The organism is Sphingomonas phyllosphaerae, assembly GCF_036946485.1.
Lineage (GTDB): Bacteria > Pseudomonadota > Alphaproteobacteria > Sphingomonadales > Sphingomonadaceae > Sphingomonas > Sphingomonas phyllosphaerae_E.
In genome coordinates, this window is the sequence record NZ_JAQIJA010000005.1 from 303723 (window position 1) to 359171 (window position 55449).

Here is a 55449-nt window from a genome sequence, read left to right on the forward strand (position 1 = left end):
GAGACGGTCAGCACCGCCTCGTCCTCCGCGCGCAGCCCGGCAAAGGCGGCGTCGATCGAGTCGAACGCCGCGGTAAGCTGCGCGGCGGCGCGGCGCCCGGCCTCGGTCAACACCACACGGCGGCGTTCGCGGCGGAACAGCGGCAGGCCAAGCCGTTCTTCAAGCAGGCGTATTTGATAACTGACCGCCGCCTGCGTCATCCCCAGCTCCGTCGCAGCGGCGGTGAAATTCTCGTGGCGCGCGGCCGCTTCGAACACACGGACGGCGGCGAGCGGCGGCAGGTGACGCATCCCCGAGCGATAAGGCGCGCTTATCATCTTCGTCCATCGCTTTGTTGGCGCGATCCGCTGCTGCGGCGCATCATCCGCAGGGTCTAGCGAAGGAGCATGGACATGAACGCCGAGTTCGAAAGCCAGGTCTACGTCGCCCATCACCGGCAGCTCTCCCGCAGCATTCACCGCTTCGTCCAGCGCACCCTGGCGGGCATGGCGCGGCTCCAGCGCCGGCAATTCGCCGCGCCGTGGACGAGGCAGCCTTTACGATACGACCATCTCCCCTCGTCGCCCCGGACTTGATCCGGGGCCCCGCTTCTTCTGCGCGGCCGTCCTAAGAAGCGGGATCCCGGATCAAGTCCGGGATGACGGAGGTTAACCGGGACGCAGCGGCGCGAAAAAGCGGCAGGGCGTGCGCGACGGGTTCGCGCCGGCGATACGAACCGCTATCACCATCATGCTGCACTGCACCGCAGCTGCATCCCGCCGTTCCCGGAAACCGCCATGGAGCCCGCCGCTTGCCACGTTACGGATTGATCGACGGGCTCCGCGGTTTCTTCCTCGTCTTCATGCTCATCAACCACCTCGTCTTCACGGGCGGGTATTGGATGCAGAACGTCAATCACAACAAGCTGGCGTTCGTCGAGGATGCGCAGGGCTTCGTGTTCCTGTCCGGGCTGATGATCGGGCTGGTCTATGGCCGCAAGATGCTCAAGCTGGGGTATGACGAGGGGCGCGGGCAGGTGTGGCGGCGCGCCTTCCAGCTCTACCGTTACGCGATGGGGATCGTCATCGCGGTGCTGGTCGCGCGCGCGCTGCTGCCCGGCGCGCCACAGGCGTGGGGCAATTGGCTCGGCCATACCAGCCTGACCGGCGACCCGCTGCGGCTCGCGGCGATCGCGACCTTCCTGTTCCAGCCGACCGTCATGGACATCCTTCCGCAATATGTCCTGTACATGCTCGTCGCGCCGCCGCTGGTGCGCTGGTGCCTCGACGGGCGCGTCGTGCCGGTCGCGACCGCGTCGGTCATTCTGTGGATCGCGGGGCAATTGGCGATGCAGCGCTTCGTCACCGATCCGGTCGGCCAGTGGGTGACCGCCGATGACGGACAGGGGCTGCGCGCCAGCTTCAACCTGCTCGGCTGGCAGTTGGTGTTCTTCTCAGGCGTGATCGCGGGCGCACTGACCGCCGCCGGACGCGTCGACTGGCAGCGCGTGTTCCGCGCCGACGTCGCCACGCCCGCGAAGGTCGCGCTGGCGGTCTGCCTGTTCTTCGCGCCGCTGCGGCTGCTCAGCGCCTATGGGATGCTGCCGCAATGGCTGATCGAGAAGATCGACCTGCTCGGCATTCGCGGCGACTTCGGGCCGATCTACCTCATCAACTTCCTCACCGCGACCGTCGGGCTGACGTGGCTGCTGATCGCCGGCAAGGATCACGCCCGCCCGGGCGTGCGGCGCATTGCCGAGGTGGCGCGCGGCTTGTTCTCGCTCTCTTTCCTGCGCCTGCTCGGGCGGCATTCGCTGCACGTCTATGTCTGGCACGTCGCGATCGTCTATGCGGTCTATTATGTCGACCAGACCCACGGACCGTTCGCGACATGGCTGAAGACCGCCATCGCCCTCGCAGGAATCGCCATGCTCGCATTGCCCGCCTTGTGGCGCGAGCGCAGCGGCTGATCGCGCTTGCCGCGGCGTCGCTCGCCACGGCATGTACGACCGCGATGCCGTCGAAGCCGCTCACTTGGGCCGACCTCTCCGCCCGCCCTCGCGCAACGCCCGATGCGACGATCGCTTACGGCAGCGACGCAATGCAGAAGGTCGACGTCTGGCTGCCCGCCGGGCCGGGGCCGCATCGAACCGTGCTGATGGTGCACGGCGGCTGCTGGCAGACCGAGATTGCCGACCGCCGGCTGATGGACTGGGTCGCCGACGACCTGCGCCGCAGCGGCTATGCGGTGTGGAACATCGATTATCGCGGCGTCGACCGCAGCGGCGGCGGCTATCCCGGCACCTTCGCCGACGCCGCGGCCGCAGCCGACGCGCTGCGCACCCACGCCGCGCGCTTCGGGCTGGATGCGTCGCACGTCGTCGCGGTCGGCCATTCCGCAGGCGGGCATCTCGCGCTGTGGCTCGCCGCCCGCCCGCGCCTTCCCGCGACCAGCCCGCTCGCTACTCCCGACCCGCTAAGGATCGCGCACGTCATCAGCCTCGGCGGCCTCCCCGATCTCGAAGCCACCGCCGCCAGCCCCGACAATGGCTGCGGCACGGAGGTGGTCGCGAAGCTGGTCGGCACCGGCCGCGCCGATCCTTACCCCGACACCTCTGTCCCTCGCCTCTTCCCGCTGGGCGTGCCGCAGGACCTCGTCAACGGCCGCGCCGACCGCATCATCCCGTTCCGCATGGCGACCGACTATGTCGCGCGGGCACGCGCCGCCGGCGACTCCGCGACGCTGCATGAAGTGCCGGACACCGGCCACGTCGAACTGGTCACGCCGGACACCGCGGCATGGGCGGAGACAAAGCGGTTGATCGCGAAAGCGTTCGCTGCCGACCGTTGACATCGCCTTTCAGCGAGGATCATTCTCCTACTAACAGAGGGGGAGATAAACGGATGCGGCACCTGTCAGGTCTTCTCGTCGTCGCGCTACTGTCGGGGTGCGGCAAGGCACCCGATAGCGCCAGCGACGAGCCCAACATCAACGTGACCGCCGCGCCGGGCGTCGCCTTCTCCTACGCCTATCTCTACACCCTGCCATCCGCGAACATCAGCCGCGTGCAGGAGTTGCACGCGCAAGCCTGCGAGCGGCTGGGCATCGACAAATGTCGCATCACCGGCATGACCTACAACGTTCGCGGTCCGGACGATGTCGACGCTTCGCTGGAGGTGAAGCTCGCGCCGCCCCTCGCCCGCGCCTTCGGCCGCGAAGGCACGCACGCCGTCGAGGCGGCGGACGGCATGTTGTCGAGCGCCGCGATCAAGGGCACCGATGTCGGCACGGAAATCGCCGCCGCAGAATCGAGCGCGTCGACGCTCGCGCAGGACGGCAAGGCACTGGATCGACAGATTTCGGCGAGTCGATCGGATCGACAGCGCGCCGAATTGACGCAGCAACGGGCCGCGCTGGAGTCGCAGCGCCGTGACCTTGCCGCTAACGTGAGAGGCCAACGCGCACTGCTCGCCTCGACGCCGCTCACCTTCACCTATCGCGCGGGCGCCTCGATCCGCAGTTTGCACGCCACCACGCCACTGATGCGCGCCGCCGATACCGCGCTCGCATCGGTCGAGGCGACGGTGTCGTTCGTGCTCCAGGCGATCGCGATCCTTTTCGCGCCTTTGCTCGCTATCGCCGTGCTTTGGTTAAGCTGGCGGTGGCGCGGACGCAGGCTTTGGCGGTGGCTGCGCGGGCCGGAGGCGAGTGACTGATCCGCCTGATTTGCAGCCACCGCCCCCTTCCCCTATAGCCGCGGCTGATTCCCCGCCCCGGCCGTCCGCAAACCCGCGCCGCCGGGGCGCTTCTTTTCGAGGGCAAGCATGGCACGCAGGCGGCAGATCTACGAAGGCAAGGCGAAGATCCTCTACGAGGGTCCCGAGCCCGGCACGCTGATCCAGTATTTCAAGGACGACGCCACCGCCTTCAACGCCCAGAAAAAGGGCACGATCAACGGCAAGGGCGTGCTCAACAACCGCATCTCCGAGCATATCTTCACCCTGCTCGATCATATCGGCGTGCCGACGCACTTCATCCGCCGCCTCAACATGCGCGAGCAGCTGATCCGGCAGGTCGAGATCGTGCCGATCGAAGTCGTCGTCCGCAACGTCGCCGCCGGCTCGATCAGCAAGCGGCTCGGGATCGAGGAAGGCGTGAAGCTGCCGCGCACGATCCTCGAATATTATTACAAGGACGATGCGCTCGGCGATCCGATGATCTCCGACGAGCATATCGCGGCGTTCGGCTGGGCCAGCCAGGAAGAGATGCACGACATCGCCGATCTGGCGATTCGCGTGAACGACTTCCTGTCGGGACTGTTCGCGGGCGTCGGGATCCGGCTGGTCGACTTCAAGCTCGAGTTCGGCCGCATCTGGGACAATGACTACGGCCGGATCATCCTCGCCGACGAGATCAGCCCGGACGGCTGCCGGCTGTGGGACATGGCCTCGAACGAGAAGCTCGACAAGGACCGCTTCCGCCGCGACATGGGCGGCGAGGTCGAGGCCTATCAGGAGGTCGCGCGCCGGCTCGGCCTGCTGCCAGAGGGCGGCGACACCGCGGTGCTCGACCTCGAAGAGCATCGCAAGAGCCGCGGCAAGTAACCGCCACGCTTGCCCCGGCGCGCGCGCCGGGGCATAGCGCGCGGCCATGAAACTTCGCATCTACGTGACGCTCAAGCCCGGCGTGCTCGACCCGCAGGGCAAGGCGATCGAACACGCCCTTTCGGGGCTCGGCTTCTCGGGCGTCGACAGCGCGCGGGTCGGCAAGCTGATCGAGCTGGAGGTTGCCGACGACACCGCCGATGCGGACGTCGACGCGATGTGCCGGCAGTTGCTCGCCAACACCGTCATCGAAAATTACCGGATCGAGCGCGCGTGAAGACCGCGGTCATCGTCTTCCCCGGCTCCAACTGCGACCGCGACATCGCGGTGGCGCTGGAACAGGCGACGGGGACCACGCCGCACATGGTGTGGCACCGCGACACCGAACTGCCCGCCGGGATCGGCGTGGTCGCGGTGCCCGGCGGCTTCTCCTACGGCGACTATCTGCGCTCCGGCGCGCTGGCCGCGCGCTCGCCGATCATGACCGCGGTGCGCGAACAGGCCGCGCGCGGGCTGAAGGTGCTGGGCGTCTGCAACGGCTTTCAGGTGCTGACAGAGGCCGGGCTGCTGCCCGGCGCCCTGATGCGCAACGCCGGGCTCAACTTCGTCTGCCGCGACGTGGCGCTGACCGTCGAGAATAGCGGCACCGTCTTCACGCGCGGCTATTCGGCCGGCGAGCAGGTCCGCTTCCCGGTCGCGCACCATGACGGCAATTACGTCGCCGACCCCGCAACGCTCGACCGTCTGGAGGGCGAAGGCCAGGTCGCGTTCCGCTATGCCGAGCCGGTCAACGGCAGCGCGCGCGACATCGCCGGGATCGTCAGCGCCGACGGCAACGTGCTCGGCATGATGCCGCACCCCGAACGCCGCATCGAACCCGCGCACGGCGGCGACGACGGCAAGCGGATGTTCGCCGGACTGCTGGAGGCGGTGGGGGCATAATCATATCCCTCACCCCGGACGAGCGACTCCGGGTCAATTCGAAGCAGCGACAGCGCCGGCCGTCTTCGCCGGGATCTTTCGAACGACAGGATCACCGCCGATGAAGATCGCCATGCTCGCCCCGATCGCGTGGCGCACCCCGCCGCGCCATTACGGGCCATGGGAGCTGGTGACGCATCTGCTCACCGAGGCGCTGGTCGAACGCGGCGTCGATGTCACCCTGTTCGCGACGCTGGACAGCATCACCGCCGCCACGCTGGATGGCGTCGTGCCCGCGCCCTATTCCGAGGACCCCAGCATCGACGCGAAGGTCTGGGAATATCGCCATCTCAGCCACCTGTTCGCGCAGGCCGACCGGTTCGACCTGATCCACAACCAGGCCGACTTCCCCGCGCACGCCTTCGCGCCGCTGGTCGACACGCCGATGGTGACGACGATTCACGGCTTCTCGTCGGACCGCATCCTGCCGATGTACGCGCCCTTTCAGGACCGCGTGCACTATGTCGCGATCAGCGATGCCGACCGGCACCCCGATTTGCGTTATGCCGCGACGATCCACCACGGCATCCCGCTCGACGACTTCCGCTTCGACGCCACGGGCGGCGAGGACCTGCTGTTCTTCGGCCGGCTCCACCCCGACAAGGGCGCTGCGGAGGCGATCGCGGCGGCGCGGGCGACAGGGCGCGCATTGAACCTATACGGCATCGTACAGGATCAGGGCTATCACGACCGGTCGGTCGCGCCCGCGCTCGACGACCGCATCCGCTACCACGGCGCGGTCGGCGGCGAGGCGCGCGTCGAAGCGCTCGGCAAGGCACGCGCGCTGCTCCATCTCATCAATTTCGACGAGCCGTTCGGCCTGTCGGTGCTCGAGGCGATGGCGTGCGGGACGCCGGTGATCGCCACCCGCCGCGGCTCGATGCCCGAGTTGATCGAGCACGGCGTCACCGGCTTTCTGGTCGACACGCCTGAGGAAGCGGTCGCGGCGATCGACCGTGCGGGCGAGATCGACCGCGCGGCGTGCCGTCGCGCGGTCGCCGAGCGGTTCAGCGTCGCGCGGATGGCCGACGACTATATCGCGCTCTATCGAAACATACTGGGACGCTAACTCACCTTCGTCATTGCGAGCGCAGCGACGCGATCCAGTGCCGGCGCGCGGAACACTGGATTGCTCGCTGCGCTCGCAATGCAGGCAACTCGGCCTATCTTCACCGCATGACCCCGACGATCGACAAACGCGCCACGCTCTACCGGATGGTGATGCCGACGCACACCTGTCCGTATGGCGTGAAGGCCAAGGACCTGTTGCAGCGGCGCGGCTACACCGTCGACGACCAGTGGCTGCGCACCCGTGAGGAAACCGACGCCTTCAAGGCCGAGCATGGCGTGAAAACGACGCCCCAGACCTTCATCGGCGGCGAGCGGGTCGGCGGCTATGACGACCTGCGCCGCTTCTTCGGCCTCCACGTGCCCGCGCCCGGCGAGACGAGCTATCGCCCGGTGCTGGCGGTGTTCGCGATGACCGCGCTGATGGCGCTCGCCGCGAGCACGGCGGCATTCGGCACGCCACTGACGCTGCGCGCCGCCGAATGGTTCATCTCGTTCAGCATGTGCGTGCTCGCGCTGCTCAAGCTGCAGGATGTCGAGACCTTCTCGACGATGTTCCTCAACTACGATCTGCTGGCGAAGCGCTGGGTGCGCTACGGCTATGTCTATCCGTTCGCCGAGGGGCTGGCGGGGGTGCTAATGACCGCGCATGTCGCGAACTGGCTGTCGGTGCCGGTCGCGCTGTTCATCGGGACGGTCGGGGCGGTGTCGGTGTTCAAGGCGGTCTATATCGACAAGCGCGAGCTGAAATGCGCCTGCGTCGGCGGCGCAACGCGCGTGCCGCTGGGGTTCGTGTCGCTGACCGAGAATGTCATGATGATCGCAATGGCGGTGTGGATGGTCGCCCAATGACCGTCGCCCCTGCGCAGGCAGGGGCCCATGTCTGTGTCGTGCCGCGGCAAGCATGACACACGAGAGACATCCCTGTGTCAGACCTGACGCGACATTCGACAGACATAGGCCCCTGCCTCCGCAGGGGCGACGGAGCTACAAATGCCGCTTCCCCAGCTTCCGCGCCAGCGTCCGCCGATGCATCCCCAGCCGCCGCGCCGCTTCCGAGACGTTGAACCCGCAATCCGCCAGCGTCTGGTGGATATGCTCCCATTCCAAAGTGCGCAGCGAGGTCGGCGGCGCGACCAGCTCGACGCTGGCATCGCCCTCGCCGCTCGCCTGGAACGCCGCCTCGATGTCGTCCGAATTGGCCGGCTTCGACAGGTAATTGGTCGCGCCCAGCTTCACCGCCTCGACCGCGGTGGCGATGCTGGCGAAGCCGGTCAGCACCACGATCCGCATCTGCGCATCCAGCGCGTGGAGCCGCGCGACGCACGCCAGCCCGGAGGCATTGCCGAGCCGCAGGTCCACCACCGCATGATCGGGCTTCAGCGCCGCGACCGCCGCGTCGAGATCGTCGGGATCGGTGATCGCGCGCACCTGATAGCCGCGCCGCTCGAACGAGCGCGCCAGCGTCCGCGCGAACACCTCATCATCCTCGACGATCAGCAGCCGTCGCTCGCTCATGCGCCCTCCTCCGGGATCGAGATCGCCGCGATCGGCAGCGTGAGCGTCACCTCACCCCCGCCGCCCTCGCGATTACGCGCGGACACGGTACCACCCAGCGTCCGCAGCACGTTGACCGCGAGGAACAGCCCCAGCCCCGCGCCGCGCCGCGCCTTGGTGCTCATATAGGGTTTACCGAGCCCTTCGAGGATCGCCGGCGCGAAGCCGCGCCCGTCGTCGCGGACCGACAGCACCAGCCGGTCGCCGTCCCACCACGCGCACAGCGCGATCGTGCGGCCACCCGCCTCCAGCGCATTGTCGAGCAAATTGGTGATCGTCTGCGCCAGCGCCTTGTCCGCGACGATTCGCGGATCGCCGGTCATCAGATGTTCGTAGGCAGCGGCGACCTGCGTCTTGCCGCGCCAGTCGCCGACGATCCCCGAGAGGAAGGTCTTGAGCGTGGTGCGCACCGGCCCCATCCCGCGCACCTCGCCCGAGGCGAGCAGCACCTGGCTGAGGATGTCCTTGCAGCGCGTCACCTCGGTGCGCATGTCGTCGAGATCGGCGAGCAACGCGGGCGAGCCGGCGATCGCGGGCTCGCGCCGCCAGTCGCCCAGCATCACCGCGATCGACGACAAGGGCGTGCCGAGTTCGTGCGCCGCGCCGCTGGCGAGCAGCCCCATGCGGACGATATGCTCCTCCTCGGCGGCACGCTGCCGGAGCGCCGCGAGCCGCGCGTCATGCTCCGACACGTTGCGGACGATCCTTGTCACGAACAGCGCCAGCAAGGTCGCGGTGAGCGTGAAATTGAACCAGCTGCCCGCGATATACGGCGTCGACAGCGTCGAGGCCCAGCCGCGCGGCAGCGCGAACGGCGGCGCGGCGTGCGCCAGCCACGCGAACAAGGCGCTGCTGAGCGCGACCATCGCCCAGCTCGCATGATCGCGCAGCAGCAGCGCGGCGATCACGACCTGGAGCAGGAACAAGGTGACGAACGGGTTGGCGACCCCGCCGCTGAGATAGAGCTGCGTCGTCAGGCACGCGACATCGACCAGCAGCGTCGCGAACAGCGCGCCATAGGTGATCGGCCGCCGCCCGACGATCTGCCCGATCGCGAGATTGAGCGCGACCAGCACCGCGACCGCGCCGAGCATCGGCACCAGCGGCAGGTGCACGCCGACGACGAAATGGACGAGCAGGATCGCCGCCAGCTGCCCGCCGACCGCCAGCCAGCGCAGGATCGACAACAGCCGCACGTTGCGCCGCCCGGCGTCCTCGCGCAGCCCCGTTCCGGCGATGATGTCAGAGGCGGGCATTTCGGCTCCTTACGGTGGAATGGGGCGGGTGCGCCATTGGTCAGAACGTCTCGATGCTGGAACAGCACGCGCGCCGGTCGTAGGAGACGAACAGCGAAATCACCGCCGACGGGTCCATGCAACGCCGCATCCAGACGCTCACCGACCGGGAGAAGCAGACGCTCAGGCTGCTGCTGAAGGGCCATGACGCGAAATCGATCGCGCGGACGCTTGGGATGTCGGTGCATACCATCAACGAGCGGTTGCGCGATGCACGCCGGAAATTGGAGGTCGCCAGCAGCAGGGAAGCCGCACGGATGCTGGCGGAAGCGGAACAGGCGTACCCCGAAGAATTTGGGGACGAGACTTTAGGGGTGACCGACGCCGCGACGAACATGCTTTCCGCAGCGCCGCCAGATCGAGGAGGCAGGACGCTTCGCTTCGCCTGGCTGAGTGGAGGAATGTTCGTCATGTCGCTTTTGATCGCCGCCTTTGCCGTCGTCGCCATCATGAACACCGGAGCGTCGCCACAAGGTGCGAGCCCAAGCTCACCAGCGCAGCCGTCCGATCCGGCGGTGCAAGGGGCGGCTCGCAAGTGGCTGACGTTGGTCGACCAACACCGCTGGGCTGAAAGCTGGAGCGCCGCCGCCACGCTGTTCCGGGCGCAACTGAGCGCCGCCCAGTGGGAGGCGATGGTGCAACCGGTACGCACGCCGCTCGGCGCCCCTATATCGCGCACCTTTCTCGGCGCGACGCACACCACCTCCTCGCAGGGCAGCTATGAGGTGGTGCAGTTCCGTACCGACTTCGCCAAACAGCCGGGCGCGGTCGAGACGGTGACGATGGCTCGCGACAGTGACGCGTGGCGGACGGTGGGATATTTCATCAAGTGACCGATCCTTGATGTCCGCCGCGACGCCGCTTCCCCGGTTACGACCGGGAAGCGGCAACCGGGCCTAGACGCTCGCCTCGCCACGTCCGCGCGCGATGCGCCATGCGAAATACGTCATCATCGCCGCGAGCCCGAACCATGTCAGCGCGTAGACGAAGTGGTTGTTGCGGAACCGCACCACCGTCAGCCCGCCGCGCGGCCATTGCACGCCCGGCACCGCCTCCGCGTCGACGAAATAGGGCGCAACCGGACCCAGCCGGCGCGCGCGCGCGATCGCGGCGGTGTCGCGCGAATACCAGCGGTCGTCGGCCGGATCGTTGTCGCGGAGGAAGCCGCCGTCGGGCTCGGTGACGCGCAGCAGCCCGGTGACGCGCGCCGGGCCGCTCGGCGCTGTGATCGCCTTGCGATCGCCGCTCGGCACGAAGCCGCGATTGACGAGGATCGTGCCCCCAGCCGTGTCGAGCGGGGAAAGCACCCAATAGCCCGCGCCGAAATCGGTGACCGCCTGCGTGAACACCGGCGGGGCCGCGCGCCACGTGCCGGCGGCGATGACGCGGGCATAGGCGTCATCATCGGTGATCGTCGCCCAGCGTGCACGCGGCGGGGCGGGCTGCGCCGGGGCGGCGAGCCGCGCCTCGACCCGGTCGATCAGCGCAAGCTTCCACGCGCGCCGCTCGACCTGCCAGACGCCGAGCCCCGCCAGCACCGCCGCCATCAGCAGCGCGACGCCGGCAAGAACCCAGCGCGCGCGCATCACATGCCGCCGCTCGACATCTCTCCGCCCATGCCCGGCATCATGTTGAGGTTCATGTGGTACATGACCCACAGCGACCCGGCGATCACGATCAGCACGATGATCGCGGTGAAGATCAGCGCCAGCATCGTCCAGCCGTTCTCGGACTTGGTGTTCATGTGCAGGAAGTAGATCATGTGCACCACGATCTGCACCATCGCCAGCGCCATCACGATCCCGGCGGTGACGCGCGGATCGGAGATCACACCGGTCATCACCAGCCCGAAGGCCGGCGCGGTGAGCAGCACCGAGAGGAGGAAGCCGATCCAATATTCACGGCGGGAGCCGTGCGCGGCGCCGCCGTGATGGTCGTGCGCGTCGTGGTGGCCGTGCCCGTGCCCGTGATCGTGGCTTTGGGTCTGACCGTGACCGTGCGTATCGGCGCTCATCAGCGGAGCACTCCCAGCAGATAGACGAAGGTGAAGACGCCAATCCAGATGACGTCGAGGAAGTGCCAGAACAGCGACAGGCATTGCAGGCGGCGCAGATTGGCGGGCTCCAGCCCGCGGCGCGCGACCTGCACCATCAGCGTCACCAGCCAGATGATGCCGAAGGTGACGTGCAGCCCGTGCGTGCCGACCAGCGTGAAGAAGGACGACAGGAACGCCGAGCGCCACGGACCCGCGCCCTCGTGGATCAAATTGCTGAACTCATACAGCTCGATCGACAGGAACGCCGCGCCGAAAACGCCGGTGATCGCGAGCCAGCGCAAGGTCGCCGCCTTGTTCTGCTCGTCGGCGTTGATCATCGCAAAGCCGTAGGTGATCGACGACAGCAGCAGCGCGGTCGTGTTCACCGCGACCAGCGGCAGCTCGAACAGCTCCTTGGGCCCCGGCCCGCCGGCATAGCTGCCGCCGTACACGCCGTACGCCGCGAACAGCATCGCGAAGATGAGGCAGTCGCTCATCAGGTACAGCCAGAACCCCAGCATCGTGCTGGCGCCGGGCGGATGCTCGTGCTCGTCCAGATCGTAATAGGACGGTGCCTCGGTGCCCGGGGCCGTCTGCGTCGTCGTGCTCATCTCGCTCACACCCCCGCCTGCTGGAGCGCGCGGGTGCGCGCATCCTCGCTGTTGACGACATCCTCGGCGGGAATGTGGAAGTCGCGGTCATAGTTGAAGGTGTGCCCGATCGCGGTCGCGATCAGCGCGACGAACGCCACCGCCGCCAGCCACCAGATGTACCAGATCATCGCCACGCCGAAGACCGTCGACAGCCCGGCGAGGATCACCCCGGCGCCGGTGTTCTTCGGCATGTGGATCGCGCGGAACCCGGTGGTCGGACGCTCGGCCTTCTTCGACTTCATGTCGTGCCACGCGTCGAGATCGTGGACGACCGGCGAGAAGGCGAAGTTATAGGCCGGCGGCGGCGACGAGGTTGCCCATTCCAGCGTGCGCCCGTTCCACGGATCGCCCGTGACGTCACGCAGCTTCTCGCGGTCGCGGATGCTGACGTAGAATTGCATCAGCATGGCGCCGATCCCGGCGGCGATGATCAGCGCACCGATCGCGGCGATCACGAACCAGATCTGCAGGCTCGGGTCCTCGAAGGCGCGCAGGCGGCGGGTGACGCCCATCAGCCCCAGCACGTAGAGCGGGGTGAATGCGACCCAGAAGCCGACGACCCAGCACCAGAAGCTGATCGTGCCCCAGAACTTGTCGAGCTTGAACCCGAACGCCTTGGGCCACCAGTAATTCACGCCCGCGAACATCCCGAACAGCACGCCGCCGATGATGACGTTGTGGAAGTGCGCGATCAGGAACAGCGAGTTGTGGAACTGGAAGTCGGCCGGAGGCACCGCCAGCATGACGCCGGTCATCCCGCCGATCACGAACGTCAGCATGAACGCGACCGCCCACATCATCGGCAGCTCGAAGCGGATCCGCCCGCGGTACATCGTGAACAGCCAGTTGAAGATCTTCGCGCCCGTCGGGATCGAGATGATCATCGTCGTGATGCCAAAGAAGCTGTTGACGCTCGCGCCTGAGCCCATCGTGAAGAAGTGGTGCAGCCACACCAGATACGACAGGATGCAGATGACGATCAGCGCGTAGACCATCGACGTATAGCCGAACAGCCGCTTGCCCGAGAAGGTCGAGACGACCTCCGAGAACACGCCGAACGCGGGCAGGATCAGGATGTACACCTCCGGGTGACCCCAGATCCAGATCATGTTCACGTACATCATCGGGTTGCCGCCGCCGGTGTTCGTGAAGAAGTTGGTGCCGACATAGCGGTCGAGGCTGAGCATCGCGAGCACCGCGGTCAGCACCGGGAAGGCCGCGACGATCAGGACGTTCGTCACCAGCGCCGACCAGGTGAAGATCGGCATCTGCATCAGGCTCATGCCCGGTGCGCGCATCTTGATGATCGTCGCGAGCAGGTTGACGCCCGACAGCAACGTCCCGACGCCCGCGATCTGCAACGCCCAAATGTAATAGTCGACGCCGACATCGGGCGAATAGTCGAGCCCCGAAAGCGGCGCCATCGCCAGCCAGCCGGTCCGCGCGAACTCGCCGACGAACAGGCTCATCATCACCGTGACCGCGCCGCTGACCGTCATCCAGAAGCTGAAGTTGTTCAGGAACGGGAAGCTGACGTCGCGCGCGCCGATCTGGAGCGGCACGACATAGTTCATGAGGCCCGTGACGAACGGCATCGCCACGAAGAAGATCATGATCACGCCGTGCGCGGTGAACACCTGGTCATAATGGTGCGCGGGCAGGAAGCCGTCGCTGCCGTTGAACGCCATTGCCTGCTGCGCGCGCATCATCAGCGCGTCGGCAAAGCCGCGCAGGAACATGACCAGCGCCAGCACGATGTACATGATGCCGATCTTCTTGTGATCGACGCTCGTGAACCACTCCTTCCAGAGATAGCCCCACAGCTTGAAATAGGTGAGCGCGCCCAGCACCGCGGCCCCGCCGATCGCGACCATGATGAAGGTCCCGACGAGAATCGGCTCGTGGATCGGAAAGCTCTCGAGCGTCAGCCGCCCGAAGATCGTCTTGATGAGGTCGTCCGACATAATGTCCTCAAGCCTCCTTGGAGGCGTTGGCGCGCCGCAGCGCGGGCAGATCGAGCTTGGTCATGTCGCGGTTTCCTGCACCCGGATCGTTCGATCCCGGTGCCGCGCCCTGCGGCGCGGTCGAGTGCGGGCTCTCGCCCTTCTGCGACGGATCGCGGGTCAGTGCGCCTTCGGGTTCGTCGGTGCGCTGCGGACGGTCGTTCACCGCCGGGCCGGCATGCGACATATTCTCCATGCAGTTGGTGCCCGGCTTCGTGCACATCGCGACGATGCGCTTGAACAAGGCCGGATCGACGGCGGAGAAGCCGATCGGACGCACCTTCTCGCTCGGCTTGGCCAGCTTCAGATAGGTGGCGTTGTCGAGCCGCCAGCGGTTGCGCTTCACGCCCGCGACCCACTCGTCGAAGCGCGCCGGCGTGACCGAATGCGTCCAGAAGGTCATGTGCGAGAAGCCGGCGCCCGAATAATTGCCCGATCGGCCCTCGAACTTGCCGGTGCGGTTCAGCACGCCGTGCAGCACCGTCTCCATCCCCGGCATCGTGTAGATCATGCCCGCCATCGCCGGCACCCACAGCGCGTTCATGACGCTCGACGAGGTCATCGTGAACTTCACCGGACGATCGACCGGCACGACCAGCTCGTTGACCGTCGCCACGCCCTGTTCGGGATAGATGAACAGCCACTTCCAATCGAGCGAGACGACCTGCACCTCCAGCGGCTTGACGTTCGCCGCCACCGGCTTGCCCGGCGCGGTGCGCGCCAGCGGGCGATACGGATCGAGCGTGTGCGTACCGACCCAGGTCAGCGCACCCAGCGCGATGATGATGAGCAGCGGCGCGGACCAGATCACCAGCTCCAGCCCGGTCGAGTGATCCCAGTCGGGTTCGTAGCTCGCCTCGGTGTTCGACTCGCGATAGCGCCACGCGAACAGCACCACCAATGCCATGACCGGCACGATGATCAGCAGCATCAGCACCACCGACCACACGATCAGGCTGGATTCCTGCACCGCAACATCGCCGGCGGGGCGCATCACGACGGTGTTGCACCCGCCGAGCGCGGCCAGCACGGCCGCGGCGGCGAGGTGACGGACGAAGGGCGTGCGAACGGGCGCACGTCGGGCGGGACGACGGGTCATGCGGCGCGAGCTAGGCTTTGCTGCGGCGCAGCGGAATAGGACATTTTGTCCCATCCACGCGCCGAATGGTTTAGGGTAGGGCGTCGCCGGAAACCGTCCGTCCGACCGATCGGGAATGAATATGGCCACCGCTTCGTCCACGTCGCTAGAGCAGGATGCTCGCGCCCTTCATAGCAAAGGGGATCACGATGTGCGCCCCGGGGAAATTGCGATCGGCGTGATCATCGGGCGCACGTCCGAATTCTTCGACTTCTTCGTCTACGCGATCGCCTCGGTGCTCGTCTTCCCGGCGGTGATCTTCCCGTACATGCAGCCGATCGCCGCCACCTTGTGGTCGTTCGCGCTGTTCCCGCTGGCGTTCATCGCGCGACCGATCGGGACGCAGATCTTCATGAAGCTCGACCGCCGCTACGGCCGCGGCACCAAGCTGACGATCGCGCTGTTCCTGCTCGGCACCTCGACGGTGCTGGTCGCCTTCCTGCCCGGCTATGCGACGATCGGCACCTCTTCGGCGGTGCTGCTGGCGCTGTTCCGGGTCGGTCAAGGGATTGCGCTGGGCGGCGCCTGGGACGGGCTGCCGTCGCTGCTGGCGCTCAACGCGCCGGAGAAGAAGCGCGGCTGGTGGGCGATGGTCCCGCAGCTCGGCGCGCCGCTCGGGCTGATCGTGGCGAGCGCCTTGTTCGCCTTCTTCCTGTCGGTGCTGCCGGCCGAGGACTTCATCTCCTGGGGCTGGCGCTATCCGTTCTTCGTGGCGTTCGCGCTCAACGTCGTGGCGCTGTTCGCGCGGCTGCGCATCGTCGTCACGCCGGAATATAGCGAGCTGTTCCACAGCCGCGAGCTGACCCCGTCGCGCGTCACCGCGACCGTCAAGGCGCAGTGGCGCAACATCATCATCGGGGCGTTCGCGCCGCTGGCGAGCTTCGCGCTGTTCCACATGGTGACGGTGTTCCCGCTGTCCTGGGTGGCGCTCTATACGCGCGAGGACATCTCGACCTTCCTGATGATCGAGGTGCTGGGCGGCGTCGTCGGGCTGGGCGCGATCGTGCTGTCGGGGCTGCTCGCCGACCGGATTGGGCGGCGCAGCGTGCTCGGCTATACCGCCGCCGGGATCGCGGCGTTTAGCGGCTTCGCGCCGCAGCTGCTGAACGGCGGGCGCGCGGGCGAGATCCTGTTCATGGTGATGGGCTTCCTGCTGCTCGGCATCTCGTTCGGCCAGTCGTCGGGCGCGGTGACCAGCAACTTTCCGAAGCGCGCGCGCTACACCGGCGCGGCGCTGACCTCCGATCTGGCGTGGCTGTTCGGCGCGGGCTTCGCGCCGCTCGCCGCGCTGGCGCTGACGCAGGCGTTCGGGCTGGTCGCGGCGGGCGGCTATCTGCTGTCGGGCGCGCTCGGCACGCTGATCGCGCTGGGGCTGAACGTCGAGCTGGCGCGCCGACTCGACTGAGCCGCGGCGGCTTGGGCCAAGAAAAAGGGCGGGCGCGAGAGGATCGCGACCCGCCCTTTTTCTTACCCTGCCGTGGCAATCTGCCGAACGTCATTCGCCCGGCGGCGGGGATGACAACCGCCCGACATCGTCGCCCCGGACGTGATCCGGGGCCCCGCTTTCTCGCCGCGCTCGGAAGAAGGAAGAAGCGGGATCCCGGGTCGAGCCCGGGATGACGTGGTGTATCTGATCAGTCCGGCTTCTTCGCGACGCCGACCAGCGCCGGGCGCAGCAGGCGGTCCTTGATCATCCAGCCCGACTGCATCTCCTGCACGATCGTGCCCGGCGCAGCGTCGCTCGGCACTTCCATCATCGCCTGATGCTTGTTCGGGTCGAGCGGCTGCCCCATCGCGTCGATCTTGGTCAGCCCGTGACGGCCGAACACGCTCGCCAGCTCGCGCCCTGTCGCCTCCAGCCCCGTGACCAGCCCCTTGAACTTCTCGTCCTCGCGCAGCGCGGCGGGGATCGCGGCCAGCGCGCGCTCGAGATTGTCGGCCACCGACAGCACGTCGCGCGCGAAGCCGGTCGCGGCATAGGCGCGCGCATCGGCGGCATCCTTTTCGGCGCGGCGGCGGACGTTCTGGATATCGGCCTGCGCGTACAGCGTCTCCTGACGCGCGGCGGCGAGTTGCTCTTCCAGCTCGGCGATGCGCGTCGCGGCGGCGTCGTGCTCCGCGACCTCGGGGGCGGCCTCGGCGGTTTCTTCGCGAAGGTCGTCGGCAGGGGTGGCGTTGTCGGTCATGTCCGTCCTGTTCTTTTACGTCGGAAAGCCGCGCGTCATCCGAGCAACCGGGTAAGCGTCGCGGCCGTGAAATCCACCATGGGCACGACGCGGGCGTAGTTCAACCGCGTCGGCCCGATCACGCCCACCACCCCGACCACGCGCCCGTCGCGGCCACGGAAGGGTTTGGCGATCACCGACGAGCCGCTGAGCGTGAACAATTTGTTCTCCGCGCCGATGAAGATCCGCGTCGCATCGCCGGCGCGCGCCGAGTCGAGCAATGCGGCGACCTCCTGCTTGCCGTCGAGATCGTCGAGCAGCGCGCGCACCCGCTCCAGATCGGCGGTCGCGGCATCGTCGAGCAGCCGGCCATGCCCACGCACGATCAGCACCGGGCGTCGCGCGCCGTCCTCGCTCCACACTGCCAGCCCGCGCTCGACCAGCGCCCGCGCCGCGGCGTCGAGCGCCGAGCGCCCTTGCGACAGCTCGCGCTCGAGCCGCGCGCGCGCCTCGCCGAGCGTCAGCCCGGCGAGCGTAGCGGTCATGAAATTGCCCGCCTCGACCAGCGCGCCCGGCGCGACCCCCGCCGGCAGGTCGATGACGCGATTCTCGACCGCGCCGTCCTCGCCGACCAGCACCGCCAGCGCCTGCGTGGCGCCAAGCGGCACGAAGCCGATCGAGCGCAGCACCGCCTCGCGCTTGGGCACCATCACCAGCCCGGCGCACGCCGACAGGCCGGAGAGCGCGGCGGTGGTCGCGGCCAGCGCCTCCTCGACCGGCCCGCCGGTGCCGGCGCGCGCCTCGATCTGCTGGCGTTCCTCGTCGCTGGGCGCGTGCGCCTGCATCATGCCATCGACGAACAGCCGCAAGCCGCGCTCGGTCGGCATCCGCCCCGCCGAGGTATGCGGCGCGGTGAGCAGCCCAGCCATCTCCAGCTGCGCGAGCACGCCGCGGATCGAGGCCGGCGACAGGTTCAGCCCGGCCTGCGCCAGCGTCCGCGACCCGACCGGCTGCCCGCTCTCCAGATAGCCGTCGACGACGCGCCGGAAGATGTCGCGGGCGCGATCGGTCAGCTCAGCGATGGGCAGCGAACCACTCACGCCACCGATGTATGCGCCCGCGCCGCGCGGCTCAACCGCCGCGTCCTTCATCTTTCCGCAACCTGCGGCCCGCAAAGAAGGAACCGAGGAAGATCAGTGATGTACGACGTCTCATTCGACCATGACGCGCAATTGCTGGCGATTCGCTGGCACCGCATCTTCACCCCCGAGGAGGTGGTGCTCTACACCCGCGACGTGATGCGCCAATTCCTCGCCGCGCGCTTCCGCCCGGGTTACCGGCTGATGATCGACATGAGCGCGTGCGGCCCGCAGCCGCAGGAGACGCTCGCGGCGTTGGCGCAACATATGGCACCGTTCCCTAAGGCCAGCCGGATCGCGGTGGTGGCGGTCAGCGCGGTGTTGCGCGGGCAGGTGCGACGGGTGATGACGCAGCCCTATATGCAATTGTTCGACGACGCCGCCGCGGCGCGCGGCTGGGTGGTGAGCTGACCGCGCCACAAACGCCGTCGCCCCTGCGGAGGCAGGGGCCCATGGCTGTATCGTCCTGGTGGTCGGCCCTGACACAATTGCCGACTCCGGCGTGACGGGCCGCTCGCGACACGAAACAGACATGGGCCCCTGCCTGCGCAGGGGCGACGGCGTCTTCGTCAGCGCTTTCCGATCAAGTCCGCAATTGGCAGCAACGTGGGTGCGTTCCGCAGCGCCTCGGCCATTGCGGCATTCCCGACCCGGCAGCCGTAATAGAAATGCAGATGCCCTGCCCCGCCGCTGGCCATCGCCCAGTTCACGTCGACGCTGGGCATGTCGGTCGGCGCGGCACCGCAATCGGGCGAACCCATCTCCACCCGCCGTTCGCCGTCCGGCCGGTATGGTTCGAGCGCCGCGGCGAAGCGGCGATACTCCTCCGGGGTCACCCGAAACGCTCGGCTGCCGGTGACCGCGGTGAACCGCTCGCCCTCGAACGTGCCGGTGCCGTCGGGACGGACCGTCACCTTGTAGACCGGACACGTCCCATAACACGGGCCGGTCGCATAGCTGATCGAATCACCCTCGATCGCCACCGGCACGCCAGCGGTCGGCGGTGAACGAAGCTCGACCGGCGTGCACCCGGCCGCCAGCACCAACACCATCGCCATCAATCCCCGCATCGCATCCTCCCGTTAGTTGCTGGCGCCGCCGCACCAACCCCGCTAGGGCGTGCGCGATCCGACCTTGAGGAGAGTTGAATGCGCCCCAGCGGCCGCACCCCCGACCAGATGCGCCCGATCACCATCGAGCCGCGCTTCACCCGCCACGCCGAAGGCTCGGTGCTGATCGGCTTCGGCGATACCAAAGTGCTGGTCACCGCCTCCGTCGAGGAGCGCGTGCCGCCGTTCCTGCGCGGCAAGGGCCAGGGCTGGGTGACCGCCGAATACGGGATGCTCCCGCGCGCCACGCACACGCGCGGCAGCCGCGAGGCCGCCAAGGGCAAGCAGTCGGGCCGCACACAGGAAATCCAGCGGCTGATCGGGCGATCCTTGCGCGCGGTCACCGACCTGACCCTGCTCGGCGAGCGGCAGATCACGCTCGACTGCGACGTGATCCAGGCCGATGGCGGCACGCGCACCGCGTCGATCTCGGGCGCATGGGTCGCGCTGCGGCTGGCGGTCGACGGGCTGCTGGCATCGGGCAAGCTGACCGCCGACCCGATCAAGCAGAAGATCGCCGCGGTGTCGTGCGGCATCTATCAAGGCAATCCGGTGCTCGACCTCGATTATGACGAGGATTCGAACGCCGACGCCGACGCCAATTTCGTGCTGCTCGAAAACGGTCACATCGCCGAGGCGCAGGCGACCGCCGAGCACGCCACCTATGACGAGGAAGCGCTGCTGCGCCTGCTGCGCCTCGCGCGGATCGGCTGCAACGAGATCTTCGCCGCACAGGCGCGCGCGGTCGCATGAGCGGGGAAGGCAAGGAGCCGCAGGCGATCCGCAAGCTCCAGCCCGGCAAGCTGGTGATCGCCAGCCACAATGCCGGCAAGGTGCGCGAGATCGCCGCGCTGCTGGAAGGGCGCGGGCTCGACGTCGTCTCGGCGGGTGCGCTCGACCTGCCCGAGCCCGAGGAGACCGGCACCACCTTCGTGATGAATGCCGAGCTGAAGGCGCGCGCGGCGGCGGACCTGTCGGGGCTGCCGGCGCTCGCCGACGACAGCGGGCTGTGCGTCGATGCGCTGGGCGGCGATCCCGGCATCTTTTCGGCGCGCTGGGGCGGCCCGAACAAGGACTTCGGGCACGCGATGCGGCTGGTCGAGGACAAGCTGGCCGAAACCCCCGACGCACCGCGCGACGCGCATTTCATTTGCGCGCTGGCGCTGGCGTGGCCCGACGGGCACGTCGAATGGTTCGAGGGACGCGTCGACGGCACGCTCGTCTGGCCGCCGCGTGGCGACAAGGGGCACGGCTATGATCCGGTCTTCCAGCCGGTCGGCCACGACGTGACCTTCGGCGAGATGGACGAACCCGCCAAGAACGAGATCAGCCACCGCGGCGACGCGTTCCGGCAAATGGTCGCGGCGGTCTTCTGAACTCGGCGTCGTCGCCCCGGACTTGATCCGGGGCCCCGCTTCGTCTTCTAGGGCGGATCGACATTCATGATGATGTCCTCTTGCCCTCGCCCCTGGACAGGGGAGAGGGATAGCGGAGCTTGCCAGCTTGCTGGCTAGCTCAGCTTGGGTGACGGGTTGAGCGAGCCGCTGGCTCGCGCGCTCGCTTGCGCGAGCGCCACCCCTCACCCAGCTCCGACTAAGACTTTGCTGCGCAAAGCCTAAGTCTGCGCAACCCTCTCCCCTCTGCGAGGGGCGAGGGCAGGCAACCATGAATGTCGATCACCCCTAGGTCAGGGCAGAAGCGGGAGCCCGGATCAAGTCCGGGAGGACGTTAGAGAACGTCCTCAATACGCCCGTCGCCCCGCCATCTCGCCGCCGGGATTGTAGCGGCAGACCAGGAAGTCCTGCGTCTGCCCGCTCTCCACCGCGCACCCCACCTCGGTGGTCGTGCGCCACACGATCTGCGCATAATGCGCCGCGTCCTGCCACCGGCCCGTGCGGCTGAAGCCGGGGCTCGGGCGATTGCGGAAGTTGCGGCGCTCCTCGATCCAGTACCGCGCCATTTCACCGTAATCATAGCCGCCGCGCGTGCCCGCGAACAGATTCTCGCCCTGCCACCCGTCACCCGCCGGTTGCTCGGCATGGAACAGCCGGCCACTGCGCGCCAGCGCCTGCGCATGACGGGACGCCGCCGCCGCCAGCGACGGGCTCCACACCAGCGGCGCCAGCCCGACCGCCCCGCGCGCACGATTGTGGACGTCGAGCATCGCGCGCTGGAGCGACACGACATCGCGGGACGGCGCAGGACGTTGAATCCGGAATTCGACCCCGGCGGCCACGCCGGGCGCACAGGACGAAAGGGCAAGCAACAACGCGACGAATCGGCGGACCAGCATCGCCGTCCGGGATGTCAAAGTCGTTGCGCTACGGCAACATGGAGCAGGTCCGGCGTGCGGCGACGGTGGCGTTTGCTGCGACGAACCGCCATATGCGCGCGATCATGGGCATGATCGACCTCGTCTCCCCCGACGCTGCGGCGCAGGACCGCGCCGCGCGCGCCGCCGCGCCGCTCGCGCTCTACATCCATTGGCCGTTCTGCGTCTCGAAATGCCCCTATTGCGACTTCAACAGCCATGTCCGCGCGACCGTCGACGAGGCGCAATGGCATGATGCCCTGCTCGCCGACCTCGCGCATGAGGCGGCGCTGCTGCCGGGCCGGCGGCTGGGGTCGATCTTCTTCGGCGGCGGCACGCCTTCGCTGATGCCGCCCGCCACCGTCGCGGCGCTGATCGACGCGGCGACCAGCGCATGGGCGCCCGTCGGCGATGTCGAGATCACGCTTGAGGCGAATCCGTCGTCGGTGGAGGCGGCGCGCTTCACCGATCTGGCGGCCGCAGGGGTCAATCGCGTCTCGCTCGGGCTACAGGCGCTCGACGACGACGCGTTGCGCTTCCTCGGCCGCGCGCATGACGTGCGCGAGGGGCTCGGCGCGCTCGAGGTGGCGCAGGCGACGTTCGAACGCGTCAGCTTCGACCTGATCTACGCCCGCCCCGGCCAGACACAGGCGGCATGGGACGCCGAACTGGCCCGCGCGCTGTCGTTCGGGACCGAGCATCTGTCGCTCTATCAGCTCACGATCGAGCCCGGCACGCGCTTCGCCACCCAGGCCGCGGCGGGGCGGCTGACGATCCCCGACGGCGACTCCGCCGCCGATCTGTTCGAGCTGACCCGCGACCGCACCGCGGCGGCGGGACTGCCGGCCTATGAGATCTCCAACCACGCCCGCCCCGGCGCGGAGAGCCGCCACAATCTCGCTTACTGGCGCTATCGCGATTACGCCGGCATCGGCCCCGGCGCGCACGGCCGGCGCGACCATCTCGCGACCTTCCGCCGCAAGAAGCCCGAGAACTGGCTCGCCGCGGTCGCGCGCAACGGACATGGACTGGAGAGCGACGAGCCGCTCGACGCGCCGACCCGCGTCGGCGAGGCGTTGCTGATGGGGCTACGCCTGCGTGAGGGCGTCGATGTGGCGGCGATCGCGGCGGCGGGCGGGATGCGCGTCGAGGACATCATCGACCTTCGGGCGATCGCCGCCCTGCCCGACCTGATCGTCCGTGAGGGCGACCGTCTGCGCGTCACCGAAGCTGGCATGATCCTGCTCGACGCGATTTTGCCGAAGGTGGTGCGCTAGGGACCTCCGTCGCCCCGGACTTGATCCGGGGCCCCGCTTCTTCCTGCCACGGTCGAGAGGAAAAAGCGGGATCCCGGATCAAGGCTCTCCTGAGCTTGTTGAAGGATCCGGGATGACGGGTTCATTCATAGGCCCTGCCAGCGCAGGCGAACTACCCCGCCAACCCACTCCACTTCTGGTCCAACGCAGCGTTCGCCACCACCGCCTCGACGAACGCCATCGTCCGCACGCCGTCACGGGTGCCGGGGAACCACGCCGCCGCGCCGCGCTCGGCGACCGCATCGCCCCCGCGGATCGTCGCCGCGACCGCGCGATAGATGTTCGCGAACGCCTCGATATAGCCTTCGGGATGCCCCGCGGGCGTGCGAATGCGGCCCAACGTCGTCTCGGCCAGCCCCGGCCCGCCGGTGCGGACCACCTCGCCCGGGCGGTCGAGCCAGCGCAGCGTCAGCGTGTTGGGCTCCATCTGCGCCCAGTCGAGCCCGCCCTTCTCGCCGTGGATGCGCAGCCGCAGCCCGTTCTCGTCGCCCGCCGCGACCTGCGTCGCCTTCAGCACGCCGCGCGCGCCGCCCGCGAAGCGCAGCAGCACGCTGACGTCGTCGTCCAGCCGCCGCCCCGGCACATGCGTCGTCAGGTCGGCGCACAGCGACTCGACCTGCAACCCGCTGACATGCTCGGCCAACTGGAAGGCGTGCGTCCCGATATCGCCGAGGCAGCCGCCCAGCCCGGCGCGCGCCGGATCGGTGCGCCACTCGGCCTGGCGGTTGCCTTCGCGGTCCAGCGCGCTGCTCAGCCAGCCTTGCGAATATTCGACCTGCACCAGCCGGATCGCGCCGAAGTCGCCGCGCGCTACCCGCGCGCGTGCTTCCTCGACCAGCGGATAGCCGCTGTAGGTGAAGGCCAGCGCATAATGCCGCCCGCTGCGCTCGGCCGCCGCGGCGATCGCCTGCGCCTCCTCGAGGTTCAGCGACATCGGCTTTTCGCAGATGACGTGGAAGCCCGCGTCGAGCGCCGCGATCGACATCGGCGCATGGAGGTGATTCGGTGTCACGATCGCCACCGCGTCGATCCGTTCGCTCTCCGGCAGCGCACGCTCGGCCGAAAGCATGGCCTCAATCGAGCCGTAAACGCGTCCCGCATCGAGACCGAGCAGTTCCCCGGTGCGCGTATTGCGCCCCGCATCGGTGCTGAACGCGCCCGCGACCAGTCGCCAGTCGCCGTCGATCCCGGCCGCCATCCGGTGGACCGCACCGATGAACGCGCCTTCGCCGCCGCCGATCATCCCGAGCTTAAGTGGTTCTACCCGCGCCATTCATCCTCCCGTCATCCGCATACCAACATTACGAAGACCGTAACGTCAGCCGCCTTGCTATCGCCCGGTTTAGCGGTAAACTGGCGGCAATCAATTCGGGTTTGGAGAGTATGCGATGAAGTTGATCGCCGGTCTGGCCGCCGCGCCAGTCGCCGCCATTGTCGCGCTGGTGGTTTCGGCCCCCGCGCCGGCGCAGCAGAACGGGCAGCAGGCATTCGCCGCCTGCAAGGCCTGCCACACGCTGCACAAGGGCGAGCGCAACGGCATCGGCCCGAACCTCGCAGGGCTGTTCACGCGCGCGCCGGCCTCCGCGCCCGGCTTCAATTATTCGGCCGCCTTCAAGAAGGCGCAGCTGAAGTGGAACGACGCGTCGCTCAACGAATATCTCGCCGCGCCGCAGAAGAAGGTGCCCGGCACCCGGATGCCGATCTCGACCCCCGATCCCGCCAAGCGCGCCGCGATCATCGCCTATCTGAAGTCCGAGACCGCCAAGTGAGCGGCGGCGGCACCATGCGCGGCCCGGGCGTCTTCCTCGCGCAGTTCATGGGCGACGCCGCGCCGTTCGACACGCTCGACAACGCCGCGCGCTGGATGGCCGAGGCCGGTTACGAGGGCGTGCAGATCCCGACCCGCGACGAGCGGTGCATGGACCTGAAACTCGCCGCCGAGAGCCAGGATTATGCCGACGAACTGGTCGGGCGCTGCCGCGAGGCGGGCGTCGCGATCACCGAATTGTCGACGCACCTGCAAGGCCAGCTCGTCGCGGTCCACCCCGCCTACGACACCGCCTTCGACGTCTTCGCGCCGGAAGAACTCCGCGGCAAACCCGCCGAGCGGCAGGCCTGGGCGGTCGACCAGCTCAAGCTCGCCGCCAAGGCGAGCCGCCGGCTCGGGCTCGACGCGCACGCCACCTTCTCGGGCGCGTTCGCCTGGCCGTTCGTCTATCCGTGGCCGCAGCGCCCGGCGGGGATGGTCGAGGATGCCTTCGCCGAACTCGGCAAGCGCTGGACCCCGATCCTCGACGCCTTCGAGGAACAGGGCGTCGACCTCTGCTTCGAGCTGCACCCCGGCGAGGACCTGCACGACGGCACCACCTTCGAGCGGTTCCTGAACGCGGTCGGCGGGCACAAGCGCGCCAATATCCTCTACGATCCCAGCCACTTCGTGTTGCAGGCGATGGACTATCTCCAGTTCATCGACTTCTACCACGACCGCATCCGCATGTTCCACGTCAAGGACGCGGAGTTCAACCCGACCGGCAAGGCGGGCGTGTACGGCAGCTATTCGGACTGGGTTGACCGGCCGGGCCGCTTCCGCTCGCTGGGCGACGGACAGGTCGACTTCGGCGGCATCTTCTCGAAGCTGACGCAATATGGCTATGCCGGCTGGGCGGTGCTCGAATGGGAATGCTGCCTGAAGCATCCCGAGGATGGCGCGCGCGAGGGCGCACCGTTCATCGCCGCGCACATGATCCGGCGCCCCGAACGCGCCTTCGACGATTTCGCGGGCGGGTCCGATCCGGCCGCGAACCGGCGGTTGCTCGGGCTCGACTGATCGGCCAGACTGTAAAAATCAGATAAAAGAATCGCGCGATCATAAAGGGGTAGAGGGTGCAGACAGAGGCAGCGGCGTTTACGGGACAGCATCGGTCCCGCTTGTTCTGGCTGAGCGTGCTGGCGCTGACCACCGCGGCGGTCAGCGCGTCGCTGCGCGCGGCGATCGCCAGCAGCCTGAAGGCGCAATGGATCGACCCGATCGCCCCGGTCGAGGCCGGCGAGCTGATCGGCGCGGCGCTCGGCTCCGCGTTCCTCGGCTTCGCCATCACCCTGTTCGTCGCCAGCGCGCTGCTCGACAAGATTGGCGCCAAGCGGATCGTGATCGGCTCGGGCGTGTGCTTCATCCTCGGCACCGCCTTGATCGTCGGCGCGGGCGCGATCGCGACCGGCATGACGATCTATTCGCTGGTGTGGCTGGGCATGATGCTCAGCGGGATCGGCTGGGGTCTGGCCGAATCGTCGATCAACCCGCTGACCGCGCGCCTCTATCCCGAAGAGACCACCCATCGGCTGAACGTGCTCCACGCCTGGTATCCGGGCGGGCTGATCATCGGCGGGCTGGCGGGCGTGTTCCTTGCCAACGTGCTGCCGTGGCAGGCGATCATGGGGCTGGTGTTCCTGCCCGCGATCGGCGTCGTCATCATCGGCGCGACCACCACCTTCCCCCCTGCCCCCGCGGCGGTCGAGGGCGAGAGCTTCGGGACGATGATCGGCGAAGTGTTCCGCCGCCCGAGCTTCTTCGTGTGGTTCGGCGCGATGTTCCTCACCGCCTCGTCGGAGCTGGCGCCGGGCCAGTGGCTCGACGTCGCGCTCACCAATCGCGTCGGGATGCGCGGCATCCTGCTGCTCGTCTATGTCAGCGCCTTGATGTTCGTGTTCCGTCACTTCGCCGGGCGGCTGGCGGGCAAGCTGTCCAATCCGGGCTTGCTGTGGATCTCCAGCCTGCTCGCCGCGATCGGGCTGTTCCTGCTGTCGCGCGCGCAGTCGCCGGTCGCGGCGCTGGTCGCCTCGACCGTTTGGGGCCTCGGCGTCTGCGCGATGTGGCCGACGATGCTCGCCTCGGTCGCCGAGCGCTATCCGCGCGGCGGGGCGTGGGCGCTCGGGCTGGTCGGCTCGGCGGGCGCGCTGGCCAGCTTCTTCGTGCTCCCGGCACTCGGCGGGATGTTCGACCAGGCCAAAGTCGAACTCGCCGGTGGTCCGGAAGCGTTCAAGCGCCTGACCGGCGAGGCATTGCGCCAGGTCGAGGACGCGGCCGCGTCGCAGTCGTTCGCGAAGCTCGCGCTGGTGCCGGTCGTGCTGCTGTTCGTGTTCGGCGCGATCTGGCTGTCCGAGCGTCGCCGCCGCGCGACGGTCGCCGCGGCATGACCCCGTCGCGCCGCACGGTTCTGGCAGGGGCCGCCGCGGCGGCGCTGTCGTCGTCGGCGCAAGGACAGGCCCGCGTGAGCAACGCCGCGACCTTCTCGCTCAACTATGCCCCGCACGAGGGCAGCTTCGCGAGCCGCGGCGACCGGATCGAGCAGATCGCCTTCGCCGCCGATCAAGGCTTCCGCGCGTGGGAGGACAATGAAGCGCGCAGCCGCAGCGTCGCCGAGCAGGACGCGATGGCGAAGGCGCTGCAACGGCGCGGGATGACGATGGGCGTGTTCGTCGCCTCGATGCCGAAATGGTCGGCGTTCCGCCCGGTCTTCGGCAGCGACGACGGCGCGGAGCGCGAGGCGTTCCTCGCCGACGTCCGTGCCTCGGTCGAGGTCGCCAAGCGGCTGAACGCGAAGCACATGACCGTCGTCACCGGCTTCGTCGACCACAAGGTGCCGATGGAGATCCAGACCGGGCGCGTCATCGACCTGATGCGCCGCGCGGGCGACATCCTCGCCCCGCACGGTCTGGCTTTGGTCATGGAGCCGCTCAACACGCGCACCGACCATCCCAACGTCTACATGCGCTCGTTCGCGGCCGGCTATGCGGTGGCGCGCGGCGCGAACAGCCCGGCGGTCAAGGTGCTCGCCGATTGCTATCACGAGCAGATCCAGTCGGGAAACCTGATCCGCTCGCTCGGCATGATCTGGGACGAGGTCGGCTATATCCAGTTCGGCGACAATCCCGGCCGCAAGGAGCCCGGGACCGGCGAAGTCAATTTCGGCAACATCGTGCGCTTCCTGCGCGAGCGTCGCTATCGCGGCGTCATCGGCATGGAACATGGCAGTTCGCAGGCGGGACGCGCGGGCGAGGAGCGGCTGATCGCCGCTTATCGCGCGATCGACGCGGCATGAGCCGGCGCAGCATCAGCATTACGGGAGAGGGTGAGTGATCGACAGACGACAAGCCTTGGGCGGCATCGCCGCCATGTTCGGAGCGTCCTTGTACGCCCCGCTGGCCCGCGCGGCGACCGCCGCGGCGGCAAAGGGTGGCGGCATCCCCGTCATCAGCGAGGGGCCGCCCAGCGTGCAGGTGTTCACGCCGTCGCAGCGCGCGCTGATGAGCGCGCTCAGCGACCGGGTGATCCCGACCACCGACACGCCGGGCGCGATCGCCGCCGGGGTGCCGGAATATATCGAGAAGCTGCTCGCCGACTGGTCGTCGCCCGACGACCGCAAGCCGATCATCGCCGGGTTGGACGCGATCGCGGCGCGCGCGCAGGCCGATTACAAGAAGACCGCCAACCAGCTCACCCCGGCCCAGCACGACGCGCTGCTGACGCTGGCGATGGACGACAAATTCCCCGGCGGCGCGGCCTTCTTCGGCCCGTTCCGCCAGATGGTGATCGCCGGTTACTACACCTCGGAGATCGGCATCACGCAGGAGCGCGAATATCTGCCTGTCCCCGGCAGCTATGACGGCGCCTTCCCTTATTCCAACGTCAACAAGGTCTATTCCTCATGATCGCCAACCGTCGCAACGTCCTCGCCGGTGCCGGCGGCCTCGCCGCGCTCGGGCTGTTCGGGGTTTCGGCCCAGGCCGCGCAGCTCGGCGCGATCGGGCTTCAGCTCTACACGATCCGCGAGATCTTCCAGCCGGACCCGATGGGCACGCTCGAGAAGGTCGCGAAGATCGGCTATCGCGAGATCGAGTATGGCGGTGGCGGCTATGACAAGATGGACCATGCCGCGCTGCGTCGCACGCAGGACAAGCTCGGGCTGAAGGCGCCGTCGGTCCACGTTCCCTACGAATGGCTGCTCGCCGACTTCGACGGCGTGGTGAAGATGGCCAAGACGCTGGGGGCCGACACGGTCATCCTGCCGTACATGACCGACCAGCACCGCAACGAGGCCGCCTGGAACACCGCGCTCAAGGACTTCAACCGCTTCGCGCGCGATCTGAAGAAGGCCGGCCTGGCCTTCGCCTATCACAACCACGATTTCGAGTTCACCGTGAAGCCCGGCGGCGTGTCGCTCTACGACCGCCTGCTCAAGGAGACCGATCCGGCGCTGGTGAAGCTGGAGATCGACCTGTTCTGGGCGATCACCGCGGGGCAGGACCCGGCCGCGCTGATCCGGCAGCACGCCGGGCGGATCTACGCCTATCACGTCAAGGACAAGCGCGCCGACGGCAGCATGTGCGCGGTGGGTGAAGGCAAGATCGACTTCGGTGCGATCTTCAAGCTGAACCGCGTCGCGGGCGTGAAGCACTTCTACGTCGAGAACGACCAGTGCCCCGCCCCGTACCTGCCTGACATCACCACCAGCTTCAACACGTTGCGCAAGCTGACGTTCTGATCGCGCCGACGGAGAGGATTTTACACATGGCAGCGACCGATACTTTCGACGCGATCGTCATCGGCTCCGGCGTCAGCGGCGGTTTCGCCGCGAAGGAGCTGACCGAAAAGGGCCTGCGCGTCCTGATGCTCGACCGTGGCATCATGGTCGAGCATGGCGAGGGTTACCCCTATGACGGCAAGCCCGCCTATGAGGTGCCCGCACGCAACTCGATGCCGCCGGCGTTGATGGAGAGCGACTACTTCATCACCAAGCACGGCTATGTCACGCCCAGCAACCGCAAGTTCTACAACGACGACCGGCTGAACCCCTATGCCTATGACGAGGGCAGCAAGTTCTACTGGATCCGCCCGGCGGCGGTCGGCGGCAAGTCGCTGATCTGGGGCCGCTGGACCTTCCGCTGGGCGCCCGAGGATTTCGAGGCCAACAAGCGGGACAATATCGCGATCGACTGGCCGATCCGTTACGAGGACGTCGAGCCCTGGTACAAATACGTCGAGAATTACATCGGCGTGTCGGGCTCGCGCGAGAACCTGCCGCAGCTGCCCGACAGCGACTTCCAGCCGCCGATGCAGATGAACATCGCGGAGAAGTGGGTGAAGCCGCGGCTCGAGTCGAAGTTCCCGGGCCGCAAGCTCATCAACACGCGCCTCACCAACATGACCGAGGACAAGCCCGACCAGAACCGCACCAAGTGTCAGTATCGTAACCAGTGCGGTAACGGCTGTTCGTTCGGTGCCTATTTTTCGACGCAGGCGGTCACGCTGCCGGCGGCGCGGGCGACGGGCAAGCTGACGCTGCGGTCGGATGCGGTCGTCACCAACCTCGAATATGATCCCGCCAAGAAGCGCGTCACTGGCGTCCGCTACGTCGACGCGAAGACTGGTCAGGCGCAGGTCGTCAAGGCGCGGATGGTGTTCCTCTGCGCCTCGGCGCTCGCCTCGGTGCAGATCATGATGAACTCGAAGCGCCCCGACGGGCGCAGCTGGTTCGACAGCAGCGGCACGCTCGGCAAGTATGTGATGGATCACATCTTCCGCGTCAGCATCGGCGGCAACATCCCCGGCATGACCGAATATATCGAGTATGGTCGTCGTCCCGGCGGCGTCTACATCCCGCGCTTCCGCAACGTCGGCGGCGACGAGGGCGTCGGGTTCAAGCGCGGCTATGGCTATCAGGGCTCGGCCTATCGCTCGCCCGCCGGCCCGGTCGGCTTCGGCAAGTCGATGAAGGAGGGAATGCGCAAGTACAACGGCTGGCAGTTCGGGATGACCGCGTTCGGCGAGTGTCTGCCGTACGAGGACAATCGCGTCTCGCTGCACCCGACCAAGGTCGATCGCTTCGGCGTGCCGCTGATGGTGTTCAACGTCACCTTCCGCGACAACGAGCTGAAGATGATGGCCGACGCGCGCGAACAGGGCGAGGCGATGCTGCGTGGCGCCGGGCTGACCGACGTGCAGAGCCGCGAGGGCGAGCACGTCCCCGGCGACGCGATCCACGAAATGGGCGGCGCGCGCATGGGTGCCGACCCGCGCACCTCGGTGCTCAACAAGTGGAACCAGGCGCATGACGCGCCGAACCTGTTCGTCACCGACGGCGCGCAGATGGCGTCGGTGGCGTGCGTCAACCCGTCGCTGACCTTCATGGCGCTGACCGCGCGTGCCTGCGACAATGCGGTCAAGCTGATGAAGGCCGGCACCATCTAGGGCCGCGCCTTGCCGCCCCCGTCATCGCGCCCCGCCACGGTGGAGCAAACCCGCCGCAACGGGCGCGATGACGGACGGCGCAGGTCGCTCCCATGAGCGAGCGTCGCCGCCAGGGCGTCACGATCCGCGCGGTCGCCGAACGTGCGGGCGTGTCGGCGATGACCGTCTCCAACGTCATCAATCGTGCCGGGCGCGCCAGCCCGGCGACCGTCGCCGCGGTCCATGCCGCGGTCGCCGAACTCGGCTATGTCCCCAACGTCGTCGCGCGCCGCCTCGCGCGCGCCCGCGCCACCACGGTCGGCCTGCTCTACAGCGGCGCCCGCGCGCCGTTCCTCGACGCGATCCTGGTCGGCGCGCTGCGAGCCACCAATGCGCGCGGGCTGCAATTGCTGCTCCACGAAGAAGCACCGGGCACGCCCGAGGCTGCCGAGGCGGCCGCACGTTCGCTGGCCCGCGGCGGCGCGGACGCGTTGTTGCTGGTGCCGCCGTTCGCCGAGTTGCTGAGCGACTCCCCGGTGCTCGACGAACTGGGCCTGCCCGTCGCGGCGATCGCGACGGGCCATGTCCTTCCCGGCATCGCGACGGTGCGGATCGACAATCGTGCGGCGATGGCTGAACTAACTACTCTGATGATCGCGCGCGGCTATCGCCGGATCGCGCTGGTCGCGGGCAGCCCTCGTCACTCCGACAGCGCCGCCCGCGTGAAGGGCTATCACGACGCGCTCGCTGCGCATGGCATCGCCGCCGATCCTGCGTTGCTGATCCCCGGCCGCTTCGACCGCGCCTCGGGAGAGCAAGCCGTACAGGCGTTGCTGGGCGGCACGGCGCGTCCGGACGCGATCATGTGCAGCAACGACGACATGGCCGCCGGGGTCATCGCCGAGGCACATCGCCGCGGGCTGGTGCTGCCGCGCGATCTGGCGGTGACTGGCTTCGACGACACCACGCTGGCGGCACGCATCTGGCCACCGCTCACCACCGTGCGCCAGCCTGCCGAGGAAATGGCCTTCCGCGCCGCCGAGCGCCTGATCCGCACCGGCGACGGCGTCGAGGGAGCCACCGACCTGATCGTTCCCCACACGATCATCGAACGCGAGTCGACCCCGGCGCGGTAGGATCCGGCTGGCCCTAGCCGCCGCGACTCGCGAAGCTGATGACGTCCGGCTTCAGCGTTGAATTCCCTCATTGCGAGCGCCGCGAAGCAATGACGAACCTAATCGCCGTCGGCCCTTTCAGGGATGCACCCGACCCGCGAGCACCGGTTCGTCAAGGTCGATCGCCTCGCGCCTCAGCTGATGACGCTTGTGCTTCCCGGCCCCGGCGACCCCCTTCACCGCATCGCCGATCAGCATCAACGGGTCGGTCGCCTCCCCTGGTCGCTCGCAGCAACTGCCCGGCGCGATCGCTGACTGCACCCCGCGCACTAGCGCCACCACCGGCCCGAGGATGTTGAAACCGACCTGGCATCCGCCCGATCGCGCCGCGCACGGGCCGGACTCGGCGGCCAACGCGCCGATACCGCGCATGTCGCGATTGACCGGGCGCGGGCCGGTCGGCACCGCTTCGTTCGGCAGCGGCAGCGCCTGCGCCGGCAGCGGATCGGCACACACGACGACTTCGCCGTCCTCGCTGCTGCGCACGCACGGTTGATCGCCGACCGGCGCCAGGATCGAGAATTTGTCCGCCGCTGCCGGCGCGGCAGCCTGGAGCAGGAGCGCGGCAATCAGCATGACGCCCGCCAAATCACGGATGTACCCGCCCGGTCAGCACCGGCTCGTCGAGATCGATCGTCTCGCGAGATGCCTTCGCCGGCTTGTGCCTGCCGATTCGGCCGATCCCGGCAGCAACGTCACGCCCCAGTTGATAATGATCGGTCGCCTCTCGCGGTCCTTCGCAACAGCTCCCCGGCGCGACCAGCTTCTGGACACCGCGCACCAACGCGGTTCCCATACCGAGCAGATTCAACGGCGCGCCACAGCCCCAGATCGTGGCCGAACAGGGATCGGCTTCCGAACGCAGCGCCGCGATCCCTGTCATGTCACGATTGACCGGTCTCGGTCCGGGCGACACCGCTTCGTCGGGCAGCGGCAGCGCCTGTGCCGGTAGCGGGTCGGCGCACACCACGACCTCATCGGCGGACGACCGGCGCACGCAAGGCTGCGTTCCGACCGGAACCAGCACCGAGTGACTGTCCGGCACCGAAGGGGCCGCAGCCTGCAACATGAGCGCGACGATCAGCATCGCCCGCATCCTGCGTCGCGATCAGGGCAGGGTCAATCGACCGCCGCCCGTTTCGGGTCAGGGCCGCAGCGCGGTGTCGTCGCGGTCGTCGAGTTCGTCGTCCTCGACGCTGCCATCGTCGAATTCCGCCTGCACCTCGTCCTCCGCGACATCGCTGTCGTCGGCATCGACGTCGCCGTCCTGCCGCGCGACCTCGTCGTCGGTCATCACCAGCTCGTCTTCGTCCTCGGCGTCGTCGTCGGTGCCGACATCGGGGTCGAGATCGACGATGATCGTGCCGTCGCCGGGCCCATCACGGGTCGCCTCCAGGATTTCGGCGCGCTGGCTTTCGTCATAGCCGTCCTCGTCATAGCCGTCGTCGCCCGAGCCCTGACCGTACACCTGATGCCCGCCCATCGCGCAGCTCCTTCAATCGTTACGCCGATCGAACGGCAGACTCACCCCGGCGGTTCCGGCGGCTGGCGTCTCCGCGCCCGAACGCCTACCTAGAGCATTCAGATTCACGGACGATTGACCATGCTCGACACCCCTGCCGCCCCGGACACCGCAGACGTCCCGACGCTCACCCTCGCCGATCAGGCGCGCGATCCCGATGGCTTCGCCGCCGCGCTGGGCGGATCGTTCGAGCGCTTCGGCTTCGCGATCGTCGCCGATCACGGCGTGCCGCAGCCGCTGATCGACCGCGCCTGGGCGGAAACCGCCGACTTGTTCGCGCTGCCCGAGGAGGAGAAGCGCCGCTACCACACGCCCGGTGGCGGCGGTGCGCGCGGCTATACGCCGTTCAAGACCGAGATCGCCAAGGACGCGCGCCACGTCGATCTCAAGGAATTCTGGCACGTCGGCCGCGAGTTGCCGGCAGGGCATCGCTACGCCACCGAGATGGCGCCCAACATCTGGCCTGAACGCCCCGAAGGCTTTCGCGACACGTTCGTCGAGCTGTTCGCCGCCTTCGATCGCGCCGGCGACCGGCTGCTGTCGGCGATCGCCCGGCACCTCGGCCTTGCACCGGACTGGTTCGATCCGGCGGTCAAGGACGGCAATTCGGTGCTCCGCCTGCTCCATTATCCGCCGATCCCCGCCGACGCCGAGGGAGTCCGGGCGGGCGCGCATGAGGACATCAACCTCATCACCCTGCTGCTCGGCGCAGAAGAGGCCGGGCTCGAACTGCTCGACCGCGCGACCGGCCAGTGGCTGGCGGTCAAGCCGCCCGAGGGCGCGATGGTCGTCAACGTCGGCGACATGCTGCAACGGCTGACCAACCACGTTTTGCCGTCGACCACGCACCGCGTCGTCAACCCGCCGCCCGAGCGCCGCGGCCATTCGCGTTATTCGATGCCGTTCTTCCTGCACCCCGCGCCCGACTTCCTGATCGAGACGCTGCCGCAGACGATCACCGCCACGAACCCGAACCGCTATCCCGAGCCGATCACCGCCCACGGCTATCTGCACCAGCGGCTGGTCGAGATCGGGCTCATCAAGCCATGAGGGATTTGTCGGGGATCGTCAGCGGCGCGATCCGGCTCGACCGCGATGCCGACGTGTCCGGGATCGTCAGCGGCGACATCACCGTGGCGGCGGGCTGCCGCGTCACGATCTCGGGCATGGTCCGCGGCGACATCACCGCCGAATCGGGTGCGGAGGTGACGATCACCGGCATCGTCAACGGCGCGGTCCACGCCGAGGGCGGGACCGTGCATGTGACCGGGATCGTGACGCTGCCGTAGCAGCTTAGCTCATCCGTTCGCCCTGAGGAGAGGCTGAGCCTGTCGAAGCCTCGTCTCGAAGGGCTGTGCTTCGAGACAGCATTTCGCCAAGCTCGATGCTTCCTCAGCACGAACGGCGACGTTGCAACGGATCCGCCGCTTAAGCCGTCCGCTCCGGCACCTCATCGGCATCCGCCGCGATCGACCTTCGCTGGCCACGCACAATTCCGTCATCCCGGACTTGATCCGGGATCCCACTTCGTCCTTCTGTTGGCAAGAAGACGCGGGGCCCCGGATCAAGTCCGGGGCGACCAACGAGGGAAGGTCGGGATCGAAGGCGATCTGCCGTCGAATCCCGAATATCGATCCGCCGCTTAAGTCGTGCGCTCCGGCACCTCATCGGCATCCGCCGCGATCGAGGTCGCTGGCGCCAGCGCTTCCCACGGGAACACGAACCAGTCCTTGGTCACCGCGCGGTCGATCGTCCGCGCCGCCAAGTCGACCTTCGCCGCCGAGCCGCGATTGTCGATCAACGTCGCGAATCGCATCGCCCCCGTCGCCGCGCCGGCCTGCTCCAGCAGCCCGCGCAGCTTGACGATCGTCCGCCCCGAATCGTTGATGTCGTCGATGAACAGCAGCTTCTGCCCCTCGCGGGTCAGCGCCGCGAGCCGCTCGATGGCGGGCGCCGCGCGCGTATCGTCCTGCGCCGAATAATCGACCGACTGCATCGGCACGCCCGCCGCGTGGCTCAGATACACCGCAGGAACCAGCCCGCCGCGTCCGATCCCGACCAGCCAGTCGGGGCGCCACGCGGTGTCGCGCGCGATCTTCGCGGCGAGCGTGCGGACATCGGCAATCAGGTCGGCATGGGTGACGGCGGTAAGGATCGGCATCGCGATGCTCTACACGACCGTCACCGCCATGCCATAGCCCGCATTGGCTATTTTGCGTCGAAGCCGGTCGGGGCCGGCGACACCGTCACCGTCTCGCCACCGCGGATTTCCTGCACCTCCAGCGCGCGCTCGGCGACATTGTCGCGCCCGAAGCGGAATGCGCCGTCGATCCCCGCGAAGCCGTCGGCGTCACGCAGCCGGTTCTCGGGGAATGGCGATCCCGGCCGCCACTCGCGCGCGATCCGCACGACCAGCAGCACCGAATCATACCCAAGGCTCGACAGCCGATAGGGCGAGGCGTTGAAACGCGCGCGATAGTTGCGCGCATATTGGCGGTACAGCGTATCCGGCACGCTCGCGAACCACGCTCCGTTCAGCACCGCCGACGAGCGGGACGCGCCGTCCGAATTCCACAGCTCGGTACCGAGGATCTGCGTCGACGGGCTGTTGCGCCGGATCAGCGGCACCGCGGCGGTCGCGGTCGCGGCGCTGTCGGCGATCAGCACCGCCCCGAACGGCGCGTCCTTCGCCATCCGCTGCACCGCGCTGCCCAGCGCGCCGCTGCCGCGATCATAGGTCTGGAGCGACACGACGCGCCCGCCGGCCTGCTCCACCGCGCGCAGGAACGCGGTCGACGCGCGGCTGCCGTACAGCGCATTGGGGACGATCCCGCCGAAATTGTCGATCCCGCGCCCGCGCGCGTAGGCGACGACGCGCTCAATCGCCTGCGCCGGCGCATAGCCGAGCACGTAAGCGCCGTTCCCCGCCACGCCGGTATCGTTCGAGAACGACAGCACCGGCACCTTCGCCGCGCGCGCGATCGGCGCGACCGCGCGCACGTCCTCGGCAAGCAGCGGCCCCAGGATCAGCTGCGCGCCCTCGCGGATCGCGCGGCTCGCCGCCGCCGCCGCGCCGGTCGCGGTGTCGTAGCTGGTGATCCGCACCTGCTGGTTGCGCGTGTCGAGCAGCGCCAGTTGCGTGGCATTGGCAAGGCTGCGCCCCACCCCGGCGTTGCTGCCGGTCAGCGGCACCAGCAGCGCGACACGGTTGCGCGCGGCATCCTGCGGCAGCCCGGTCACCACCTCCGGCGCGGTTTCGCGCGGCGGCGGCGCGGGTTGCGCGGTCGGCGCCTGTTGCACCGGCCCGCGTGGCACCACCGTCGAACAGGCCGCGAGCAACAACGCCCCCGCGACCGTGATGACGCGCGACATTGCGCTCGACCATTGCGAACGCCCGATCGCCTCTGCCATGACTACTCCCGTGAACCCGTTGACCCCCGGCCTGTACATCGTCGCCACCCCGATCGGCAATCTCGGCGATCTCTCCCCCCGCGCGGCCGAGGTGCTCGCGGGCGCGGACGTGATCGCCGTGGAGGATACGCGCGTGACCGCCGGATTGCTCCGCCACATCGGCACCAAGCGTCCGATGACCCCCTATCACGATCATAATGCCGAGCATGTCCGCCCGCAGCTGATCGCGCGGATGGCCAGCGAGGTGGTGGCGCTGGTGTCCGACGCCGGCACGCCGCTGATCTCCGATCCGGGCTACAAACTGGTGCGCGATGCGCGCGCGGCGGGGCATCAGGTCGTCACCATCCCCGGACCGTGCGCCGCGATCGCCGCGCTGACGCTCGCCGGGCTGCCGACCGACCGCTTCTTCTTCCTTGGCTTCCTGCCCGCGAAGGAACAGGCGCGCGCCACCGCAATCGCCGAGGTCGCCGCGATCCGCGCGACGCTGGTGATCTACGAATCCGGCCCGCGTCTGTCCGCCTGCCTGTCCGCGCTCGCCGCCGGGCTCGGCGACCGCGAGGCGGCGGTGACGCGCGAGATCACCAAGAAGTTCGAGGAGGCGGTCACCGGCACGCTGTCGACGCTCGCCGCCCGCTATGCCGAGGCGCCGCCCAAGGGCGAGATCGTCGTCGTCGTCGCCCCGCCCGAGCCCCCCGCCCCCGCCGCGATCGAGGACGCCGATGCCGCGCTCGCCGAGGCGCTCACCCGCCTCCCCGCCTCCAAGGCCGCGGGCGAGATCGCCAAGGCGTTCGGCGTCGACCGCAAGGCGCTCTACGCCCGTGCGCTGGAGATGAAGGGCGCGTGATCGTCGTTGGCGACCGGCGCGGCGCATGGTAATATCGCCATCCATGGAAGACATTTCCTCGATCGTATTCGTGGCGGCCTTCATCGCGTCGCACATGATCGATCAGTTCGTCGCCCCCACCTTCCGGGCGAAGCTGTTGAGTTGTCTGCTGTTGTTGGCGGGAGCGGTCGCCCTTTGGACTGGCGTTTACCTTCCGATCGGGGCGAATCTCTCCAACGCGATCGCCTGGGCATCCGGTGCGGCCTTCATCGTCTTCATGATATTCTACATTCCGGTGATCGTCCGCCGGGCAAAGGCGACGGCCCGCGACTAGGGCCGGTCCCTTGCGAATATAGCCGCGGCATCATCAATCATCGTCGCCCCGTACTTGATCCGGGAGCGATGAGCGGCGCGTGATGAGCCCGGTTGCCCCGCCAGCGGCAACACCTTACGACACCCCTTAATACCAATAGCATACCGGAGAACGACATGACCCGCCGCATCGGCCTGCCCCTGCTGGCCGCCACGCTCCTGTCGTCCGCCCCGCTCGCCGCGCAGATCGCTACCCGCCCGGCGATCTTCCCCGCCCCGACCGAATTGACGCTCGGCGCCGAGACGATGACGCTCGGCCGCCGTGTCACGCTGATCGCCGCCCCCGGCACCGATGCCGCCACCGTCGCGCTCGCCAGCCAGATCCTGCGCGCGGCCGGGGTCGAGACGGTCACCACCGTCCGCCGCCTCGCGAGCGATTCCGCGCAGCCGCAGATCGTGCTGGGGCTCGCCGACGCCGCGCTCGTCCGCGCCGCCCTTTCCGGCACCGCCGCCGAGACCGCGCGCGAGGGCTATACGCTCACCGTCACCCCCGCGACCCACACGATCACGCTCGCCGGCCATGACGCCGATGGCCTGTTCCACGCGGTCCAGACGCTCCGCCAGCTCGTGCAGCGCCCCACGCTTCCCGCACTCGTGATCCGCGACCATCCCGCGATGCCGGTGCGCGGCACGATCGAGGGCTTCTACGGCAAGCCGTGGACGATGGTCGAGCGCACCCGCCATCTCGACTTCCTCGCGACCGTCAAGGCCAACACCTACGTCTACAGCCCCAAGGACGACCCATACGCCCGCGCCCGCTGGCGCGAGCCCTATCCCGCCGCGACGCTGACCCAGCTCGGCACGCTCGCGGCGGCGGCGACGCGCAACCATGTCGACTTCGTCTATGCGATCTCCCCGGGGCCGACGATCTGCTTCTCCGCCCCCGCCGACCTTCAGGCATTGCGCGCCAAGTTCGACGCGTTGCGCGCGATCGGCATCCACCGCTTCTACGTCGCGCTCGACGACATCGAATACAAGAAATGGAATTGCGACGCCGATCAAACCGCGTTCGGCCCCTCGGGCGCAGCCGCGGCGGGCAAGGCGCAGGCGCAATTGCTCAATGCGGTACAGGCCGATCTGACGCGCCGCGATCCGCAGGCGCCGCCGCTCATCATGGTGCCGACCGAATATTACGACGCCAAGGACACGCCCTATAAAGCGGCGCTCCGCGACACGCTGGACCCCAAGGTGGTGGTACAATGGACCGGCACCGATGTCGTGCCGCCCGCGATCTCGGTGCCCGATGCCAAGGCCGCGACCAAGGCGTTCGGGCGCAAGACGCTGTTGTGGGACAATTACCCCGTCAACGATTATGCGCAGACCACCGGCCGGCTGCTGATGGCGCCCTATGCACGCCGCGAGGCGGGGCTGGCGGGCGAGCTGACCGGCATCCTGTCCAACCCGATGAATCAGGAAGCGCCGAGCCGCGTCGCGGTCACCGGCGTGCTCGCCTTCGCATGGAACGACAAGGACTATGACGCCGGGCGCACGTGGCACTGGTCGGCGCGCGAACTGGCCGGCGACGATGCGCGCGCGGCCGACGCCTTGCTGACCTTCTTCGACACGCAGCATATGGCGCCCACCTTCGGCAGCCAGCCGTGGCAGGAACAGGCCCCGCGGCTCCACGCGCTGCTCACCCGCGTTCGTGAAGCGCTCGCCGACGGCGACGCCGGGGCGCGCGCGCAAGCGATCGCCGACCTCACCCGCGCGGCGGACGACCTTGCCGCCGCCCCCGACACGATCCGCGCCGGGGTAGCGGATGCGTCCTTCACCGAGCAGTCGCGTCCGTGGCTCGACGCGCTCGCGCTATGGGGCCGCGCGCTGCAACAGACCGCCGCCGGCCTCGCCGCCGCCGATGCCGCCAGCCCTGCGGCCCCGCGCTACTTCGCCGACGCGCAACGACTGGCGACCGAAGCCGCAGCGGTGAAGACCATCCCCGGCGCGACGCGCTTCGACGGCACGATCCGCATCGCCGATGGCGTCCTCGACCGTTTCGTGGCGGATGCGCCGGGGCTGATCGGGACGGCAACGGCCGGGCGCTGACGCCCACCCGCCCCTCGCCGGACTAGGCGGAGCGTGCCGAAGCCAATCTGCGCGAGGCCGGGCTGGCCGATCTGGTGGAGATACGCGTAGGCGATGCGCGCGAAACGCTGCGCCGCGACGATGACGAGCCGATCGATCTGATCCTTCTGGATGCGGCGAAGGACCTCTACCTCGACGTGCTGCAACTGCTGGAACCGCGTCTGCGCAAGGGAGGGCTGGTCGTCAGCGACCGTGCGGACCTCGATGGCGGGGACGGTGACCGCGCCGCGGCCTATATCGCCTATCTGTCCGATCTGACGAACGGCTATCGTCTGGCGGGCATCGCGACGCAGGCGCTTGGCCAGACCTTCCACCACGACGTGGCGACGCGCATCTGACGATAGCCACAATCTACACTTTGATCGGGTTCTCTGGACAGACGCCACGGCCCACCGTCCCCATCCAACGCTTGCCCCATCCACCCTCCGCCGCCATCCTCGCCCGCGATGCGCCCACCCCGCCCCCGCTCCACCGCCACCCGCCGCGTCGCGGAGGAAGCCGGGCGGCGCGGCGAGCGGCTGGCGGCGTGGTGGCTGCGGCTCAAGGGCTGGCAGATCCTCGACCGCCGCGTCCGCACCCCGGCGGGTGAGGTCGATCTGGTCGCCAGACGCGGCGCGCTGGTCGCCTTCGTCGAGGTCAAGACGCGCCGCACACCCGCCGAGCTGGACCATGCGATCGACCAGCGCCGCCTCGCCCGGGTCGCCGCCGCCGCGGAGGTGCTGATGCCGCGCTACGCGACCGCCGGCGAGGACATTCGCGTCGACGTGATCCTGCTCGCCCCCGGCACCCGCCCGCGCCATATCGAGAATGCGTGGATCGGCTACTGACAGCCGCCGCCGCCCGCCCTACATCCGCGCCATGACCCAGCCGCTCACTGTCGCCGTCCAGATGGACCCGCTCGATCAGATCAACATCGCGGGCGACAGCACGTTTGCGCTGATGCTCTCGGCGCAGGCGCGCGGGCACCGGCTGTTCCACTATACCGCCGATGCGCTCAACTATCGCGACGGGCGCGTGTGGGCGAAGGCGCATCCGGTGACGGTGCAACGCGTGGCCGGCGATCACTTCACGTTCGGGGACCCCGTGCCGCTCGACCTTGGCGAGCAGGCCGATGTCGTCCTGATGCGGCAGGACCCGCCGTTCGACCTGGGCTATATCACCGCGACGCACCTGCTGGAGCGGATCGCCGACCGCACGCTGATCGTCAACGATCCGGTCAGCGTCCGCAACGCCCCCGAAAAGGTGTTCGTGCTCGATTACGCGCGCTTCATGCCGCCGACGCTGGTGACGCGCTCGCTCGACGAGGCACGCGCCTTCCTCGCCGAGCACGGCGAGATCGTCGTCAAGCCGCTGCACGGCAACGGCGGCAAGGCGATCTTTCATGTCCGCTCCAGCGGCGAGAACCTGTCGGCGCTGATCGAGGTGTTCAACCAGACGTGGCGCGAGCCGCATATGGTGCAGGCGTTCCTCCCGGCGGTGGCGAAGGGCGACAAGCGGATCGTGCTGGTCGACGGCGAGGTCGCGGGCGCGATCAACCGCCTGCCCGGCGAAGGCGAGATCCGCTCAAACCTCGCGGTCGGCGGCTCGGCGCAGAAGACCGAATTGACGCCACGCGAGCGCGAGATCTGCGACGCGCTCGGCCCGGAGCTGAAGAAGCGCGGGCTGATCTTCGTCGGGATCGACGTGATCGGCGGCGAATGGCTCACCGAGATCAACGTCACCTCGCCGACCGGGATCGTCGCGATCGAGAAGTTCGACGGCACCGATGTCGCCGGGCTGATCTGGGATGCGATCGACCGCCGGCTCAAGGAACGCGCGCGCTGACGGAGCCGTTGGCGCGGACGTGACCGATTTCATCATCCACTGGATCGTCGCGGGCGGCTATCTCGGCATCTTCCTGCTGATGGCGCTGGAGAATATCGTCCCGCCGATCCCGTCCGAGGTCATCATGGGGCTGGGCGGGATCGCGGTCGCGCGCGGGCAGATGGACATCGTGCCCTTGCTCTTGTGGGGCACCGCCGGGACGACTGCCGGCAACGTCTTCTGGTATGCGGTCGGCCGGCGGATCGGCTATGCGCGCTTCCGCCCGTTCGTCGAGCGGCACGGCCGCTGGCTGACGATGGAATGGAGCGATGTCGAGCGGGTGCGCGGCTTCCTCCACGATCACGGCGGCTGGGTGATCTTCGTCTTCCGCTTCATGCCGACCTTCCGCACGATGATCTCGCTGCCCGCCGGCATGGCGGCGATGCCGATGCCGCGCTTCCTGCTGATGACCTTTGCGGGCAGCATCATCTGGAACGGGGTGCTGGCGGGGGCTGGCTTCTATCTCGGCAGCCGCTTTGCCGAGCTGGACCGCTACGTCGGCCCGGTCGGGATCGCGCTGACGGTGCTGGCGCTCGGCTGGTACGGCTGGCGCGTCGCGACGTGGAAACCGCGCGGCTGACCCTGCTCCGTCATTGCGAGCGAAGCGCGGCAATCCAGGGCGTCCTGATCCGGTGCTAGAGCGCGTCGCTCCGCTCGCAATGATTGATTTCTATCCCCGCGGATGCGCCGCGCGATAGACGTCGAGCAGATGCGCCGCATCGACGCCCGTATAGACCTGCGTCGAACTGAGGCTCGCGTGGCCCAGCAACTCCTGCAACGCGCGCAGGTCCGCACCGCGCCCCAGCAGATGCGTCGCGAAGCTATGCCGCAGCGCGTGCGGCGTCGTCCGCTCCGACAGCCCCAGCCGCGCCCTTGCCGCCCGCACGCGCGTCCGCACGATCCCGCCGTCCAGCGCGCCGCCGCGCACCCCGCGGAACAAGGGTGCGTCGCGCGTCATCGGCCACGGCACCCGCGCTGCATAATCCTCGATCGCCGCGCGCACCGGCGGCAGCAGCGGAACGATCCGCGTCCGGTCGCGCTTGCCGGTGACGCGCAGCGTCTCGCCCAGCGGCAGCACCGCGCCGGTCAGCCCCAGCGCCTCGCCGATCCGCAGCCCCGCGCCGTACAGCAGCAGCAGCACCGCCCAGTCGCGCGCCGCCACCCACGGCTCGTCGCTTTCCTCCATCACGTCGGTGGCCAGTGCGACCGCTTCGTCGGGGGAGATCGGGCGCGGCACGCCCTTCTTGACGCGCGGCCCCTTCATCCGCGGCGCCGCGCCGACGCCGCCTGCCCAGTCGAGGAACCCGCGCACCGCCGACAGCTCGCGCGCCGCCGACGCGTTCGACAATCCGTTGCCCCGGCGGTGCGCCAGATAGGCCCGCAGGTCGCCCGCGGTGACACGCGACAGCGCCGCACGGTCCAGTTCTGCGCCCCAATGTGTTCCCAGGAACGCCAACAGACGCTCCGCAGTGGCCCGATAGGCGCGCACGGTATGCTCCGACCGACGCCGGTCGCGCGCCAGATGCACCGACCATTGGACCGGCAACGGCAACGGGGCGGATAAATCGCTCACCCGGTCGCATCTCCCGCGGGTGTAACGGAATGGCAAACCAAAATTAACGTTACCGACGCTAAATGCCGATCATGACGTCGAAAGTCTCTCCCTTTGACCGCCACGCCGAAACGGCGCGCGCCGCCGCTTTGCAGGCGCTCGCGTTGCTCGGCACCGCGCCGGAACGGGAATTCGACGCGCTGGTGGCGCTGGCCGCCGAACTGCTCGGCTGCCCGACTGCGCTGCTCAACCTTGTTGATCATGACCGATTATTCGTGAAGGCGCGCACCACGCCCGGCGTGATGGCCTTTGCGCGCGACACCGCCTTTTGCGACCGCACCGTCGTGGACGATCGCGTCACGGTGATCCGTGACACGATGGACGACGAACGGTTCCGCGACAGCCCGCTCGTCACCGACGTCGGCGTGCGCTTCTATGCAGGCGCGCCGTTGCGCGTCGCCGATCCCGACGGCGTACGTCGCGCGGTCGGCACGTTGTGCGTCGTCGACAATGTCCCGCGTTCCGCCGATCCGCGCGAACTCGCCGCACTCGCGCATCTCGCAACGCTGGCCGAAGCGCTGCTGGAGGCACGCCGTACCGCGCTGAAGGCGATCCACATCGCCACCAGCGGCGAGGAACTGGTGACGCGGCTGGGGCGGCAAGACCAGATCTTCCGCCAGGCCGAACAGATCGCCGAAATCGGTTCGTGGCGATTGTCGATCGACGAAGCAGCGCTCGACTGGTCGGACAACGTCTATCGCATCCACGGCCTGCCCGTCGGGCAGAAGCCGATGCTGGACGATGCGCTCGCCTTCTATCCCCAGCACAGCCGCGGCGCCGTTCAGGCCGCCCTCGACGAGGCGGTGGCGAACGGCACGCCGTTCGCGATCGAAACCGACTTCGTCACCGCCGATGGCCGCGCCCGCCGCGTGCGCGCGATGGCGGATCCGGAGGTCGTCGACGGCCGCGTCGTCGCGATGGTCGGCGTGTTTCAGGACGTGACCGAACGCTACGCGCTGGAGCAGCAGTTGCGCCGCTCCGCCGATACCGATGCGCTGACCGGCATCGCCAATCGGGCCGCCTTCGATCGCGAGTTGCAGGCGGCCATGACGCGCGCCCGCCAGGCCGGCACCCCGCTCCACCTCGCATTGATCGACCTCGACGGGTTCAAGGCGATCAACGACACGCTCGGGCACGGTGCAGGCGACGACGTGCTGCGGTTGACCGGCAAGGCACTGAACGAGCCGTGGTTGATGGGCAGCGTGGCGGCTCGGATCGGTGGCGACGAATTCGCGGTGATCGTCGAGCATCCCGCGTTGATGACCGATGTCACCGCCCTGCGCGAGCGGCTGGAGGCGGCGCTGCACGTCTCGGTCGAGGTCGGTGGCGTCAGGATGAGCAGCGCGGGATCGGTCGGCATCGCCCCGTTCGACGACGATTGCCACTCTCTCCGCGATTTCGCGCGGCGTGCCGATGCGATCCTCTACACCGCCAAACGGGCGCGCGTCGGCACACCCTACGTCCGCCGCGTCGCCTGACGAGGGCGTAGCGGGCACCGACAAAAGCGCCGCTTCCCTCGGACTCGCGTGCGCCCCATATGGGCGGCAATGTCCTCCCGCGCGCGCGTCATCGTCCTGAACTCCGCCCTCGGCCCGCTCGATTATCGCGTGCCGCACGGCATGTCGGTCGAGCCGGGGTCGGTGGTGGTCGCGCCGCTCGGCCCGCGCCAGTTGCTCGGCGTCGCCTGGGAGGCGGAGCGGATGCCGTCCGACGCCGAGGTCGGCGACAATCGCCTGCGCAACCTGCTCGCGGTCGCCGACGTGCCGCCGCTGCGCGCGCCGCTGCGGCGACTGATCGAATGGACCGCCGATTATTACCTCGCCCCGCCCGCCGCGGTGGTGCGGATGGCCTTGTCCTCCACCGCCGCGTTGGAGGGCGGGCGCAGCGTCGTCGAATATCGCGCCACCGGCCATGTGCCCGAGCGAATTACCGCGCAGCGCGAGCAGGCGCTCGAACGGATCGGCGACCGGCAGGGGCTGATCCGCGAGCTGGCGACAATCGCCGATGTGAGCGACGCGGTGATCCGCGGGCTGGTCAAGGTCGGCGCGCTCGAAGGCGTCCCGGTCGACATCGACAGTCCCTATCCGGTCCCCGATCCCGATCACGCCCCGCCGACGCTGTCCGACGACCAAAGCGCCGCCGCCGCGACGCTGGTCGATGGCGTGACCGCTGCCGCCTTCCGCCCGACGCTGCTCGACGGCGTCACCGGTTCGGGCAAGACCGAGGTCTATTTCGAGGCGGTCGCCGCCGCGCTCCGCGCCGGCCGGCAGGTGCTGGTGCTGCTCCCCGAGATCGCGCTGACCGAGCCGTTCCTCAAGCGCTTCCACGACCGCTTCGGCTGCGAGCCGGTGGCGTGGCACAGCGGATTGCGCGCCACCCAGCGCCGCCGCGCATGGCGCGCGATCGCCAGCGGCGAGGCGCGGGTGACGGTCGGCGCGCGCTCGGCGCTGTTCCTGCCCTACGCCAACCTCGGGCTGATCGTCGTCGACGAGGCGCACGAGACCAGCTTCAAGCAGGAGGACGGCGTCCATTATCACGCGCGCGACGTCGCGGTGATGCGCGGGCTGTTCGAGGCGTGCCCGGTGATCCTCGCCAGCGCCACCCCGGCGATCGAGACGCGGCATCAGGTCGCGCTCGGCAAATATGCCGAGGTGAAATTGCCGGGCCGTTTCGGCGTCGCGCAGCTGCCGACGATCGAGGCAATCGACCTGATCGCCGAGCCGCCCGAACGCGGGCGCTGGATCAGTCCGCGGCTGGTCAAGGCGATGGAGGAAGCACTGGAGCGGCGCGAGCAGTCGCTGCTGTTCCTCAACCGCCGCGGCTACGCGCCGCTGACCTTGTGCCGGACGTGCGGGCATCGCTTCCAATGCCCCAATTGCACCGCCTGGATGGTCGAGCATCGCCTGACCCGCCGGCTCGCTTGCCACCATTGCGGGCATATCGAGCCGGTGCCGCGGCTGTGCCCCGAATGCCAGAACGAGGATACTTTGGTCGCGTGCGGTCCCGGCGTCGAGCGAATCGCCGACGAGGTCGCGGCGCTATTTCCCGAGGCGCGCACCGCGGTCGTCACCTCCGACACGATCTGGAGCCCGGCCAAAGCCGCCGAGTTCGTCGCGCGGATGGAGGCGGGCGACATCGACATCGTCGTCGGCACGCAATTGGTGACCAAGGGCTATCACTTCCCCAATCTGACGCTGGTCGGGGTGATCGACGCCGATCTCGGGCTCGACGGCGGCGACCTGCGCGCGGCGGAGCGGACCTTCCAGCAGATCCGGCAGGTGTCGGGGCGCGCCGGGCGCGGCGCCAAGCCCGGCCATGTCTATATCCAGACGCATAGCCCCAAAGCGCAGGTGATGCAGGCGCTGATCACCGGCGACGCCGACGCCTTCTACGCCGCCGAAACCGAGGCGCGCGAGGACGCCGGCGCGCCACCGTTCGGCCGCTATGCCGCGATCATCGTGTCGAGCGAGGATCAGGGTGCGGCGCACGACACCGCGCGCGCGATCGGCCGCGCCGCGCCGCGCGTCGACGGGATGGAGGTCTATGGCCCCGCTCCCGCCCCGCTGGCGATGCTGCGCGGGCGGCACCGCTTCCGGCTGCTCGTCCATGCGCGCCGCGCGCTCGACGTGCAGGACGTGATCCGCGACTGGCTCGGCGCGCTGGAGTGGCCCGCAAAGGTGCGCGTCGCGGTCGACGTCGATCCGTATAGCTTCCTGTAACCTCGTCGCCCCGGACGTGATCCGGGGCCCCGCTTCTTCTGCGCGGCCGATGAAGAGCAAGCGGGATCCCGGATCAAGTCCGGGATGACGAACTTTGGCGAGCAACGGCGATCGATCCGCCGTCATTGCGAGCGTAGCGAAGCAATCCAGGGCGTCCTGGTCCGACTCTGGATTGCTTCGCTACGCTCGCAATGACGAAGCAAACTATCCCCCCACCCGTACCCACAAGGCGGCGGCATCGTCGCTCGCCTTGAAACGCGGATAGCGCGTGCAGGCGGCCTCGCTCCGTTCGATCGCGCGTAGTTCCTGCCCCAGCGCCGCCAGCCCGCGCGACCGCAGCGCGGCCACCAGCCCGTTCACATCATAAGCGGCATAGGCATCGACCAGCGCCGCCATTCCGTCGCTCATCAGCAACAGGTCGTCGCCCGGTGCGACCGCGACGCGCGCCAGCTCCATCGCCCGCGCACTCTCGCCCGCGTCGATGCTCAGCACCTTCTGTCCCGGCAGCGCCCGTGCGGCGCGACGATCGGCCAGCACCGCCGGCGTCCGCAGCTTGGTCGCGCCGACCCCCGGCCCCAGCGCCGCCGCCTGCGCGCTCTCGCGGGCGCGATCGGGCGCGGGCGTGCACCACGCGACCGTCGCACCCGACGCGTGCAGCACCGCGCAATCCGCCGCCCACGCCACCTCCAGCATGTCGCCGACCAACTGCACCGCCGCAAACGAGGCGCGTGGCAATTCCCACGCGCCTTCGGGCGCACGCTGGCGTTGCGCCGCATAGCGCGCCTCGACCGCTGCGAAGACCTGCGCGCAGGTGCCGCGCAGATCGTCCGCCACCGCCCCGGCGAATGCGGCATCGGCAGTCGCCGCCAGCCACGCCGCCCCACCCTGCGCCCCGAGCAGCCCCGGCGGCGACAGGTCGGTCGCACCATCGATCACCCAGGCGTGCCGCGCGCAGTTCCCGGCACGATCGTCATTGGGCGTGGCGAGGTCGCCGCACAGGCTGAGCGACTGGAGCAGGTCGAGATGCATGACCGGCTGCCTACACCCGGATCATGTCACTTCACCATCAATCGGCGAACAGCAGCACCGGCGTTTCCAGATATTTTTTCAGCGCCTGCACATAGCTCGCCGCGTCCCAGCCATCGACGACGCGGTGGTCGCAGCTGATCGACAGGTTCATCAGCTTGGCACGAACGATGTCGTCGCCCCGGAACACGGGACGCTCGACGATCTTGTTCGGGCCGATGATCGCCACCTCTGGCCGGTTGATGACCGGCGTGGTCGCGATCCCGCCCAGCGGCCCTAGCGAGGTGACGGTGATCGTCCCGCCGCCCAGTTCCTGCGGCGTCAGCTTGTTGGCACGCGCCGCGCCCGCCAGCCGCGCGATCTCGGTCGCGAGTTGCCAGACGTTGCGGTCCTGCGCGTCGCGGATCACCGGCACGGTCAGCCCGGCATCGGTCTGCGTCGCCATGCCGACATGCACGCGCCCCGCGCGCGTCACCACGCCCGCCTCGTCGTCATAGCGCGCGTTGAGCATTGGAAAATCGGGCAAAGTCCGGCACATCGCGACGATCAGCAGCGGCAACAGCGTCAGCTTGGGCCGCTCGCCACGATGCGCGTTGAGGTCGGCGCGCATGTCCTCCAGCGCGGTGACGTCGATCTCGTCGACATAGGTGAAGTGCGGGATGTGGCGCTTGGCGGCTGCCATATTCTCGGCGATGCGCCGCCGCATCCCGATGACGCGCACCTGCTCGTCGTCGCGCGCGCGCGCGGCGTGCGGGGCGTGATAGCCCTGCCCGGCATTGTAGCGGAGATAGGCGTCGAGATCGGCGTGCCGGATGCGCTCGCCCTCGGGCACGCGGATCGCGGTCAGGTCGACGTTCAGGTCCTTGGCGCGGGCGCGGACTGCGGGCGAGGCGAGGACAGGCGTGGAGGCGGTGTGAGAGGCAGACTCCCTCTCCCCCTCGGGGAGAGGGCTGGGGTGAGGGGCCGGGGTCTCACCGAGACCTACCTCTCTGCGAGGCTCCGACCCCTCACCCAAACCCTCTCCCCGAAGGGGAGAGGGCTTAGCAGCAACTTCCTCGACACCGGGATTCTCCGCCTCCAGCGTCGCCGGCTCCGCAGCAGGAGAAGCAACCTCCCCCTCGGTCTCGATCACCACCAGCGGCGCACCGATCGACACCTGATCGCCGACCGCCCCCGCGATCTCGACCACCACGCCCGCGACCGGCGATTCCATCTCGACGGTCGCCTTGTCGGTCATCATGTCGGCGAGGCTCTGGTCCTCCTCGACGCGGTCGCCGACCGCGACGTGCCACGCGACGATCTCCGCCTCGGAAATGCCCTCGCCGATGTCCGGCAGCTTGAAGGTGAAACGCGCCATCTGCCTTAGTCCTTCAGGATTTTCTTGAGCGCCTGCCCGATCCGCACCGGCCCCGGGAAATAGGCCCATTCGAGGCTGTGCGGGTATGGCGTGTCGAAGCCGGTGACGCGCTCCACAGGCGCCTCGAGGTGGTAGAAGCACCGCTCCTGCACCAGCGCCGCCAGCTCCGCGCCGAACCCGCTGGTCCGCGTCGCCTCGTGGACGATCATGCACCGCCCGGTCTTCTTCACGCTCGCCTCTATCGTCTCGATGTCGAGCGGGACGAGCGTGCGCAGGTCGACGATCTCGGCGTCCACGCCGGTGTCGGCCACCACCTGCGCGCAGACGTGCACCATCGTGCCATAAGCGAGCATCGTCACCGCCTCGCCCGCGCGCACCACGTTCGCACGCCCAAGCGGGATCTTGTAGTAACCGGTCGGCACCTCGCCGCCGGGATGCTTCGACCAATTCTCCGCCGGACGGTCCCAATGGCCGTTGAACGGGCCGTTGTAGATGCGCTTCGGCTCGAAGAAGATCACCGGATCATTGTCCTCGATCGCCGCGATCAATAGCCCCTTGGCGTCGTAGGGCGTCGAGGGGATGACGGTTTTCACCCCCGAGACGTGGGTGAAGATCCCCTCGGGCGACTGCGAATGCGTCTGCCCGCCGAAGATCCCGCCGCCGAACGGCGAGCGCACCGTCAGCGGTGCGGTGAACTCGCCGCCGGAGCGATAGCGCAGCCGCGCCGCCTCGCTGACCAATTGGTCGAGCGCCGGATAGATGTAATCGGCGAACTGGATCTCCGGCACCGGGCGCAGGCCATAGGCGCCCATCCCGACCGCGACGCCGATGATCCCGCATTCGGTGATCGGCGTGTCGAAGACGCGGGTCTTGCCGTATTTCTTCTGCAGCCCCGCGGTCGCGCGGAACACGCCACCGAAATAGCCGACATCCTCGCCCATGACGACGATCGCCGGATCGCGCGCCATCGTCACGTCCATCGCGGAATTGATCGCCTGGATCATGTTCATGCGGGTGGTGGTGTCGTCCACCGGTTGTTCGATTGTGTCGGTCATCATTTTACCCCGTCACCCCGGGCTTGACCCGGGGTCCCGCTTCTTGCTGCGGGCGGAAGGAAGCGGGACCCCGGCGCAAGGCCGGGGTGACGAAGGAGGCTGGCGACGCCATCACTTCCGGTCCCATGGCCGGCCGCTCGCGGTTTCCTCGTCGATCATCATCTGGCGCTGCTCGCGCAGATGCCACGGCATCTCCTCGAACACCCCGTCGAACAGCGAATCGAGCGGCTGGCGCAGGCCATGCCCGAGCACGCCGTTCTTCTCCGCCTCCTTCTGCGCCGCCTTCACCTCCTCGGCGACCTGCCGGTCCATATCGGCCTGCCGCGCCTCGTTCCATTCGCCGATCGCGACCAGATGATCCTTCAAGCGCCGGATCGGATCGCCGAGCGGCCACGCATTGGGCTCCCCCGCCGAGCGATATTGCGTCGGATCGTCGGAGGTCGAATGCCCCTCGGTACGATAGGTGAAATGCTCGATCAGCGTCGGCCCGGCATTGGTGCGCGCGCGTTCCGCCGCCCAGGCGGTCGCGGCATAGACCGCCAGCGCGTCATTGCCGTCGACGCGCAGGCCGGCGATCCCGTAACCGACCGCGCGCGCCGCGAAGGTCGTCGCCTCCGCGCCGGCGAAGCCCGAGAAGCTGCTGATCGCCCATTGATTGTTGACGACGTTGAAGATCACCGGCGCGCAATAGACGGTCGCGAAGGTCAGCGCGGAATGGAAGTCGCCCTCCGCGGTCGAGCCCTCCCCGCACCACGTCGCGGCGATGCGCGTGTCGCCCTTCGACGCCGACGCCATCGCCCAGCCGACCGCCTGCGGATATTGCGTCGTCAGATTGCCCGAGATCGAGAAGAAGCCGAAGCGCTTCTCCGAATACATGATCGGCAGCTGCTTGCCCTGCAGCTTGTCACCGGTGTTCGAATAGATCTGGTTCATCATGTCGACCATCGGGCAGCCGCGCGCGATCAACAGCCCCTGCTGGCGATAGGAGGGGAAGCACATGTCCTCGGCGTCCAGCGCATGCGCCGCGGCGACCGCCACCGCCTCCTCGCCGAGCGACTTCATGTAGAAACTGGTCTTGCCCTGCCGCTGCGCGCGGAACATCCGCTCGTCGAAGGCGCGGACCGTCGCCATGTGGCGCAGCATCCGCCGCAGCGTGTCGGGCGACAGCCGCGGGTTCCACGCACCGACTGCCTGATGATTGTCGTCGAGGACGCGCACCATCGAATAAGCGAGGTCGGTGAAGTCGCGCGCAGCGTCGGCGGTATCGGGGCGGCGCGCGGCGCCCGCAGGCGGGATCGGAACATCGGCGAAGTCGACCGCGTCGCCGGGCCGGAATTTGGGTTCGGGGACATGCAGCGACAGCGGCGGCAAGTTGCCGCGCGGATGCACGATGCCGGGTTCTTCGCCCACGTTTCACTCTCCGTCATGCGCCGCTTGGCACGCAGCACGATTTCAGCCGCTTGTAATATTGTTTCAACGCCAGTCAAAGCCCTTTTGGCGGTTCTCGGACGCGATCCGGGATAGCCGGCGGACGTGACAGACCATTGACTCGCGCCCTCGTTATGGAACAAATTGCGAACGACAATCTGCTGCGGAGTCTTGCGTGTCGTGCCCGAGTCGAGCGTCCTTTCTTCCCTGCGCGAGACGCTGCGCGCCGTGTCGGGCGACGGGCACAGCCGGCGGCGGGTCATGCCGTTCGGGGTGCCTGACATCGATTCGCAGCTAACCGACGGCGGGCTGCGGCTCGATGCGCTGCACGAGGTCGCGGCGGCGACGCCGTCGCTGCGCGACGATGCGGCGGCGACCCTGTTCGTCGCGGGCGTCGCGGCGCGGGCCTGGGGACCGGTCCTGTGGGTGTTGCGACGCCGCGACCTGTTCGCCCCCGCGCTGGCGCAGTCCGGGTTGACCGCGAAGCGCGTGATCCATGCCGAGGCCGATGACGATGCCGGGGTGCTGGCGCTGATGGAGGAAGGCCTGCGCCATCCCGCTTTGGGCGCGGTGATCGGCGAAGTCCGCCGCGCCGCGCCGGCCGCGACGAAGCGCGTGCATGCGGCCGCGGCGCGCGGGCGGACGGTTGCGCTGCTGCTCAAGCGCCCGGCGCGCGGCAGCGGCGATCCATTCGCGGTGTCGTCGTCGGCGGCCACCCGCTGGCGGATCGGGTCCGTGCCGATGGTCGCCACCACGCGTCCGCGTTGGGAACTGACGCTCGCGCGACAGCTGGACGGCGCGCCGTTCGCGGCGACCGCGATCGCCTGCGACGACACCGGGCGACTCGCGCCGGTGGTCACCCGCCGCGAACAACGCCGCGCAGTGAGCGCGATCTTACGGGTGACACCCTCGACGGAGGAACAGGCGGAGGCGGCCTAGGCACCTCTTCCAAGGGTCGTCGCCCCGGACTTGATCCGGGGCCCCGCTTCTTCTCGGCGGACGGAAGAAGAAGCGGGATCCCGGATCAGGTCCGGGATGACGGAGCGGCTGCACAGCCACATTCCTAATCCCCGCAAAGCCTTGACGCCAGAACATACATAGGAACAAATAGCGAACATATTGATTGCGAGTCGTCTGTGTCCGGTCCCGTTCCCACCCTTGCCGCGCTCCGCGAGAGCTTGCAGGCCATCACCGGCGAGGCGCGCGACCGGCCCGTGCTGCCGTTCGGCATCGCCGCGCTCGACGATCGGCTTGCCGACCATGGGCTGCGGACCGACGCGCTCCACGAAGTCTCATCACGCGGCACCGGCTGGGGCGACGACGCCGCCGCGGTGCTGTTCGCCGCCGGCATCGCCGCCCGCACGCTCGGCGAGGTCTTGTGGGTCGTCCGCTCGCGCGACCTGTTCGCGCCGGGGCTGTTCCAGGCCGGGCTCGCGCCGTCGCGCGTCGTCTATGCCGAGGCGCGCGACGACGCCGAACTGCTCGCTTTGGTCGAGGAAGGGCTGCGCCACGGCGGGCTCGGCGCGGTGGTCGGCGAGGCGAAGCGCGTCCAGATGGCGCAGGCGCGCCGGCTGCAGCTCGCCGCGGAAGGCGGCGGCACGCCCGCGTTGCTGCTCCGCCGCCCGACCCGCGACGGCGCCGATCCGATCACCGCGCCGTCGGCGGCGGTGACGCGCTGGCGCGTCGCGCACGCGCCGTCGTCGCAGGTGCCATGGGGCGGGCTGGGCCGCGCCTGCTGGCACGTCGAATGCGTGCGGCAGCGCGGCGGCGATCCGTTCGAACTCTTGGTGGAGGGCTCCGATGAAACGGGTCGCCTCGCTCTACCTGCCCAGCTGGTCGATCGACCGGCTGCGGCGGATCGAGCGCCGCGCCGCGCGGTCGGCTGAGACCGACGGCCGCGCCGCCTTCGACGCGCTGGGCGGCGACGCCGCCGCCGAGCGCGCGCAGCACTGCTCCGTGCCGCGCGGCGGCGGCTGGCGTCCCGGCGCACGCTGGGCGCGCACCGACCCCGGCAGCGGGCTCGCCAACACGCGCGACCAGGTCGAGAGCGCGGTCGCCGGCCTGCCCGCGCACCGCCGCCCCGCGCAGCGCGAGCTCGGCCGCACCAGCGAGGCCGCCGCGACCCCGTTCCGCGAGCTGTCGCGCCGCACCGAGGCTGCCGAGCCGCTGTTCCGCCCCGGCACGCGCGGCTGGCGGAACGAGGATCTGCAAGCCGCGGTCGAGGCGCTCCCCGCGCATCGCCGCCCGTCGCTGCAGGAATTGTCGCGCAAGACCGAGCTGGTCGACCATCCGTTCCGCCCGCTGCCGCCCGATGAAGCGGGGGCGCTGCGCCGGATGGGCAAGATGCCGCCGGTGCTCGGCCCCGGCGAGGATGTCGTCGTCCGCCGCGCGATGAAGGCGCCGCGCCGCAGCGCACGCGACGGG

At 68.8% G+C, this 55449-nt stretch carries 59 protein-coding genes and 1 pseudogene (2 of these 60 running past the window's edge); 37 read left to right on the top strand and 23 right to left on the bottom strand.

The window, feature by feature from the left end:
* Window positions 1-317 carry the beginning of a transcriptional regulator GcvA gene (gene gcvA, locus PGN16_RS09995; protein WP_335309249.1) on the bottom strand. The gene continues 598 nt to the left of window position 1, outside the view, so the window shows 317 of its 915 coding nt (coding positions 1-317); it begins with the start codon at window positions 315-317; its stop codon lies off the left edge, out of view.
* A gap of 75 nt (window positions 318-392) precedes the next feature.
* On the opposite strand from gcvA, the gene PGN16_RS10000 reads away from it, so the two are divergent.
* From PGN16_RS10000 to PGN16_RS10040, 9 genes are all read left to right on the top strand, one after another.
* The gene (locus PGN16_RS10000; RefSeq protein ID WP_335309250.1) at window positions 393-575 is read left to right on the top strand and encodes a hypothetical protein; all 183 of its coding nucleotides are present in this window, start codon (window positions 393-395) and stop codon (window positions 573-575) included.
* Window positions 576-805: 230 nt separating this feature from the next.
* Entirely contained in the window at window positions 806-1948 is a 1143-nt protein-coding gene (locus PGN16_RS10005; protein ID WP_335309251.1) for an OpgC family protein, read from the top strand.
* Window positions 1927-2829, top strand: coding sequence for an alpha/beta hydrolase (locus PGN16_RS10010; RefSeq protein ID WP_335309252.1), 903 nt, complete (start codon window positions 1927-1929; stop codon window positions 2827-2829). Before PGN16_RS10005 ends, PGN16_RS10010 begins: the two co-directional genes overlap by 22 nt.
* Window positions 2830-2972: 143 nt before the next feature.
* On the top strand, window positions 2973-3695 hold the full coding sequence (locus PGN16_RS10015; protein ID WP_335309253.1) for a hypothetical protein: 723 nt from the start codon (window positions 2973-2975) through the stop codon (window positions 3693-3695).
* A 108-nt stretch (window positions 3696-3803) separates the two neighbouring features.
* Window positions 3804-4583 carry a phosphoribosylaminoimidazolesuccinocarboxamide synthase gene (gene purC, locus PGN16_RS10020; RefSeq protein ID WP_028967003.1) on the top strand — a complete coding sequence of 260 codons (780 nt, stop codon included), beginning with the start codon at window positions 3804-3806 and terminating at the stop codon, window positions 4581-4583.
* Between the two features lie 46 nt (window positions 4584-4629).
* On the top strand, window positions 4630-4860 hold the full coding sequence (gene purS / locus PGN16_RS10025; protein ID WP_028967004.1) for a phosphoribosylformylglycinamidine synthase subunit PurS: 231 nt from the start codon (window positions 4630-4632) through the stop codon (window positions 4858-4860).
* Window positions 4857-5525, top strand: coding sequence for a phosphoribosylformylglycinamidine synthase subunit PurQ (gene purQ / locus PGN16_RS10030; protein ID WP_335309254.1), 669 nt, complete (start codon window positions 4857-4859; stop codon window positions 5523-5525). The genes purS and purQ overlap by 4 nt, the downstream gene beginning before the upstream one ends.
* A 100-nt stretch (window positions 5526-5625) precedes the next feature.
* Window positions 5626-6633 carry a glycosyltransferase family 4 protein gene (locus PGN16_RS10035; RefSeq protein WP_335309255.1) on the top strand — a complete coding sequence of 336 codons (1008 nt, stop codon included), beginning with the start codon at window positions 5626-5628 and terminating at the stop codon, window positions 6631-6633.
* Between the two features lie 107 nt (window positions 6634-6740).
* A complete protein-coding gene (locus tag PGN16_RS10040) occupies window positions 6741-7484 on the top strand; it encodes a glutaredoxin (protein WP_335309256.1) in 744 nt (247 codons plus the stop codon).
* A 135-nt stretch (window positions 7485-7619) separates the two neighbouring features.
* On the opposite strand, the gene PGN16_RS10045 is transcribed toward PGN16_RS10040, so the two are convergent.
* Both PGN16_RS10045 and PGN16_RS10050 read right to left on the bottom strand, forming a co-directional pair.
* Window positions 7620-8150, bottom strand: a complete 531-nt coding sequence (locus tag PGN16_RS10045; protein WP_335309257.1) for a response regulator transcription factor — start codon at window positions 8148-8150, stop codon at window positions 7620-7622.
* On the bottom strand, window positions 8147-9445 hold the full coding sequence (locus tag PGN16_RS10050) for an ATP-binding protein (RefSeq protein ID WP_335309258.1): 1299 nt from the start codon (window positions 9443-9445) through the stop codon (window positions 8147-8149). The genes PGN16_RS10045 and PGN16_RS10050 overlap by 4 nt, the downstream gene beginning before the upstream one ends.
* Before the next feature lie 116 nt (window positions 9446-9561).
* Here PGN16_RS10050 and PGN16_RS10055 point away from each other — a divergent pair, with 116 nt between their 5' ends.
* Window positions 9562-10317, top strand: coding sequence for a DUF4019 domain-containing protein (locus tag PGN16_RS10055; RefSeq protein ID WP_335309260.1), 756 nt, complete (start codon window positions 9562-9564; stop codon window positions 10315-10317).
* Window positions 10318-10380: 63 nt separating this feature from the next.
* Here PGN16_RS10055 and PGN16_RS10060 read toward each other — a convergent pair whose 3' ends face one another.
* From PGN16_RS10060 to cyoA, 5 genes are read right to left on the bottom strand one after another with little or no spacing between them, the layout of a single operon-like run.
* Window positions 10381-11070 (bottom strand): SURF1 family protein, encoded by a 690-nt coding sequence (locus tag PGN16_RS10060; protein WP_335309261.1) that lies wholly within the window; start codon window positions 11068-11070, stop codon window positions 10381-10383.
* Complete coding sequence (gene cyoD, locus PGN16_RS10065; protein WP_335309262.1) at window positions 11070-11498, bottom strand: cytochrome o ubiquinol oxidase subunit IV; 429 nt, start codon at window positions 11496-11498, stop codon at window positions 11070-11072. The genes PGN16_RS10060 and cyoD overlap by 1 nt, the downstream gene beginning before the upstream one ends.
* Window positions 11498-12130, bottom strand: coding sequence for a cytochrome o ubiquinol oxidase subunit III (gene cyoC / locus PGN16_RS10070; protein ID WP_184038887.1), 633 nt, complete (start codon window positions 12128-12130; stop codon window positions 11498-11500). Before cyoC ends, cyoD begins: the two co-directional genes overlap by 1 nt.
* Before the next feature lie 5 nt (window positions 12131-12135).
* Window positions 12136-14136, bottom strand: a complete 2001-nt coding sequence (cyoB, locus tag PGN16_RS10075; protein ID WP_335309263.1) for a cytochrome o ubiquinol oxidase subunit I — start codon at window positions 14134-14136, stop codon at window positions 12136-12138.
* A gap of 7 nt (window positions 14137-14143) precedes the next feature.
* Window positions 14144-15274: a ubiquinol oxidase subunit II gene (gene cyoA, locus PGN16_RS10080; RefSeq protein WP_335309264.1), complete on the bottom strand. Its 1131-nt coding sequence runs from the start codon at window positions 15272-15274 to the stop codon at window positions 14144-14146.
* 115 nt (window positions 15275-15389) lie between these two features.
* Between cyoA and PGN16_RS10085 the strand changes: the two genes are divergently transcribed.
* Window positions 15390-16718 (top strand): MFS transporter, encoded by a 1329-nt coding sequence (locus tag PGN16_RS10085; protein WP_335309265.1) that lies wholly within the window; start codon window positions 15390-15392, stop codon window positions 16716-16718.
* Window positions 16719-16947: 229 nt separating this feature from the next.
* Here the strand turns inward: PGN16_RS10085 and grpE are convergent, their stop codons facing one another.
* Together grpE and hrcA are read right to left on the bottom strand one after the other, a co-directional pair.
* On the bottom strand, window positions 16948-17499 hold the full coding sequence (gene grpE, locus PGN16_RS10090) for a nucleotide exchange factor GrpE (RefSeq protein WP_335309266.1): 552 nt from the start codon (window positions 17497-17499) through the stop codon (window positions 16948-16950).
* A 35-nt stretch (window positions 17500-17534) separates the two neighbouring features.
* Complete coding sequence (gene hrcA, locus PGN16_RS10095; protein WP_443019618.1) at window positions 17535-18578, bottom strand: heat-inducible transcriptional repressor HrcA; 1044 nt, start codon at window positions 18576-18578, stop codon at window positions 17535-17537.
* Between the two features lie 99 nt (window positions 18579-18677).
* Between hrcA and PGN16_RS10100 the strand changes: the two genes are divergently transcribed.
* The gene (locus PGN16_RS10100; protein WP_335309268.1) at window positions 18678-19028 is read left to right on the top strand and encodes an STAS/SEC14 domain-containing protein; all 351 of its coding nucleotides are present in this window, start codon (window positions 18678-18680) and stop codon (window positions 19026-19028) included.
* Between the two features lie 158 nt (window positions 19029-19186).
* Here the strand turns inward: PGN16_RS10100 and PGN16_RS10105 are convergent, their stop codons facing one another.
* Window positions 19187-19687, bottom strand: a complete 501-nt coding sequence (locus tag PGN16_RS10105) for a DUF6438 domain-containing protein (protein ID WP_335309269.1) — start codon at window positions 19685-19687, stop codon at window positions 19187-19189.
* A 78-nt stretch (window positions 19688-19765) separates the two neighbouring features.
* Here PGN16_RS10105 and rph point away from each other — a divergent pair, with 78 nt between their 5' ends.
* Window positions 19766-20479, top strand: coding sequence for a ribonuclease PH (gene rph / locus PGN16_RS10110; RefSeq protein WP_184504702.1), 714 nt, complete (start codon window positions 19766-19768; stop codon window positions 20477-20479).
* Window positions 20476-21102 (top strand): RdgB/HAM1 family non-canonical purine NTP pyrophosphatase, encoded by a 627-nt coding sequence (gene rdgB, locus PGN16_RS10115; RefSeq protein WP_335309270.1) that lies wholly within the window; start codon window positions 20476-20478, stop codon window positions 21100-21102. Before rph ends, rdgB begins: the two co-directional genes overlap by 4 nt.
* A gap of 365 nt (window positions 21103-21467) precedes the next feature.
* Here the strand turns inward: rdgB and PGN16_RS10120 are convergent, their stop codons facing one another.
* On the bottom strand, window positions 21468-22019 hold the full coding sequence (locus PGN16_RS10120; RefSeq protein ID WP_335309271.1) for a CAP domain-containing protein: 552 nt from the start codon (window positions 22017-22019) through the stop codon (window positions 21468-21470).
* 110 nt (window positions 22020-22129) lie between these two features.
* Between PGN16_RS10120 and hemW the strand changes: the two genes are divergently transcribed.
* Window positions 22130-23314, top strand: a complete 1185-nt coding sequence (gene hemW, locus PGN16_RS10125; RefSeq protein ID WP_335310318.1) for a radical SAM family heme chaperone HemW — start codon at window positions 22130-22132, stop codon at window positions 23312-23314.
* Between the two features lie 151 nt (window positions 23315-23465).
* On the opposite strand, the gene PGN16_RS10130 is transcribed toward hemW, so the two are convergent.
* Window positions 23466-24626 (bottom strand): Gfo/Idh/MocA family protein, encoded by a 1161-nt coding sequence (locus tag PGN16_RS10130; protein ID WP_335309272.1) that lies wholly within the window; start codon window positions 24624-24626, stop codon window positions 23466-23468.
* Between the two features lie 115 nt (window positions 24627-24741).
* Between PGN16_RS10130 and PGN16_RS10135 the strand changes: the two genes are divergently transcribed.
* The 8 genes from PGN16_RS10135 to PGN16_RS10170 all read left to right on the top strand — a co-directional run bounded on the left by PGN16_RS10135 (window position 24742) and on the right by PGN16_RS10170 (window position 32716).
* Window positions 24742-25122, top strand: a complete 381-nt coding sequence (locus tag PGN16_RS10135) for a c-type cytochrome (RefSeq protein ID WP_184038916.1) — start codon at window positions 24742-24744, stop codon at window positions 25120-25122.
* Window positions 25123-25136: 14 nt separating this feature from the next.
* Window positions 25137-26180: a sugar phosphate isomerase/epimerase family protein gene (locus PGN16_RS10140; protein WP_335309274.1), complete on the top strand. Its 1044-nt coding sequence runs from the start codon at window positions 25137-25139 to the stop codon at window positions 26178-26180.
* A 101-nt stretch (window positions 26181-26281) separates the two neighbouring features.
* A complete protein-coding gene (locus tag PGN16_RS10145; protein WP_335309276.1) occupies window positions 26282-27547 on the top strand; it encodes an MFS transporter in 1266 nt (421 codons plus the stop codon).
* The gene (locus tag PGN16_RS10150; protein ID WP_335309277.1) at window positions 27544-28452 is read left to right on the top strand and encodes a hydroxypyruvate isomerase family protein; all 909 of its coding nucleotides are present in this window, start codon (window positions 27544-27546) and stop codon (window positions 28450-28452) included. Before PGN16_RS10145 ends, PGN16_RS10150 begins: the two co-directional genes overlap by 4 nt.
* 34 nt (window positions 28453-28486) lie before the next feature.
* Window positions 28487-29062 carry a gluconate 2-dehydrogenase subunit 3 family protein gene (locus PGN16_RS10155; protein ID WP_335309278.1) on the top strand — a complete coding sequence of 192 codons (576 nt, stop codon included), beginning with the start codon at window positions 28487-28489 and terminating at the stop codon, window positions 29060-29062.
* Window positions 29059-29895: a sugar phosphate isomerase/epimerase family protein gene (locus tag PGN16_RS10160; RefSeq protein WP_335309279.1), complete on the top strand. Its 837-nt coding sequence runs from the start codon at window positions 29059-29061 to the stop codon at window positions 29893-29895. The genes PGN16_RS10155 and PGN16_RS10160 overlap by 4 nt, the downstream gene beginning before the upstream one ends.
* A 26-nt stretch (window positions 29896-29921) precedes the next feature.
* On the top strand, window positions 29922-31601 hold the full coding sequence (locus PGN16_RS10165; protein WP_335309280.1) for a GMC family oxidoreductase: 1680 nt from the start codon (window positions 29922-29924) through the stop codon (window positions 31599-31601).
* A 92-nt stretch (window positions 31602-31693) separates the two neighbouring features.
* Complete coding sequence (locus PGN16_RS10170; RefSeq protein WP_335309281.1) at window positions 31694-32716, top strand: LacI family DNA-binding transcriptional regulator; 1023 nt, start codon at window positions 31694-31696, stop codon at window positions 32714-32716.
* Window positions 32717-32833: 117 nt separating this feature from the next.
* Here the strand turns inward: PGN16_RS10170 and PGN16_RS10175 are convergent, their stop codons facing one another.
* From PGN16_RS10175 to PGN16_RS10185, 3 genes are read right to left on the bottom strand one after another with little or no spacing between them, the layout of a single operon-like run.
* Window positions 32834-33331 carry a hypothetical protein gene (locus tag PGN16_RS10175; RefSeq protein ID WP_335309282.1) on the bottom strand — a complete coding sequence of 166 codons (498 nt, stop codon included), beginning with the start codon at window positions 33329-33331 and terminating at the stop codon, window positions 32834-32836.
* A gap of 13 nt (window positions 33332-33344) precedes the next feature.
* Entirely contained in the window at window positions 33345-33842 is a 498-nt protein-coding gene (locus PGN16_RS10180; protein ID WP_335309283.1) for a hypothetical protein, read from the bottom strand.
* A gap of 57 nt (window positions 33843-33899) precedes the next feature.
* Window positions 33900-34238, bottom strand: a complete 339-nt coding sequence (locus PGN16_RS10185) for a DNA primase (protein ID WP_335309284.1) — start codon at window positions 34236-34238, stop codon at window positions 33900-33902.
* Between the two features lie 120 nt (window positions 34239-34358).
* Here PGN16_RS10185 and PGN16_RS10190 point away from each other — a divergent pair, with 120 nt between their 5' ends.
* Both PGN16_RS10190 and PGN16_RS10195 read left to right on the top strand, forming a co-directional pair.
* Window positions 34359-35327, top strand: a complete 969-nt coding sequence (locus PGN16_RS10190) for an isopenicillin N synthase family dioxygenase (protein WP_335309285.1) — start codon at window positions 34359-34361, stop codon at window positions 35325-35327.
* Window positions 35324-35566, top strand: coding sequence for a polymer-forming cytoskeletal protein (locus tag PGN16_RS10195; RefSeq protein WP_335309286.1), 243 nt, complete (start codon window positions 35324-35326; stop codon window positions 35564-35566). Before PGN16_RS10190 ends, PGN16_RS10195 begins: the two co-directional genes overlap by 4 nt.
* A gap of 353 nt (window positions 35567-35919) precedes the next feature.
* On the opposite strand, the gene PGN16_RS10200 is transcribed toward PGN16_RS10195, so the two are convergent.
* Together PGN16_RS10200 and PGN16_RS10205 are read right to left on the bottom strand one after the other, a co-directional pair.
* Entirely contained in the window at window positions 35920-36438 is a 519-nt protein-coding gene (locus PGN16_RS10200) for a phosphoribosyltransferase (protein WP_335309287.1), read from the bottom strand.
* A gap of 47 nt (window positions 36439-36485) precedes the next feature.
* Window positions 36486-37688 (bottom strand): penicillin-binding protein activator, encoded by a 1203-nt coding sequence (locus PGN16_RS10205; RefSeq protein ID WP_335309288.1) that lies wholly within the window; start codon window positions 37686-37688, stop codon window positions 36486-36488.
* Here PGN16_RS10205 and rsmI point away from each other — a divergent pair.
* The 7 genes and pseudogenes from rsmI to PGN16_RS10240 all read left to right on the top strand — a co-directional run bounded on the left by rsmI (window position 37687) and on the right by PGN16_RS10240 (window position 43408).
* A complete protein-coding gene (gene rsmI / locus PGN16_RS10210; protein ID WP_335309289.1) occupies window positions 37687-38532 on the top strand; it encodes a 16S rRNA (cytidine(1402)-2'-O)-methyltransferase in 846 nt (281 codons plus the stop codon). The genes PGN16_RS10205 and rsmI overlap by 2 nt on opposite strands.
* 43 nt (window positions 38533-38575) lie before the next feature.
* Window positions 38576-38845, top strand: a complete 270-nt coding sequence (locus tag PGN16_RS10215) for a hypothetical protein (RefSeq protein WP_335309290.1) — start codon at window positions 38576-38578, stop codon at window positions 38843-38845.
* Window positions 38846-39000: 155 nt separating this feature from the next.
* Window positions 39001-40926, top strand: coding sequence for a beta-N-acetylglucosaminidase domain-containing protein (locus PGN16_RS10220; RefSeq protein ID WP_335309291.1), 1926 nt, complete (start codon window positions 39001-39003; stop codon window positions 40924-40926).
* Between the two features lie 44 nt (window positions 40927-40970).
* Window positions 40971-41303: pseudogene (locus PGN16_RS10225) on the top strand (O-methyltransferase); the annotation flags it as partial.
* Window positions 41304-41411: 108 nt separating this feature from the next.
* Complete coding sequence (locus PGN16_RS10230) at window positions 41412-41792, top strand: YraN family protein (RefSeq protein ID WP_335309292.1); 381 nt, start codon at window positions 41412-41414, stop codon at window positions 41790-41792.
* Between the two features lie 31 nt (window positions 41793-41823).
* A complete protein-coding gene (gene gshB, locus PGN16_RS10235; protein ID WP_335309293.1) occupies window positions 41824-42789 on the top strand; it encodes a glutathione synthase in 966 nt (321 codons plus the stop codon).
* A 19-nt stretch (window positions 42790-42808) separates the two neighbouring features.
* A complete protein-coding gene (locus PGN16_RS10240; RefSeq protein WP_335309294.1) occupies window positions 42809-43408 on the top strand; it encodes a DedA family protein in 600 nt (199 codons plus the stop codon).
* 90 nt (window positions 43409-43498) lie between these two features.
* On the opposite strand, the gene PGN16_RS10245 is transcribed toward PGN16_RS10240, so the two are convergent.
* Window positions 43499-44401, bottom strand: a complete 903-nt coding sequence (locus PGN16_RS10245) for a tyrosine recombinase XerC (RefSeq protein WP_335309295.1) — start codon at window positions 44399-44401, stop codon at window positions 43499-43501.
* A gap of 62 nt (window positions 44402-44463) precedes the next feature.
* Between PGN16_RS10245 and PGN16_RS10250 the strand changes: the two genes are divergently transcribed.
* Window positions 44464-45918 (top strand): diguanylate cyclase domain-containing protein, encoded by a 1455-nt coding sequence (locus PGN16_RS10250; protein ID WP_335309296.1) that lies wholly within the window; start codon window positions 44464-44466, stop codon window positions 45916-45918.
* Between the two features lie 69 nt (window positions 45919-45987).
* Window positions 45988-48159 carry a primosomal protein N' gene (locus PGN16_RS10255; protein WP_335309297.1) on the top strand — a complete coding sequence of 724 codons (2172 nt, stop codon included), beginning with the start codon at window positions 45988-45990 and terminating at the stop codon, window positions 48157-48159.
* A gap of 204 nt (window positions 48160-48363) precedes the next feature.
* On the opposite strand, the gene PGN16_RS10260 is transcribed toward PGN16_RS10255, so the two are convergent.
* The 4 genes from PGN16_RS10260 to PGN16_RS10275 form a co-directional block, all read right to left on the bottom strand.
* Window positions 48364-49188 (bottom strand): hypothetical protein, encoded by an 825-nt coding sequence (locus PGN16_RS10260; RefSeq protein WP_335309298.1) that lies wholly within the window; start codon window positions 49186-49188, stop codon window positions 48364-48366.
* A gap of 37 nt (window positions 49189-49225) precedes the next feature.
* Complete coding sequence (locus tag PGN16_RS10265) at window positions 49226-50542, bottom strand: dihydrolipoamide acetyltransferase family protein (protein ID WP_335309299.1); 1317 nt, start codon at window positions 50540-50542, stop codon at window positions 49226-49228.
* 5 nt (window positions 50543-50547) lie between these two features.
* Entirely contained in the window at window positions 50548-51552 is a 1005-nt protein-coding gene (locus PGN16_RS10270; RefSeq protein ID WP_335310319.1) for an alpha-ketoacid dehydrogenase subunit beta, read from the bottom strand.
* A 156-nt stretch (window positions 51553-51708) separates the two neighbouring features.
* Window positions 51709-53007: a 3-methyl-2-oxobutanoate dehydrogenase (2-methylpropanoyl-transferring) subunit alpha gene (locus PGN16_RS10275; RefSeq protein ID WP_335309300.1), complete on the bottom strand. Its 1299-nt coding sequence runs from the start codon at window positions 53005-53007 to the stop codon at window positions 51709-51711.
* Window positions 53008-53205: 198 nt separating this feature from the next.
* On the opposite strand from PGN16_RS10275, the gene PGN16_RS10280 reads away from it, so the two are divergent.
* The 3 genes from PGN16_RS10280 to PGN16_RS10290 form a co-directional block, all read left to right on the top strand.
* Window positions 53206-53964 carry an ImuA family protein gene (locus PGN16_RS10280; RefSeq protein ID WP_335309301.1) on the top strand — a complete coding sequence of 253 codons (759 nt, stop codon included), beginning with the start codon at window positions 53206-53208 and terminating at the stop codon, window positions 53962-53964.
* 239 nt (window positions 53965-54203) lie between these two features.
* Window positions 54204-54911, top strand: coding sequence for an ImuA family protein (locus tag PGN16_RS10285; RefSeq protein ID WP_335309302.1), 708 nt, complete (start codon window positions 54204-54206; stop codon window positions 54909-54911).
* Window positions 54826-55449: the 5' end (the start) of a DUF6504 family protein gene (locus tag PGN16_RS10290; protein ID WP_335309303.1), read on the top strand. It continues 1746 nt past the right edge of the window; only the first 624 of its 2370 coding nucleotides appear in the window; it begins with the start codon at window positions 54826-54828; the stop codon falls past the right edge of the window. The genes PGN16_RS10285 and PGN16_RS10290 overlap by 86 nt, the downstream gene beginning before the upstream one ends.

Coding starts and splice junctions, on each gene's coding strand:
- PGN16_RS10000 (WP_335309250.1), top strand. CDS start 393: ATGAACGCCGAGTTCGAAAGCCAGGTCTACGTCGCCCATCACCGGCAG.
- purC (WP_028967003.1), top strand. CDS start 3,804: ATGGCACGCAGGCGGCAGATCTACGAAGGCAAGGCGAAGATCCTCTAC.
- purS (WP_028967004.1), top strand. CDS start 4,630: ATGAAACTTCGCATCTACGTGACGCTCAAGCCCGGCGTGCTCGACCCG.
- PGN16_RS10035 (WP_335309255.1), top strand. CDS start 5,626: ATGAAGATCGCCATGCTCGCCCCGATCGCGTGGCGCACCCCGCCGCGC.
- PGN16_RS10040 (WP_335309256.1), top strand. CDS start 6,741: ATGACCCCGACGATCGACAAACGCGCCACGCTCTACCGGATGGTGATG.
- PGN16_RS10045 (WP_335309257.1), bottom strand. CDS start 8,150: ATGAGCGAGCGACGGCTGCTGATCGTCGAGGATGATGAGGTGTTCGCG.
- PGN16_RS10050 (WP_335309258.1), bottom strand. CDS start 9,445: ATGCCCGCCTCTGACATCATCGCCGGAACGGGGCTGCGCGAGGACGCC.
- PGN16_RS10055 (WP_335309260.1), top strand. CDS start 9,562: ATGCAACGCCGCATCCAGACGCTCACCGACCGGGAGAAGCAGACGCTC.
- PGN16_RS10060 (WP_335309261.1), bottom strand. CDS start 11,070: ATGCGCGCGCGCTGGGTTCTTGCCGGCGTCGCGCTGCTGATGGCGGCG.
- cyoD (WP_335309262.1), bottom strand. CDS start 11,498: ATGAGCGCCGATACGCACGGTCACGGTCAGACCCAAAGCCACGATCAC.
- cyoC (WP_184038887.1), bottom strand. CDS start 12,130: ATGAGCACGACGACGCAGACGGCCCCGGGCACCGAGGCACCGTCCTAT.
- cyoB (WP_335309263.1), bottom strand. CDS start 14,136: ATGTCGGACGACCTCATCAAGACGATCTTCGGGCGGCTGACGCTCGAG.
- cyoA (WP_335309264.1), bottom strand. CDS start 15,274: ATGACCCGTCGTCCCGCCCGACGTGCGCCCGTTCGCACGCCCTTCGTC.
- PGN16_RS10085 (WP_335309265.1), top strand. CDS start 15,390: ATGAATATGGCCACCGCTTCGTCCACGTCGCTAGAGCAGGATGCTCGC.
- grpE (WP_335309266.1), bottom strand. CDS start 17,499: ATGACCGACAACGCCACCCCTGCCGACGACCTTCGCGAAGAAACCGCC.
- PGN16_RS10100 (WP_335309268.1), top strand. CDS start 18,678: ATGTACGACGTCTCATTCGACCATGACGCGCAATTGCTGGCGATTCGC.
- PGN16_RS10105 (WP_335309269.1), bottom strand. CDS start 19,687: ATGCGGGGATTGATGGCGATGGTGTTGGTGCTGGCGGCCGGGTGCACG.
- rph (WP_184504702.1), top strand. CDS start 19,766: ATGCGCCCCAGCGGCCGCACCCCCGACCAGATGCGCCCGATCACCATC.
- rdgB (WP_335309270.1), top strand. CDS start 20,476: ATGAGCGGGGAAGGCAAGGAGCCGCAGGCGATCCGCAAGCTCCAGCCC.
- PGN16_RS10120 (WP_335309271.1), bottom strand. CDS start 22,019: ATGCTGGTCCGCCGATTCGTCGCGTTGTTGCTTGCCCTTTCGTCCTGT.
- hemW (WP_335310318.1), top strand. CDS start 22,130: ATGATCGACCTCGTCTCCCCCGACGCTGCGGCGCAGGACCGCGCCGCG.
- PGN16_RS10130 (WP_335309272.1), bottom strand. CDS start 24,626: ATGGCGCGGGTAGAACCACTTAAGCTCGGGATGATCGGCGGCGGCGAA.
- PGN16_RS10135 (WP_184038916.1), top strand. CDS start 24,742: ATGAAGTTGATCGCCGGTCTGGCCGCCGCGCCAGTCGCCGCCATTGTC.
- PGN16_RS10140 (WP_335309274.1), top strand. CDS start 25,137: ATGCGCGGCCCGGGCGTCTTCCTCGCGCAGTTCATGGGCGACGCCGCG.
- PGN16_RS10150 (WP_335309277.1), top strand. CDS start 27,544: ATGACCCCGTCGCGCCGCACGGTTCTGGCAGGGGCCGCCGCGGCGGCG.
- PGN16_RS10160 (WP_335309279.1), top strand. CDS start 29,059: ATGATCGCCAACCGTCGCAACGTCCTCGCCGGTGCCGGCGGCCTCGCC.
- PGN16_RS10165 (WP_335309280.1), top strand. CDS start 29,922: ATGGCAGCGACCGATACTTTCGACGCGATCGTCATCGGCTCCGGCGTC.
- PGN16_RS10170 (WP_335309281.1), top strand. CDS start 31,694: ATGAGCGAGCGTCGCCGCCAGGGCGTCACGATCCGCGCGGTCGCCGAA.
- PGN16_RS10175 (WP_335309282.1), bottom strand. CDS start 33,331: ATGCTGATTGCCGCGCTCCTGCTCCAGGCTGCCGCGCCGGCAGCGGCG.
- PGN16_RS10180 (WP_335309283.1), bottom strand. CDS start 33,842: ATGCTGATCGTCGCGCTCATGTTGCAGGCTGCGGCCCCTTCGGTGCCG.
- PGN16_RS10185 (WP_335309284.1), bottom strand. CDS start 34,238: ATGGGCGGGCATCAGGTGTACGGTCAGGGCTCGGGCGACGACGGCTAT.
- PGN16_RS10190 (WP_335309285.1), top strand. CDS start 34,359: ATGCTCGACACCCCTGCCGCCCCGGACACCGCAGACGTCCCGACGCTC.
- PGN16_RS10195 (WP_335309286.1), top strand. CDS start 35,324: ATGAGGGATTTGTCGGGGATCGTCAGCGGCGCGATCCGGCTCGACCGC.
- PGN16_RS10200 (WP_335309287.1), bottom strand. CDS start 36,438: ATGCCGATCCTTACCGCCGTCACCCATGCCGACCTGATTGCCGATGTC.
- rsmI (WP_335309289.1), top strand. CDS start 37,687: ATGACTACTCCCGTGAACCCGTTGACCCCCGGCCTGTACATCGTCGCC.
- PGN16_RS10205 (WP_335309288.1), bottom strand. CDS start 37,688: ATGGCAGAGGCGATCGGGCGTTCGCAATGGTCGAGCGCAATGTCGCGC.
- PGN16_RS10215 (WP_335309290.1), top strand. CDS start 38,576: ATGGAAGACATTTCCTCGATCGTATTCGTGGCGGCCTTCATCGCGTCG.
- PGN16_RS10220 (WP_335309291.1), top strand. CDS start 39,001: ATGACCCGCCGCATCGGCCTGCCCCTGCTGGCCGCCACGCTCCTGTCG.
- PGN16_RS10230 (WP_335309292.1), top strand. CDS start 41,412: ATGCGCCCACCCCGCCCCCGCTCCACCGCCACCCGCCGCGTCGCGGAG.
- gshB (WP_335309293.1), top strand. CDS start 41,824: ATGACCCAGCCGCTCACTGTCGCCGTCCAGATGGACCCGCTCGATCAG.
- PGN16_RS10250 (WP_335309296.1), top strand. CDS start 44,464: ATGCCGATCATGACGTCGAAAGTCTCTCCCTTTGACCGCCACGCCGAA.
- PGN16_RS10255 (WP_335309297.1), top strand. CDS start 45,988: ATGTCCTCCCGCGCGCGCGTCATCGTCCTGAACTCCGCCCTCGGCCCG.
- PGN16_RS10260 (WP_335309298.1), bottom strand. CDS start 49,188: ATGCATCTCGACCTGCTCCAGTCGCTCAGCCTGTGCGGCGACCTCGCC.
- PGN16_RS10265 (WP_335309299.1), bottom strand. CDS start 50,542: ATGGCGCGTTTCACCTTCAAGCTGCCGGACATCGGCGAGGGCATTTCC.
- PGN16_RS10270 (WP_335310319.1), bottom strand. CDS start 51,552: ATGAACATGATCCAGGCGATCAATTCCGCGATGGACGTGACGATGGCG.